Genomic DNA, 57,671 nt, shown 5'->3' with positions numbered 1-57,671 from the left:
AGGGTTAGCCCCAATGGCAGTTCCTACCGCTCGTACTGCTTTCGGGTTTCCAATGAAGTTGGCAATATCGGAATAGCATTTGGATTGTCCAAATGGAATCGTACATAACGCATTCCAAACACTCATTTGAAAAGTAGTGCCTCGAATATCAAATGGAATCGTAAAATCGGTTAATCTGCCTTCGAAATACTCAATCAATTCTTTTTTATACCTTTCAAGTTGAGTGTCATCTTCAACTAGAACAGCATTAGGAAACTGTTTTTTACACCACTGCTCCATTTCTTCAAAGGATGAATGGTGTGTGCCTAAAAAGCATAGCCCATTTGCAGTGGCAGCTAAATACACTTGCCAGTCGTTATGGCTAAATAAAGTAGTATATACTTGATGATTCATTGTCATGTGAATGTCTCCAATTGTGGTAATGTTATAGTATCGTTCATTAAATACTTTATCATAGGAATATCTATTTAAGGGGAAAATAGTATATATATTTTTAAGGAGCACACGTAATGGGAAAGACAATTCAAGCACCTTCTATTTTGAAACAAGCATTAACAGTAAATAAAAAACCATTTCCCTGGTTAAAGGCATTTCTCGCTGGTATTGCAGCAGGGTTACCAATTTTTATTGGTTTACTTTTTGGTAGCTTAGAGTATGGACTAATTGCTGGGCTAGGTGGGTTTACATATCTTTATGTTTTTCCGATTCCGTATGCCTTATTGGCAAAAAAACTTTTTTGGGCAGTGATAGGTATTACAAGCAGTGTATTTCTAGGAACGATTTTAGCACCATATCCAATTATTGTAGCAATTGTAATGGGGCTTATTGGCGCAATAGCCGTTTTTATTTTTGGGGCATTTCGTTTCATTGGACCTTCTGCGATCTTTTTTGTTTTAATTTTTGCAATGTGTACGGGCATGTCGGTTGCGCCAGATGAAGCTTTTTTGCGGGCAGGACTTGCATTTTTAGGTGGTGCCCTTTCTTGGTTCATGGCAATGTCAGGTTATCTAGTGAACCCACATGGACCTGAAAAAAGGGTAGTGAAACGCTCCTTAGTTGAGCTTGCGGACTATTTGGATGCAATCGGAACAGCAAGTGAAAATGAGACACACAATCGCGTAATGGCTACGTTAAAAGAAGCAGGGCAAACTTTAGCGGAAGGGTATAATGCTTGGCGTACGTCAGAATTATTTAAGCGCCTTTATAGTGTCAATCACTATGCGAATAAAATATTTTTAATTGCCGCTGAACAATTAGCGGGTAATGGTAAAAAAGTGTCGAAACAATTAGGCGAATCGTTAAGAAATATTGCTCAACAATTAGACAACAAACAGGTTTCTGAGATTACTCTGACTCAACCAGATGAACTAGATGAAGTAAGTTCTTTAATAGGGGCAGAACTAATACATATAAAAGAGAGTTTATTGCGACCGAGCTCGCTTTCAAAAGAACAGCTACAATTTTCAACTCCAACAACGAAAAGAATATTGCTAGGTGCCTTTGATAAAAACTCCATCATACTCATCAACGCATTAAGATTTGGTATGTTTACAACTTTTGCTGCAATTATTGCTTACGAGTTTGATCTTAATCGTTCTTTTTGGGTTCCTCTATCCTGTGTGGCTGTTTTGTCAGGTGCAACCGTTGTTGCTACATTTCACCGCGCGATTCAAAGAAGTTTAGGGACTATTTTTGGCATTCTTTTAGCCAGTGTTATTTTAGCCTTCCATCCAGAGGGGCTATTGATTGCCTTGTTAGTCTTTTTATTAACGTTTATTACGGAATTATTTATTGTAAAAAACTATGGGCTAGCCGCGCTTTTTTTTACGCCAAGTGCATTAATTATGGCTGAAGCTGGTTCCACTTTAGATAATTCCGTTTATTATTTTGCTTCTACCCGTTTAATTGATGTATTGATCGGTGTTTCCATTGGATTATTAGGTGTATGGCTTGTGGGAAGAACATCTGCGTCTAGTCGATTACCCCACTTTATTTCAAAAACCATTCGTAGCCAAGCACAAGTTATGTTTGTATTGTTTTCAAATCAACCAATTTATCAAAACTATGGTAAAAATATCGAGTTTAACAAAATGGATACGAATTTAAAAAATTTAGTTACTTTGTATGATACGGCAACAGGTGAAATTCCTAAAGATGAAGAAGCTTTACAATACTATTGGCCGATTGTTCATTCATTAGAAGAGCTGGGCTTTCTATTAGATAAATGCGCTAGGTTAAGGGAGCGCCCATCATTTAATGACGAACAACTAGCTCAGTTGTTATTGCTATTTGAAACAATGGCAAATGCCGTCGAACGCAAAACAAAGTCTCAGTATAAAGCGATACCAGAAATGAAAGAATATCCAGCCATTTATTTTACATTAGAAGAACTGCAAAGACATTTAGTAAAGAACTAAATAATTAAATTTCTTTAAGCTTTTCCTATATAAAAATATTCGTGTATTTTATTTTTCCCTTTGAATAAATGATTTTAAATTAGGTAATGGTAATACTGTTATTGCGAAATTTTACCTAAAAAGTTCCTTAGTGTTGTACTTGGAACGTTTCAAATGGAGGAAATGGTATGTTAAGAATTGGGATTATTTTAGGAAGTACGAGAGAAGGAAGAGTAAGTCCTCAAGTAGGAGAATGGGTAAAAGATTTAGGAGATGGTCGAGGAGATGCCTCTTACGAAGTGATTGATATTGCGGAGTTCAGACTACCATTTTTAGGGGACCCAAATTATGATGCTTCAGGCGTATCTGGTTGGGCAGAAAAAGTAAATAATTGTGATGGCTTTGTGTTTATTGTTGCTGAGTATAATCATTCTATTACTGGGGCATTAAAGAATGCAATTGACCTACTTCGTGATGAGTGGGCAAATAAAGCCGCTGGAATTGTCAGCTACGGCTCAGTAGGTGGTGCACGTGCTACTGAACATTTGCGCGGAATATTAGGTGAAATTCAAATTGCTGATGTGCGGGTTCATCCAGCATTGTCCCTATTTACAGATTTTGAAAATGGCAATACATTAAAACCGAAAGATCAACAAATTCAATCGGTAAATGATATGTTAGATCAAGTCATTGCGTGGAGCGGCGCGTTAAAAACAGTTCGTACAAATAATTAAATAGAATTTGACGTAGATGATATTTGGATTAATGTCCGTTATCATCTTTTTTATTTCTATTCGTGTATTAAAATAGAAGAAAAGAAATAGATTGGAATGAAAACGATGGAGTTAAAAAATAATGTTGTAAAACTAAGACCGATGCAAAAAGAAGATATTAATGGGATTTTTGAAGTAGCAGCCTTTTCAGAAATTTGGACCTATATGTCAATTTCTGTAGATTGTAAGGAAGATGTAGAGAAATACGTAAATCAAGCATTGAGCTTAAAAGAAACAGGGACTGAACTGCCATTTGTAATTATCGATGCAAAAACAGATCGAATTATTGGGTCTACGAAATTAATGGATATACATACAGGGCATCAACGAGGAGAAATTGGTTTTACATGGTTAACGCCACAGTATTGGAAAACCGCAGTAAATACAAATTGCAAATATTTATTATTAAGTTATTGTTTTGAAGTCCTTGGCTGGCAGCGTGTACAAATTAAGACCGATCATGAAAACATACGCTCACAAAATGCTATTGAAAGAATTGGTGCAAAGAAAGAGGGTGTCTTACGTAATCATATGATTCGAAAAGATGGGACTACGAGACATACGGTTATGTTTAGTGTAACGAAAGAAGAATGGCCAGAAACAAAACGATATATGGAAAAACTTTTAAATAAGTAAGAACATCGGGAAATAATGTCACATTAGTTGTACGAGCATGCTTATAGTAGATAAGGCATATACTTTTCTTACAAGAATATTTCGTTTAAAGCATGGAGTATAAGAATTTTGTATCAATATTTTTATTACTAATATTACAAATAGAATAAAAATGAGTTAAATTTAGTACGCGATAATTCCATTTTCTTCTGACTATTGTAAAATTAACTATTAATACTATATGTGAGAGAAGGGGAAATAAAATGAATGAAACATCCAAACCGAAAAATGAGTTTCTTTCTTGGCTTGTAGCGATCTTTTTCGGAATCGTACTATCCTTTATATGTCGCGAATTTGTTTTTTCTCCCCTTATCGTAAAAGGTGCTTCGATGGTCCCTACTTACGAAAATAGTGATGTCATTATTATTAGTAAAATAAGTGATATTGATCGATTTGATCATGTTGTATTCCAATCTCCTTACGAGGATGAATATTATATTAAACGAGTGATTGGACTTCCTGGTGATACCGTTGAAATGAAGGAAGATATATTAATTATCAATGGAGAAGAGTACGATGAGCCTTATGTAAATCGAGATATTGAAAATCCATTTCAAAAAAGATTAACAGAAAATTTTACTTTAAAAGAACTGACAGGGGAAAGTCAAGTTCCAGATGGTTTTCTCTTTGTATTAGGTGATAATCGTCTAAGAAGTTCAGATAGCCGCCATTTCGGTTTGATTTCAGAGGAATCTATACTAGGTGAATCAAAATTACGTATTTATCCACTTAGTGACCTCCATTTATTTCGTGGGAAAGAAGAACTTAATTTAAATTAACTAGCCCGTGTCATGTCATTTAAGGTCGAATAGCAATACAAAAAGTGAGATCATCCTGATTTTTCAGGGAATCTCACTTTTTTATTTTATATTATGTTACCGTCGTCGGTGTTTCTTTCAACAGTGCTCTTTCTCGTCGTTTCATTTCGTTTCGTATTTCAGCCGTCCATACGCCCTCTTCTAAATGATTTGCAATTTCAATTAATTTTTCAATGTCAGAAAATGAATATTTTCGAATGCCAGTTTTTGAACGTTCCGGGAAAATCAGTTTCCTCGTTTCGTAATATCGAATTTGTCTTTCAGAAAGTCCAGTTAATTCACTAACGGTGCCGATGGAGATCACTTTTTTGTCTTTATAAGTACTGTTTAATGGCATATACAACACCTTCTTTCGAAAAATTCTGATAAATATTGATATTTTTAAGTATTTTACATTTATTTGAAGAATGTTACAAGGTGAAAAATGCATGCATGTTAAAAAACTTAACGCAAATTTAGATATATTTAGACAAAATATCATTACTTTAATGAAAATGTCGGAAATTAAAAATAATGTTAGAACATCTGACACACTTAATGTTATGTAAAACTTTCGTCACTATACTTATATAGAACTAGTTCAAAACTAGTAAATAGAAACGAGAACGAGGGGGTTTCATATGAAGTTTAAAAAATCGGTTGGATTACTTCTTTCAGGTGTCCTATCTATGGGGATTTTAGCAGCATGTTCTTCAGATTCAGGTTCTAGTTCCTCATCGACTGGAACAACACCGACGAGCACTGAACCAGCAGCAGAGGGGAGTAAGGTGATAAAAATTGCGACACAATCTCCTTTATCTGGTGGTTCGGCAATTATTGGGGAGGCAATTAAACTTGGCGCCCAAATGAAATTAGAAGAGGAAAAGGCAAAGTTTGAAGAATTAGGCTATACGCTACAATTAGAGCCGTATGATGATCAGGCGGACCCTAAAAAAGGTGTATCCAATGCAAACTTAATCGGTGCGGATGAGCAAATTTACGGTGTTATCGGCCACTATAACTCCGGTGTTGCGATTCCTTCATCTGAAGTTTATGAAAAATATAATATCGCAATGGTATCACCAGCAAACACAGCTGTAGAAGTGACAGAGCGCGGATTAAAAACTGTTAACCGTATCGTAGGACGCGATGATTTCCAAGGTCCTGCGGGGGCAGAATATGCGGTGAACGAATTAGGCGCGAAGAAAATCTTTGTTATCCAAGATAAAACAGCTTATGGTACTGGTTTAGCCGAAGCATTCATTAAGGCAGCAGAAGAAACTGGAGCTGAAATTGTAGGTAATGAAGGGATCACAATTGGTGAAAAAGACTTTAACGGTGTAATTAACCAAGTATTAAATAAGAAGCCAGACTTAGTATTCTTTGGCGGTTTATATGCTGAAGGTGGAATTATTATTAAACAAGCTCGTGATAAAGGGATTGATGTGCCATTCATGGGTGGAGACGGTATGGATTCATCTGGTTTAGTTGATATCGCAGGTGAAGCAGTGAAAAATACGTACATTACTTCCGTTGCGGGTGATAGTACAGCGACAGAGTCTGGTAAAAAGTTCATGGAAGATTATAAAGCGAAATTTAATAAAGATCCTGAAGGGTTCTCTGTATATGGATATGACTCAATGGGCGTATTCTTAACAGGATTAGAAGCTGCAATTACTGCAAATAACGGTGAACTTCCAGGAAAAGATAAAGTGGCTGAAGCGGTCCGTGCTGTAAAAGATTACAAAGGTGCCCTTACAGATGTTTCCTTCGATGAAAAAGGAGACAATATTAACGCGAAAATTTTCTTATATAAATTTGAAGAAGCTAGCTATCCTCCAGTACAAGTAGGAGAAGTGAGCCAATAAATGCATAGAAAATAGTGTTGGGATAAGCTCTCAACACTTTTTCTATACATATAGAAAAAGTGTTATTAAGTTTGATAGGGAGGGATACGATGCTTCAAGAAGTTTTACAGAGTTTACCTCAAGTATTAATCGATGGGCTTACTTTAGGTGCTGTATACGCAGTTGTTGCGCTTGGTTACACAATGGTTTATGGAATTTTACAATTAATTAACTTTGCCCATGGCGAAATTTTTATGTCGGGTGCATTTATTGGTACAGCATTCTTTATTTTAATTATGGGGACGAGCTGGGCAGCAGGAGTGCCACAAATTATTTTGTTAATTTTAGTACTGATCTTAACGGCAAGTATTACAGGACTAGTAGGGGTTGGAATGGAACGAGTAGCATATCGGCCATTGCGAAATGCCCCGCGACTAATTCCGCTAATTACGGCCATTGGGATATCTTTTATTCTGCAAGACCTTGTTCGCTTTATCGCAGAACTTTTTAATGGTAATTATATTGTGACAGGACCCTCACTATTTTCCGAACAGATTACATTAAAAACTTCTTCGATTTCAAGCGTTTTTTATGATGCGAGCTTTAAATCATCTTTTTTAATTGTGCTTGGTACGGCTATCGTGCTAATGATTGCTTTGGATTACTTCATTAATAAAACAAAATGGGGTACTGCCATGAGAGCGGTTGCCTTAGATCGAGAGACAGCCTCACTGATGTCCATTAATGTAAATAAAGTAATTTCGATTACATTCTTTATCGGTTCAGCATTAGGTGGCGCAACAGGCGTATTATTCGCAGTTCAATACGGAACAATCGACCCTTATATCGGATTTATTTTAGGATTAAAAGCCTTCATCGCAGCCGTTTTAGGAGGTATTGGAAATATCCGTGGGGCAATGCTTGGCGGAATGTTGTTAGGATTAATGGAGATGTTTGCTTCTGCAAATTTATCTTTGTTAACAGGTGGCGTATTTGGTGCGGAATATAAAGATGTATTTGCTTTTGCCATTTTAATATTAGTACTTATTTTCAAGCCAGAAGGTTTACTTGGAAAACCAACGGCAGAGAAAGTGTAGGTGACGAATATGAAGGAAAAACTAACAGCTTTTTATCAAAATAAATGGGCCCAAACTGTGTTTCTCGCATTATTTGTGATCGTCACTTCCGCAGCGCTGTATTTCTCTCAAAAATCCGTTGTTTCATTTTTATTATTACTATCTTCACTGTTAATATTGCATTTTATGAATTTGAAAAATGTAACGAAATGGATCGTAGCTCTCGGATTATTATTTGTTTTAATTCCATTTGCCTCAAGTGGCGGACCTGCTTTTCAATCGTATATGGAAGTCGCCACAATGGTAGGTATTTATATTTCAATGGCACTAGGGTTGAACATCGTTGTTGGGATGGCTGGTTTACTTGACTTAGGATTCGTTGCCTTTTTTGCAGTAGGAGCGTACACATATAGTATTTTTGCAACGAAACAAGCATCAAACTTTATGCCATTTGGAGAGTTTCCCCTTGGTGGCGAAAGTTTCTGGGGATTTTTAATCATTGGTGGAATCATGGCTGCTATTGCAGGAGTTCTAATTGGTGTCCCCGTTTTAAGGGTAAAGGGAGATTATTTGGCCATCGTTACATTAGGATTCGGGGAAATTATTCGAATCATTTTTAACAATGCAGACCGACCAATTAATTTCACAAATGGTGCGATGGGAATTGCCTCTGTTACACCGCCAGAAATTTTTGGAATTACATTATCTTTTCCAAATCAATTCTACTTTGTTACGTTGGTCATTTTAATGTTTACGATTTTTTCCGTTTTACGTTTGGAACACTCCAAATTAGGTAGGTCATGGAAAGCGGTTCGAGAAAATGAAATTGCAGCACAAGCAATGGGGATCCCATTAGTTCGTACTAAATTATTAGCCTTTGCTTTAGGCGCATCCTTTTCAGGAATTATGGGGGTCGTATTTGCTGCAAAACAAGCGTTTATTGACCCAACAAGTTTTACCTTGATGGAATCCTTTACAATTTTAGTAATGGTTGTACTTGGCGGAATGGGAAGTGTCCCAGGTGTTATTTTAGGTGCAGCTGTCGTGACGATTTTAAATCTACAAGTACTAACAGAATTAACAAACTGGCTAAATCAGTTAAGTTTATCAGGTACATTATCCATTCCAGATGCTTTATCACCTGCAAAAATGCAAAAGTTTATCTTTGGAGCTCTTCTAGTAGCCTTTGCATTATATCGTCCTAAAGGATTAATTCCAGCAAAAAATAAAATCTTTGATGCAAAGAAATTAAAAGAGGACCGTCCGCATCGAATGGATAACGATTCGGACCTAGATGCCATTCCAGTTGATCAAGACAAGGTACGAGTGTAAGGGGGGATAGCAATGGCAATATTAGAGGTAAAAGATATAACAAAGCAATTTGGAGGTTTAACAGCGAATAAAGACATTACAATGGATGTAGAAGAAGGCAAAATTACAGCCGTGATTGGTCCCAATGGTGCTGGAAAAACGACCTTCTTTAATATGATTACCGGTGTCTATCAACCAACATCAGGTGAAATCAAACTTGATGGTAAATCGTTAATTGGTTTACGACCCGATGAAGTGGCGAAAAAAGGGATATCGAGAACATTTCAAAACATCCGTCTCTTTGGTGAAATGTCTGTCATCGAAAATGTATTAGTTGGCATGCATACCCATTTAAAAACGAACTTACTCGGTATTTTTCTAAATTTGCCATTCACAAAACGAGAAGAAGCCAATGCGGAAAAGGAAGCATACCGATTACTAGAATATTTTGATTTACATCATTTATTAAATGAAAAGGCCAATAACTTAAGCTATGGCGCACAACGAAAGCTTGAAATTGCCCGTGCCCTCGCAACAAAACCTAAATTAATACTATTGGATGAACCTGCAGCTGGGATGAATCCAAAAGAAACAAAAGAGTTAACAGATATTATTAAAACGATGGGTCAACAATTCAATGTAACGGTTTTATTGATTGAACATGATATGAAACTCGTTATGGAAATTTCAGAACATATTGTCGTACTAGACCACGGCGAAAAAATAGCAGAAGGCAATCCGGAACAAATTCGAACAAATCCAAAAGTAATTGAAGCGTATTTAGGTTCAGCTGCTGTGCATTAGGGCATAAGGAGAGTGAGACAGATGACGGTTTTAGAAGTGAAAAATATTGAAACATATTATGGTGCAATTCAAGCTTTAAGAGGAATTAGTCTCGATGTAGCAGAAGGCGAAATCGTAACTTTAATAGGTAGTAATGGTGCCGGAAAGTCTACAACATTAAAATCGATTAGCGGACTAGCAAAAGTGAAATCTGGTAGCATTCATTATAAAGGAAAAGAAATTACAAATAAACCTCCCCATCAAACGACTCTATTAGGTGCAGCCCATGTACCTGAAGGGCGGAGAATTTTTGCCAACTTAACCGTAAAAGAAAATTTGTTAATGGGTGCTTTTTCGGTTAAAGGAAAAGATGTCATTGACGAGCGAATGGAATTTGTCTTTAGCTATTTTCCAAAATTAAAAGAGCGTTTTCATCAAAAGGGTGGGACGATGAGTGGTGGGGAACAACAAATGCTTGCCATTGGTCGTGCGTTAATGATGAAACCCGATTTACTTATGCTGGATGAACCTTCCATGGGACTAGCTCCGATTATTGTCGAACAAATTTTTGAAATCATCTTACAACTAAATGCAATGGGAATCACCATTTTACTTGTCGAACAAAACGCCTACCAAGCATTAAGTATCGCACACCGTGGTTACGTAATTCAAAATGGGACCATTGTATTAAGTGGGAAAGGCTCAGATCTTGTAGAAAATGAAGAGATCAAAGAAGCGTATTTAGCTTAGAAGAGTACGATCGTTTTGAGAGCATTTTAGTAATGTTGTGAATAAAGTGAAACTTCAATTAGTAGGGGTTTTCTTCATCCTCCACTGATTGTTAGTTGAACCAATCGGGCTTTTACGGGCAGTTGATCTCCCACTTATCCTTTTCGCTTCACTAAAATCTTGAAGTGGGAGTCTTGTACCTGTCGCTAAAGCTTTCGGTACAGATAAATTACTGCCCGTTAATGCGGGATAAATAACCTGATGAAGTGCCAATATGAAAAAAGAAAACTCGAAGGATAGCCTTCGAGTTTTTACCGTATTAATACACTTTATCCCCATTAAAAATCGAGTTTTTTACGACAACATAGTCCACTGTACGAATGGCATCTAATTTCGTACCACCAGCGTATGAAATCGAGGATTGTAAGTCTTGTTCCATTTCAGTTAAAGTATCCATTAACGATCCTTTAAACTCTACATACATTTTTTTACCTTCAACGTTTTTCTTCTCACCTTTTTGGAATTCCGACGCTGAACCAAAATATTCTTTATATGTTTGGCCATCTTTCGTAATCGTTTGACCAGGTGATTCCTCGTGACCAGCAAATAATGAACCGATCATGACCATGGAAGCGCCAAAGCGTACTGATTTTGCGATGTCTCCGTGTGTACGAATACCACCATCCGCAATAATTGGTTTTGTTGCAGCTTTTGCACACCAGCGAAGAGCAGCTAATTGCCATCCACCAGTACCAAAACCAGTTTTAATTTTTGTAATACATACTTTCCCAGGTCCAATGCCGACTTTCGTTGCATCGGCACCGGCATTCTCTAGTTCACGAACTGCTTCAGGAGTACCTACATTACCAGCAATAACAAAGCTTTGTGGTAAATGATATTTAATATGTTTAATCATTTCAATTACGGCATTTGAATGACCGTGTGCAATATCAATTGTAATAAATTCTGGAATTAAATCTTCAATAGCTAATTGTTCAATAAAGCCGTATTCTTCAGGTTTAACCCCAACAGAAATTGATGCAATTAAATTACGAGCGTGCATATCTTTAATAAATTCAGCACGTTTTTCTGGATTGAAACGGTGCATGATATAAAAGTAACCGTTTTCTGCTAATTTAATCGCAATCGATTCATCAATAATTGTCTGCATGTTAGCAGGAACGACTGGTAGCTTAAATTTATGTCCACCAAACATGATGGATGTGTCACATTCAGAACGACTGTTTACTATACATTTATTAGGAATTAGTTGAATATCTTCATAGTCAAATACGTTATCCATTTAAAAACACCTCAAAATCACGAATATTTTTTAAAAAGTTGGGCAAAATGTTCGCCCTTTGGTAATTTACCTTATTTTCGTAATGTTGTCAAAGGTTTATACGATTTTTTTAGTTTAACCTATAATAATGGAAATATAATAAGTTACCCACTTCGGAAAAAGGGGAAGTTGCATAAAAATATTTCTCTGTTGTCATATTAAACAACAAAGGAGATGACATTATGCCAAGAGAATCTGAAAATCAACATGTCGAAGCAACACCCCATATGGACGGACCGAAAGAAAGTATTATTAATGACCCTACCGCAACTGGAGGGGACGCGATGGGAGTATATACAGAAGCAAAACCTATTGTGGAATTTGGAATGGAAAAAAATCCGTTTAAATTTACACCGAAAGAAGATCCGATGATGAGTCGTTTTGAGAAATTAATGAAAGGAACAAAGAAGGAGTAAATATTTATTTGTGAGTAAATTTTTGGACCTATAGGAAATTTCTCCCGGGTTACGAGCGTCTTTTCACTGAAAACGAGCGACTTTCGTGAATTTACGAGCGATTTTCCCTAGGTTATGAGCGATTTTTCAAGAAATACGTGCACTTTTAACATTTGCAAGACATATGTACAAAAAGCTTCGTCCTACCTTCATAAACTAGATGAAGGAGGGAGCTAATCGATGCTTGATAAAATCAAATTATTAATTGGTCAGCCGATTGGCGTTGCATTTAAAAATGGGCTGAGCGTAGCAGGCGTATTATGCGATGCAGACGAAAATGAAATCTGTTTGATGGAATATTTATATCAAGCAAAATTTGTACAAAAGTACTATAATTACGAGTTAATTCAAGGTATTTATATATTCCCTAGTTGTGAAAACGATTTAATTAATTAAACGATAAAATCCCCTAAGAAAGAAGTATTTTCTTCAAGGGGATTTTATTGTTTATTTTCCTTTATATTCGAAAGCATAAATATGTGTCCGCGCTAAATTAATTATTTTATTGATAAATTCACCACGTGGTTCATGAAAATCATTTGTAATCCAATCCATAATGATTCCATAAAAGCCATAAGCGGTATACCGTTTAAAATAATCCATATCAACAGGAATATTATCAATTGTTTGAAATTCAAATTGTTCTTGATAGATTTTCAATATTGTTAATGGGAACTGTGTATGTAAGCCAGGTATCGTATCCTCATATTTTACAAGCTCAAAAAAATTCCGTGCGTCATAAATAAATTGAATAATATGAAAAGAAGGTTTACTCAATTTCGTTGTGTTTACATGTTGACCTTTTTCATATGGTTCACCGACTGAGGCTTCTAAATTCTGTAGCATCGTGGAGAGCAGATCTTGGGCTAAATGTTCTTTATCATGGAAGTGAACATAAAACGTACTTCGGTTATATTCAGCCAATTCTACAATATCTTTTACAGAAATAGAATGATATCCTTTTTCTTTTATTAGTTGAATAAAGGCTTGTTGTAAATGTTTTTTTGTTCTTTTTTGTCGTTGAGATTCGCGATGTTCTTCAATTGTCATAAAATTGCCTCCTAAAATAGACAAATTGTTCAAAAATGTCTATCTCTTCTACAAATGATACCGGATTAATGATTGTTTTAAATGTGAAGAAATTAGTACAATTAACTTGTAAACAAAGACAGTTTAATTTTCCACATCCATTTACAGGTAAAATAATTCTGTTTTTATTATAAAATGCGGGAGGTAATTTTAAATGGCTAAATTACAAGACAAAGTAGCAGTAATTACAGGTGGTGCTTCAGGAATTGGCGCTGCAACAGCAAAACTTTTTGTATCTGAAGGAGCAAAAGTTGTACTTGTTGACTTAAATGAAGAAAAAGGACAAGCATTTGCACAAGAGTTAACATCTCAAGGTGCAGAAGCTCTTTTTGTGAAAGCAAATATTACAAGTGAGGAAGAAGTTGCAAACGTTTTCAAAACAACAGTAGAAACATTTGGTAAAGTAGATGTAGTATTCAATAATGCGGGTATTGGACGTGTTCATTCATCACATGACTTAGAATACTCAGAATGGCGCAATACAGTAAACGTAGACTTAGATGGTGTTTTTTTAGTTGCACGAGAAGCTATTCGTGAATTCTTGAAAACAGGTGGCGGTACAATGGTCAACACGGCTTCGATGTATGGCTGGGTAGGTTCACCGGGTTCTGCAGCTTATAATGCAGCAAAAGGTGGAGTAATTAACTTAACTCGTTCTTTAGCATTAGAATATGCTGAGCAAAATATTCGCATCAACGCTCTATGCCCTGGCTTTATTGATACACCGATTATCCCGGAAGAGAGCAAGCAAGTTTTAGCTTCTATGACGCCAATGAAACGCCTTGGCCAATCAGAAGAAATGGCAAAAGCGGTATTGTTTATGGCTTCTGATGATTCATCATTTATGACAGGTAACACATTAACAGTTGACGGCGGGTATACGGCTCAATAAAATGGTGCCTGGCAACGCAAGCGATTCTAAAAATTTAATACAACTCTAAAAGCCCTACTAGGAGAAGGATTTCTCTTAGTGGGGCTTTATTTTATGAAAATATTACAAAGTTTACAAATATTACATTTATTTTCTATTTTTATATCATTATGTATAAATATGTAAATCGCTGGATAGTACTTAGTTCGTAATCATTTTTTGAGATTCATATTAAGGAGGACTAAGTATTGAAATCGAAAATTATTTTGATAATGTTATTCATCACATTCTTATTTACGACGATCACGACAAATGTAAGCGCAATGGAAATGGATCGTGCAGCCATGCATCCTGGAGAAGAAGAGAAGCACGTAATTATAAATGATTTAATCGATGCATTTTTCTTTGATGATGCGCTTTACCGGGAAATGATCTTTTATAAAACGGTAAAACCCCAAACTTACCAAGTACAAGATGGTGACAATTTATTTAGAATTGCCGTGAATAATAAAGTGGATTTAGTGGATTTAATGCGGTGGAATGAGAAATCGGACTTTACCATTCATCCAGGTGAAGAATTAATTATTAGAGGTGGTACGGCTGTCAACGAATCGTCTGCAATGGATTCGACTAATACAGAAGATGAAACGTTTGTAGCTACAAGTACACCGGAAGTAGAACTCAATGCAGAAAGTGAACCAAACTCTTCAGACGAGGAAATGATTGTAACGGCAACTGCTTATACCGCCTATTGTGAAGGGTGTTCAGGGACAACGAAGATCGGCATTGATTTACGGTCGAATCCAAATCAAAAAGTCATTGCGGTTGATCCAAGGGTGATACCATTAGGATCAAAAGTGTGGGTGGAAGGATATGGGGAAGCGATTGCGGGAGACACGGGTAGTGCGATAAAAGGAAATAAAATTGATGTATTCATACCATCCTATGACCAAGCAATGGAATGGGGCAGAAAATCGGTTAAACTAAAAATCTTAAATTAAATTATACTTGCTTTAGGATAGTAATTTCCTAGAGCTTTTTTTCAGTTCTAATCATAATTTCATAAACGAAGAAGGAAAATAGGACTATTTTATTTTTTGTTTGAAACAAATGTGGAATATTAACCGTAATACCTGTTATACATATGGAAGGGAGGTAAAAACATGAAATTTAAACATGCCCTTTTAGAGTATCGTCTTCGAAAGAGCCACAATGTGTTTGAGCCAATTTATTATTATGCGGATATTGATTTAGGGGAGGTTTTAGCAAGAAGAGAGTGCGAGTTTTTTGTTAAAGACGGCATAACGTATAAACAACTTTCCTCTAGCATTGAAGAGCAATTGTTTGTGATTTATGTAGAGAAATATGAAGAAGCGCCTCCTGAACATCAACAGTATAAAAAGGAGACAACTACTTTAGAAGTGAGGGAATTGAATACAAGAAGGGATCATCCACTCATCACTTCCATGAATTTTGATAATCATTTTGATATTTTAAGTTTGATAGGAAGTGTCTATACATATTTCGACGGAAAAGAGTGGGAACGTGATTCAGCGGAAATCGATGAAGACAGGTTAACGTATATTCTATATGTGACACTTGCAGGTTAAATCGTTTATGGGGGAGAAAAAATGCTAAAGAAAACAAAGAAAATGATGATGGGCGTAGTTTCTGCCACACTTGTGACGTCGCTTGCAGGTTGTGGCAGTGATCGTCCAGCCAAACCTACTGGCTATGATTGTGACGATTGGGAATGGGATAGCGATGCAGGAACATATTATTGCGATGATGATGATTCTACTCATTCGGGCGGCTACTATCATGGGGGCACGATGTACAAATCGAAAAAGGCTCTCCAAAGCAGCTCAGCCTATCAAACCTATTACTCTAATTACAAGTCTGGTATAGGTAGTGGAACAAAAGGTGGATTTGGTGGGTAAGATGGATTCTTTTATTCAAGAACGCCAGCAATTTTATCGTCAACTCGACGAATTTTGGCATGATTTATATCAAACAGAATATGCACTTTATGATATTAAAACAATATCGAAAACGTTAATGGGGGACATTAAGCAAGCAACGGAAAGAATAGGTCATATTTTTTATAAAACCGCTAATCTTTTACGTAATCTGGATGACGATACCTTATTACAATTAGGATTTCCAAAAGAAACATTGTCATTTATCCGCCTTCAAACAATCGCTATCGAAAGTGTCATTGCAAGGCTTGATTTAGTAGTCCTAGATAACAAAATTAAATTGCTTGAGATCAACAGTGATACACCGACATTTATTAAAGAAGCTTTTTATGTAAATGGGAAAGTGTGTGAAGAGTTTAGGTTAGATAATCCAAATGAAGGGTGCGAAGATCAACTCCGAAATGCGCTAAAGAAGGCGATCCAATTAGCAGCATTATCGATAGGAAAAAAAGAGCATGCACATGTAGTTTTTTCATCGCATGGAGATCACGATGAAGATCGCTATACAACCCACTATTTAAAACGATTAATAGAAATGAATAGTGAGTTTACTAGCTTAAGTGAATTACGTGTAGTGGAGAAAAATGTATATGAAAATGGTCAGCTAGTTCTACAACGTGGACTTTATGATAACCAAGGTAGGAAAGTTGATATTTTATATCGTCAAACTTATCCAATTGAACATTTAATTGATGACATCGATCCGATTTCAAAGGATAAAGTAGGGCAAATTCTCCTTCAGTTTGTAAAAAATCAAGAGCTAGCCATTCTAAATCCACCCTCTGCCTTTTTATTACAATCAAAATCGATTATGGCACTTATTTGGGGTTTATACGAATTAGAAAATTCTTTTTATAATGCAGAGGAACTAGAGTGGATTGGTCAATATTTTTTACCGACTTATTTAGATGAGGATGCCTTTATAGGACAAAAGTGTTTTGTGAAAAAGCCATCCTTTGGGCGTGAAGGTGACACGGTTGAAATTTATAGTGCAACAGGTGAAAAAGTGGATAAGACGCCCCTTCAAACTTATTTAGATACTTTACCAATCTATCAGGAATTTATCGCATTGCCGACAACCTCTGTAAAAACAGAAAGAGGAATGAAAGAAGTTCATTATATGTACGGCAGTTTTTTAGTAAATGGTGAAGCGAGTGCCTTTGCAATTCGTGCAGGGGGTCAAATTACCGACAATGAGTCCTACTTTTTACCAGTGGGCATAGAGAAAGAAGGAGACGAGTAATCATGGATTTAATCTCATTAGATAGTATTTTGCATTTTTTAGCTTATGTTGGAACAGGTTTAGTATTACTCATACTAGGGATCATCGCGTTTGCGTTTACAACGAAGTTTTCAGAATGGGAACTCATTAAGGCTGGAAATGTGGCAGTGGCATACAAACTATGGGGAAAAGTAATTGGTTTATCCATTACGATTTATACGGTTTGGAGTAACAGTGTAAGTTTACTAGATGCCTTTATTTGGGGACTTGTTGGAATTATTGCGCAAATCGTTGTGTACTTAATCATTGAATATGTATTAACGCCGAAAACGAATTTAGCGCAAAAAGTAGAGGAAGGCAATAAAGCAGTTGGATTTAGCTTATTTGCTGTAGGCATTGCGGTTGGTTTGATCGTGGCAGGGAGCTTAACTTATTAAAAAAACTTCAATCAGAGGGAATGTGAAAATCCCTTCTGGTTGAAGTTTTTTTATGCTCATTTAATCAATTCATAATAAAAATGTTAACAATTCTTACATGCAAAAGAAGGTGAGGTTCAACCATGCCCGACAAAGTATCTAAAATAACTATAGAAATTATCGAACAAAGGTATAAATCCAAATTCGACTAAAAATAAGTACAATCGCACTATCAGTAAACTTTAGTAATCCAATTATAGCAACATTTGGAAACGCTTTACTAAAAGACAGCAGCTTCAGAAATATGAAAAAACAGTCCATGTTAGCCATGTTGACATCGGAAAAATAATAAGTAAAATAAAAGTTAGATATTACATGTTACATTTTATAACATATTATGAATACATAAAGTAACGTGTAAATATATAGTTGAAGGGAGAAGGATGAATATGGAAGCAGTGCAAGTTCTAATGGATAACCTGTGGGTAGCAATTGGTGCAATTTTAGTATTTTTCATGTTAGGTGGTTTTATTTTACTCGAAGCAGGTTCCACAAGAATGAAAAACGCCGGTCATGTTGCTGGTAAAACAATTTTCACAGCAGGTATTGGTACTTTAGTATTCTGGGCTGTAGGATATGGTTTTATTTACGGTGAAGGAAATGCTTTTATCGGATTATCTAATTTCTTCTATGGTGATGCTTCAGCTGCAGATGGTGGTTTAACGCCAGCAGTTGATTTTTCTTTCCAAGTAATGTTTGCTTTAGTTTCATTAACAATTGCATTCGGCGGATTTGCTGAACGTGCAAAACTAGGTGCATATGTCATCTTCGCCGTACTCTTCTCGGCATTTATCTACCCAGTAGTCGCACATTGGATTTGGGGTGGCGGTTGGTTAGCAGAACATGGGAAACAAGATTTTGCTGGCTCAACAGTCGTTCACTTAACCGGCGCCATGGCAGCATTGGCAGCTACAATGATCTTAAAACCTCGTATTGGGAAATATAATAAAAATGGTACATCGAATAATCTAGCTGGTCATAACCAAGTTTATACAACTTTAGGTGTTCTCATCCTTTGGGTAGGTTGGTTTGGATTCAATGGTGCAAGTACTTTCGGTGTTTCAGATGGATTTTTAGGATATGTTATTTTAAATACACAATTAGCAGCAGCAGCAGGTGCGGTGGCAGCGATGTTCACGGCATGGGCTGTAACAGGTAAAGCAGATATTCCAACCACATTAAATGGTGCACTGGCAGGTTTAGTCGCAATTACTGCTTCATGTGGATTTGTAGCTCCATGGGCGGCAGTGATTATCGGTCTTGTCGGTGGTCTAATGGTCGTATTCAGCATGAAGTTATTCGATGGCTTAAAGTTAGACGACCCAATCGCAGCCCTATCTGTTCATGGTACGGTTGGTGTTTGGGGAACTCTTTCAAACGGTTTATTCGCATTACCAGCACTGTCTACGGATATTGACTGGGGTCAAGCAGGATTATTTTACGGCGGTGGCTGGGAACAATTGGGTGTTCAAACTTTAGGTGTTGTCGCATCTGGTATTTATGCATTTGTTGTTTCGTTTATTATTCTAAAAGTAATGGATAAAGTAATGGGCGGTCTTCGTGTGACAGAAGAAGAAGAAATTATGGGTCTAGACATAAGTGAGCACGGTAGCTACGGTTATCCAGAACAAATGGCACTAGAACAAGCGAAATTAACAACAGCAGCTACAAAAGAAAAATTTTCTTAAAAGCCGTATACTTAAAATCAAAAAGCCTCTGACATACAGAGGTTTTTTGATTAAAAGGACGTGTGAGTGTGGAAACATACGAAGCGATAAAACAATGGAAAGATGCGAATATTACTGCTTTTTTTAAAAGTAATCGTTCATTAAATGAATTCCACGATCAAATCATGCGAAAAGTATTTCAGGTCGCAAGCGATAAACTAAATCAGCCCCCACCTTGCGATTATGCGTGGTTTATTACCGGAAGCGGAGGCCGTTTCGAACAAGGACGAATTAGTGACCAAGATCATGGGATTGTATATGAACAGTCAACCGATGCAAACAATGAATATTTTATAAAACTAGGAGAAGAAATTTCATATGGTCTTGATGTTGTAGGATATCCCTATTGTACCGGTAATATTATGAGTTCGAATCCTATTTGGTGTAAATCCTTTGAGCATTGGAAGTTGCAGTTAGTGAACTGGATGGAAAAAGAAACATGGGAAACAATTCGGTATGTTCAAATCTTTTATGATGCAAGGGTTCTTGTTGGTAAAAGTAGTTTAATCGAACAATTAAAATCAACCATTTATCAATATCAGTTAGAACATCCAACACTCATTCGCGCTTTTATGACGAATATAAAACATATAAAAAATGGGATTGGTCCAATGGGGCAATTTTTAGTAGAACCATATGGAGGATATCAAGGATGCATTAATTTAAAATATACAGCATTTCTTCCTTATGTAAATTCAATTCGCCTTCTTTCGATTAAAGAAGGAATTTTTGAGACATCGACAATTGATCGGATATATCGTTTGATGGAGATGGAAAAATACCATGAATTGCTGCAAAATTGCACGGAATATTTCGAGGTGTTAACGAAGTACCGATTATCTTTAACCGAAGCGGAAGATTATGATGATACACATTACTTACATGTTAAACAATTAACAAAAGATGAACGGAAGGAATTGAAACGGATTTTACTAGAAGGAAAGCGGCTGCATGATGAAGTAAAGAAAAGATTTTAGATAGGTCGTTCGTCTAAAAGAGAAAAGGGGGTTGGAAATGGCGTTTGAACCATTTATGCAATTGTTCAGAGGAATACAGGGAAGATATTCTCAAGGCATTGGTGGTATTCAAAACTCCCATCAAATGGCTTATTTACGTCATCTTCAAAAAGAAATGAACAAACTAGATCCAATGAATGTTCCCCTAAATGAGTTGGATGTTGTCGTGTTTGATATTGAAACGACAGGCTTTTTTCCTGAAAAAGGTGAATCGATCCTCTCAATTGGGGCGGTAAAAATGAAAGGATCCTCCATCATAGAAGAACCTTATTATTCACTTGTATATTATGATCAACCAATCCCGAACAATATAGTGGAGTTAACTGGTATCACCAACGAGCAAGTATTACACGCCCCCCCAATTACTGATGTAATGATGAATTTTTTTCAGTTCGTTCAAAATTCAACGCTCGTTGCACACCATGCCTCCCATGAAAAACGGTTTATGCAATATATAAGTTTAAAACTATTTAAGACCCCGTTTAAACATCGCATTGTTGATACATCGTTTCTTTACAAAATAGCAGAGCCTCATCGTCATCATGTAGCGTTAGAACAAATTTGTTGTGATAATCAAATTCCAATACTAGATCGCCACAACGCTTTAGGTGATGCCAAAATGACGGCTCAATTATGGGCAATCTATGTAGAAAAGGTGCAAAAATTAGGGTGTGATACATTACAAGACGTCTATAATCATTTTGCTAGAATATGAGGAACCCGAACAGCTATAAATAAAAGTGCTTTCTAAATAGTGATATGCTCCCAATTAGGTAGACAGATGAAAAAAACCTACTTTTATCATTTCTATTAGTAATTCGAAAAAGTATTGCTTAGTGAGCGGACTTAGCACACAAGCCGCAAAGCCACGTGGTACGTGTCTTTACGACTTGTCTTCGTGCTTTGTGTAAGGTCCGCTCACATAGGATATCTCCAACTTATCTTTCGTGATTTAGTGCGCGGCTTACAGTGGTAGGCCGCGTTTTCTAACTTTAGTTGACTTTCTAAGCGTTGCGTAATTTAATAGTGGTTCGCTCGATGTTGAATTTTCATTACAATTAAGCAATTTATGGTGCAGAATATTATTAGTCATTCGATGCTAAGGTTGTTTTATTAAACGTCCTCTTTTGGTTTATTCTCTTACCCAACTTAACCCGATAGTCCCTTCACCCGTATGAACGGCAATGCAGGCGCTAATGGGCAAAATGAGAAAATGAATGGATGGGAACAGGTTTTGTAATTCTTCTTTCCACTCGGTCGCATCGGCTTCATTGTTACAATGGATTACTGCTACTTCATCAATCTTTGATAATTCAAGTTGTTGTCGTAAGTAATCCACAACAAAATTTTTAGCACGTTTGATCGTACGAACCTTTTCTAATAAACCGACACGTCCATTCTGAAAAGAAACAATGATCTTTAGATTTAAAAGATTGCCAATGAATGCAGCGATTCCTGGTACGCGTCCACTTTTATGCAGCTGTGTCAAATTGGCAGGAATGCCTGTTAATTCTGCTCGATCTGCCATCAGTTCGAGCGCTGTGACAATTTCTTCAACGCGTACCCCAGCTTGAAATAGGTGAATGCCCTTTTCTAACATTTTCATCATTGGATACGAAACGATTTTAGAATCAATGGCATAAAGGGGAAGACCAACTTCTTTAGCGGCATTCATAGAGCTTTCATACGTATTTGACAATAGTCTTGAAGGGTGTACCGCAATTGCGCATGTATATCCTTCATTTTTTAGTTGTTGATATAACTGAACCATTTCACCGTAGATGGGGGTTGAAGTGGATGGGAGTTTTTTAGATTTTCTCATTGTATTGTAAAATTCTGTTTGAGAAATATCCACCGTTTCTCGCAACGCCACACCATCAAAAATGATATTAATCGGAAAAATATAAATATTATATTTTTTAATAAACGTCTCATCAATCAATGCGGAAGTGTCCGTTACCCAAGCGATTTTTTCTGACATAACGTGATACTCCTTTACTAAGTCCAACACAATCCGTAGTATGGTATTTCTATTATTATATTCGCAAAAAAATGTGTCCATCACGTGACACTTGTCATGAAATACGCATCAAATTGCAATTTTATCTATAACTAAAATTTTTAAGTTAGTATAAGTGCACCGTTTTTGATTTCGTTATGTACATAAGCTATAGTAGTGTTACGAAAGTTTACTAAATTAGTAGGAAATCTAACGGATTGACGAAATTTAATTACTTAAGTAAACTAAGTTACAAAAAGTAACTAATGTTCGATCTAAAATATAGATAGGTGATGACATGATGCTTAAAAATAAAAACGACATTCTATTAAATAAAATGAAAGTAATACCTTTTAAAAATAATGAAAATTTATGTGTTGTAGGTCCAGTAAATTTACCTATAACTCAAGGAGATTTTCAAACTACTTTTCAATGGTATACATGGTTGAATCTTGACAAAAAATACGCTACAAAAGAACAAATTTTACAAGCAATTGTAAATGAAGATTTAGCATCCAAACAACAATCCTCTGTCTTAATTTATGGCGATTTTGAAAATGCGGATGATGCCATCATTCGAATGCATAGTATTTGTCATACGGGTGATATTTTTGGTAGTAAGCGTTGTGATTGTGGCTATCAATTACATGAATCAATGAAAATGATTGTAGATCATGGCTGTGGAGCAATCTTTTATTTAGCTAACCATGAAGGTCGTGGGATTGGACTATTTTCAAAATCATTAGCTTATATACTACAAGAAGAAGGCTATGATACAGTGGAGGCGAACAATGCATTAGGTTTTGCTGATGATACACGAAATTATGAAGAAGCCATTTCGATATTAGAGGCGCTACGTTCAAAACCAGTAAAACTAATTACAAATAATCCCCTCAAACTAAGAGCTTTAAAAGAGCATGGACTATTAGCGCATGAACATATTCCATTGTGGGGAGGACTAACGGAGACAAACCGTCATTATCTTGAAACAAAGGTACGGAAATCGGGTCATATCACAGAAAAGCAATTAATCGTTTAAGGAGTGCGCGGGTGAAATGAAGACAGATCGTGAGTATATGCAATTAGCATTAGATTTAGCTGCTTCCGCAAAGGGTCATACAAATCCCAACCCTGTTGTAGGAGCAGTTCTTGTAAAAAATGGCATCATTGTTGGAACGGGCCTTCATCGTAAAGCTGGGGAGCCTCATGCAGAAGTGCATGCTTTTAACATGGCAGGTAGTCATGCGGAAGGTGCAACCCTATACGTTACATTAGAACCGTGTTCGCATTATGGCAAAACCCCACCATGTGCGAATTTGGTCAAGGATTCGAAAGTCGCTCGTGTTGTTGTAGCGACAACGGATCCAAACCCGTCTGTAGCTGGTCGAGGGATCAATATCATAAGAGAAGCTGGTATTGAAGTTGAGGTAGGGCTATTAGAGTCAGAAGCGAGAAAGTTAAATGAACGTTTTATTCACAATATGCTCACAAGTAGACCCTTTGTTATTTCGAAATTTGCTATGACGTTAGATGGGAAAATTGCTACACATACAGGACACTCGAAATGGATAACTAGTGAAGCAGCTCGCTTAAAAGTCCATGAACTTCGACATGAAGTGGATGCAATCTTAGTTGGAATTGGGACAGTTTTAGCGGACAATCCGTCATTAACAACCCGTTTACCAGATCAAAAGGGCAAAAATCCAATTCGTATAATTTTAGATAGCGACCTAAACATTCCGTTAGAGTCTCAAGTTCTTCAAACGTCAGATGCACCAACGATCATTGTTTGTTCACTGGACAAGGATCATCCAAAAGCAACAAAACTAGTAGAAAAAGGCGTTCAGCTTCTATCTGTTTCTAAAAATGACAATGGTTTAAACTTAGAAGAAATGCTTGAGAAGCTATATGAAATGGGTATTACAGATTTATTAGTTGAAGGTGGCGCAGAAATAAATGCATCGTTTTTACGAGCAAACTTAATTAATAAATTTCAAGTATATATTGCTCCAAAAGTATTAGGTGGTCGTAAATCCAAATCGCCTTTTACAGGAACGGATGTCGATACGATGGATGAGGCGCTTCAACTTGATTTTGATTCGATTGAACAAGTTGGGGAAGATCTGCTCATTACCGCATATCCTAAAACGGGTGACAATAAATGATTTTAACTACTGATGTATGTATTGTTGGTGCTGGACCTGGGGGAGCGCTACTGGCTTATTTGCTAGCGAAACAAAATGTGTCTGTCATTTTACTCGAACGTCATAAACAAGTGGCAAAAGAATTTCGAGGAGAACATTTAAATGAAGAAGGAGAAAAGATATTAAAAAAATATGGCTTATTTTCCAAATTAGAGGAAATAGGACTCCTTCGAATGGAAACGTTAGAATATTGGGAAGATGGTAAACTGTTTAAAACAATTTACCCAGATTCGAAAATTGGCCATCTTGGTATTCATGTACCACAAGCACATTTATTATCGGTCATACTGGATGAAGCAAAACAATACGAAAACTTTACGTTAATGACTGGAACTAATTTTACCGACCTACTTCAAAATGAACAAGGCTGTTTTAAAGGTGTTATCGCTAATCAAGATGGTAAGGAAATAACGATTCAAAGTAAACTGGTCATCGGTGCAGATGGACGATATTCAACGGTTCGGAAAAAGGCGGGTATTGACGTAAAGTTGAGAAAACATGGCTATGATTTGCTTTGGGCTAAAATTCCAGCACCAGATGGTTGGGAGCCCTCCATTAAAATGGCCTTAATTGATGGGATGCAGCTTTCACTCTTTACCCAAGCAAAAGGCTATATTCAAATTGGATGGAATATTGAAGAGAATAGCTATCCGCAACTTCGAAAGCAGCCATTTACACTTTTTATTACCAAGCTGATTAAAGCCTTCCCGCAATTAGAACAAACTGTAAAAGAACATATTCAATCATGGAAAGACTTTGTACTGTTGGATGTTCATAGTAACTTTACAGAAACGTGGGGAAAAGATGGACTTGCTTTAATGGGCGATGCAGTTCATACGATGACACCTACAGGGGCATTTGGCTTAAACAGTGCGTTAATGGATGCAGACGCGTTATCAACTATTATTACGCGTGATCAGATTTCACAATTAGACTTAATTAGTTGTGAAATGCAACGGAAAAAAGAAGTACAACGATTACAGAAGATTCAAATTGAGAAAGAGCAAACGTTTGCGACTCAATTTGTCATCTATTCATAAGAAAGTAGGAGCAACGTGAGATTTGGCTTTGATATAGACGATACATTAATTAATTTAAGAGAACATGCTTTTCATATTTACAATAAAAAATTAAATCAAAATATTAGCTTAGAAATTTTCAATGAGCTAAAAACGGTCGAAATTCATGAAGCCTTTAGTTTAACGAGTGAACAAGGCGGTCAAATGTGGAATAGTCTTTTAGAAGAAATCTATTTTACAAATTGCCCGGCTTTTGAAGGAGCCATTGAATTTATTAATGAATTGCAAAAAGAAGGGCACGAGATTTTTTATATCACATCACGTCCGAAAAACTATTGCCCGCGCACTAGACAATGGGTAGTAGAGCAAGGATTCCCTGTTGTGGATGCAAACTTTTATTGTGGCATGCAAGACGACGAGAAAATTCATATCATTAAAGAATTAAAATTAGATTATTATTTCGATGATAAGCCTGCAGTGCTAAATACGTTAACGGATATTCCGACTAAAATTTATGTAAAAGATCAATCATATAATCAACACGTGAACATCCCAAGAGTAAAAAGCTGGGTTGATTTTAAACTACAATGAAGATAGACCAATGGAAAAAGAGAGTGCTCATAAAAAACGGGCACTCTCTTTTGGTGTTATCGTCCATCCTAAATTAAATCGTATACTTCCATTTTGAGGGACAATATAGAAAGTAAGTGTAGTAGATGAACAGAATAATTTAGGTAGCAAACTTGAAATTCCCCCTATTTTCATCAATGGTAAACGTTACGTATGTGCTCAAGCATGTAATTAAAAAAGCCAAGTGACCCAATAATATAAAATGACTAATGTGAACAGGACGGTCGGAGGGATTACAACGAGTGTCACTTTTATATATTGCCACCATGAAAATTTGATTTTCCCCTTTTTTAAAATATGCATCCACATTAGTGTTGCCAGCGTACCCATCGGAAGTAAAAGTGCTCCAATGTCACTTCCAATGACGTTTGCAAGATAGGCAACTTTTAACGAAAGCGGATCGAGCCCCATATTGGTTAACGTAATCGTCCCAACCATAAGAGCAGGGTGATTATTGAAAATATTGGATAAAATAGATAAGAGAACGCCCATTAGTACACTTGTATTTAATAAGCTTCCTTTTACCATGGGGCTCATGGTTGCGATTAGCCACTCTGTTAACCCAATATTCGTTAACCCAAAAATGAGTACATACATACTAAATGCAAAAACGATGATATACCAAGGTATTTTTTTGATCATATCTGTTGGGGGAATTTTTAAGTAAGCCCATCTCCAGCATAACAACACTAGAGAGCCTAAAACTGCCATTACAGAGAGAGGAATTGATAAATACGACGCTAAAAACAGACTGGCTCGAACAACGATAACAAATAGAAGGACATTTCGCATAAATTTATCGCGATTCTTCTTCGTTTTTTGTAAGGAGTTTTGTTTGATTGGATGGTAGGAAGAAAGGGACATTCCGGTTACTTTCATAGGTACAGTTTTAGGTAAAGATTTTTTAAAGTACACAAAGAGCAAACCAACGAGTAGAAGTAATCCAAGTGTTGAAGGAACAAACATCATTGCTGCTTGAGAGTATAAACTCATGTCTACAATTTTTAATGCAATTAAATTGACAATGTTACTGACCCCAATTGGCGCACTCGATGCAGTGGCAATTAAACCGCCAGATAATAAATAAGGGATTTTTTGATGGTTTTTTAAGCCCATGTTGTTTAAGAGCATAATGAGTATTGGTGTCGTGATTAAAATACTGCCGTCGTTGTTAAAGAGAAGCGTCATAAGAAAGCAGAGAAGGTTAACATACCAAAACAATCGAATACCTGAACCTTTTGCTGCTTCTGCCAATTTCTCTGCAACCCAATTAAAGAACCCAAAACTTTCTAACACAATAGCCATTACAATTGTGGAAATAATCGTAATTGCAGCATCACTAATGGTTTGTGTTATTTCAATTAAATTTGACACGGTCACAGTACCACAAAGGATAATAATTAAAGCACCGATTGTTGCAGGAATAGCTTCATTAACATTGCGAGGCCTCCAAAGGATAAATCCTAAGGTTACCAAAAAAGTGAGGATTGTTATTAGCGCTAATGGATGCATAGTATTCTCCCATTTCTTTTTGTAAGCATATTAAGTTTGTAAGTTTAAGTGATTGATAAAAATTGTCCCCCCACAAAAATTTTGTGATGCTGTATATATATAAATATGAAAAAAAGAGGAGCATTGTTAGTTTTTAACCTACTTTTATGAAAGGGAATAAAAAATAGGAGGGACTTTTAGAGAATTGCGAGGAGTTATAACATAAAAAAACTCCCAATACAAGATTGGGAGAAAGGAATTGATATTTGCATTAAACTTACGAAAGGGATGGAAGAAGACGAGCCGTTTCTAAACGGTTTCGAACCATAATTCCTAGCCACGCTGCAGCAACAGCTTTTAGAACGCCGACAAGAATAAATGGCGCCACTCCACCCATAAATGCTGCTGTCCATGAAAGATCCGCCACAATTTTTAACCATGTTGTTCCAAAGGCTAAAGTGATAACCATTCCAAATAAATTTGCAATAATAGCATGGGCATAAGTAGTGCCTAACTTATCCATATATAAGCCCATTAAGAATGCTTGTACTAAAAATCCAATAATGTAACCACCAGTAGGTCCTACTAAAATGCCAAGACCGCCTGAGAATTGTGAGAAGACTGGTAAACCAGCAGCACCTAGTAAAATATATAAAAGTACTGATAAAGTTCCGTATTTTGTCCCTAAAATTGTTACAATCAATCCTATGGCCAATGTTTGACCAGTAATTGGCACCCCTAATGGAAGTGGAATTGAAATTTGTGCAAGTACGGCAATAATGGCAGCGCTAAAAGCCGTTACAACATAAGCATATGTTTTTGTTTTCATAAATTTTTACCCCCTTTGCGTCAACCTTAGAAAGAAAAAGGTTTACAGAAGGAGAATATTATATTTTCATACTTTTGTCAATATTGTTATTTAGTACTTACATTTAAAGTTAATATTTATCATTTTTGTGTTAAAATTTGTGTAATTTGGTTGAATAGTATTTTGAAGGAGGGGTTAATGATGGCTCGTATTATTTTTCATGTCGATCTGAATAGTTTCTACGCTTCGGTTGAACAAGCCTATAACCCTGAATTAAAAGGAAAGCCCATCGCCATTGCAGGAAATCCAAAAGAACGTCGAGGAATCATTGTGACGAGTTCTTACGAAGCGCGAGCAAAGGGAATTTATACGACGATGAATGTAAGTGAAGCGAGGCGAAAATGTCCTGATATCATTTTATTACCTCCTGATTTTCCTAAATATCGCCAAGCATCAAAAGCAATGTTTACCATTTTACGGAGCTATACAGATTTAGTAGAACCTGTTTCAATTGACGAAGGGTATATGGATGTGACAAATAATTCATCGGATCAGCATCCAATCGACCTTGCAAAGGAGATCCAACTACGAATCTATAACGAGCTCGATTTACCATGCTCTATTGGGATTGCACCGAATAAATTTTTAGCAAAAACCGCTTCAGACATGAAAAAACCAATGGGCATTACGATACTGCGAAAACGCGATGTACCTGATAAACTATGGCCATTACCGGTGATTGAAATGCATGGAGTAGGCGAAAGTACGGCTAAAAAACTAGCTTCTTTAAAAATCCATACAATTGGCGAATTAGCCCACATTGAAGAGCGTGTAATACAGCAAGCGCTTGGTAAAAATGGAGTGCGTCTAAAAGCACGAGCGAACGGTCAAGATAGTCGAGTAGTTGATCCAAATGCAATTTATGAAACAAAAAGTGTTGGGAATTCTATGACACTTCCGGTTGATGAAACGGATATGAAAACATTAGAGAAAACCTTTGAAAAATTAGCAGGAAAAGTGGCAGAACGACTCGATGTGAAAAAACTCTGTGGCTCAACAATTAGCATTCAAATTCGCGATGCATCCTGGCATAATCATACGCGAAGTAAAACATTTCAAAATCCTATTTATCATCAGAATGTTATTTTTGAAGAGGCGCTAAAGCTGTTCCGCAAAGCTTGGGATGGGGAACCGATTCGTTTGTTAGGGATTACGGTTTCCAATGTCATCGATCGAAAACAATCTGTAGAACAACTGTCTATATTTAATTTCGAAGACTATGCAAAACAAGAGCCAATCTATGAGCTGATTGATCAAATCGAACGAAAATTTGGAAAAGGGGCAATCCAAAAAGGTATTGAACTCGACAAAAAGCAAAGTTTCGCATCAAAAACCAGTTTTAGCAAAGATTTTTTTGAAGATTTAAAGGAATAGGGCGACTTAAACCTAATTAAGAGAACGCGAACGAACGGAGGCACAATATGCAACTACAATTTTTAGGTACAGGGGCGGGTATGCCTTCTAAGGAACGAAATACAAGTGCTCTTGCATTAAAATTACTAGAAGAGCGCGGGACAATTTGGCTTTTTGATTGTGGAGAGGCAACACAGCACCAAATTTTACATACAACTATTCGACCTCGTAAAATTGAGAAAATTTTTATTACCCATTTACATGGGGACCATATTTTTGGACTACCGGGCTTGTTAAGTTCACGTTCTTTTCTTGGAGGGGAAGAAACACTTACACTATACGGTCCAAAAGGATTAAAAGAATGGATTGAAACATCATTTGCCATTTCGAAAACGCATATTACGTATCCAATCGAATATGTGGAGGTTCAGACAGGCATTGTATTTGAAGATGACCAATTTATTGTATTAGCGAACGAACTAGAACATGTGATTCCTTGCTTCGGTTATAGGGTAGAACAAAAACCGTTACCTGGTGAATTGCTAATGGAAAAAACAAAAGAATATCATGTACCAAAAGGACCGTTACTTGGGAAGTTGAAAAATGGGGAAGACATTACATTAGAAGATGGAACGATTGTCTATAGCAAAGATGTTACTGCACCACCTAAAAAAGGATTCACCGTTACAATTTTAGGTGATACAAAATATTGTGAGGGAGCAAAGCAGTTGAGTAAAGATGCAGATCTTGTTGTGCATGAAGCAACATTTGATCATGCAACCACCCATCTTGCAGCGAATTATGGTCACTCAACAAATGTAGAGGCAGCCTTGATAGCGAAAAACTCAAATGCGAAAAATTTAATATTAAATCATATTAGTGCGCGATTTTTACTATCAGATTTACAAAAGTTGCTAGAGGAAACAAAGAGTACTTTTAGTAATGCCTTCATAGCAAACGACTTTTCCCATTATACATGGAAAAACGGAATATTATATGAAGAATAGTTTAATAATTATGCAATCATGAAAACGTCTTAAATTGGGGCGTTTTTTTATGTTGAAAAACTATTAGAAAAATAATAAAATTATGTCAAAATTTTGAAAATATAATGTTTGAGTCTGCAATAATTTTCAGAAAAAATTAATTTTTTACTTTGTTATTTTCCAGATTAAGCTAAAATAGGATAAAGTGAAACTTCAATCAGTGGGGGTTTTCTTCATCCCCCACTGATTGTTAGTTGAACCAATCGGGCTTTTACGGGCAGTTGATCTCTCACTTATCTTTTTCGCTTCACTAAAATCTTGAAGTGAGAGTCTTGTACCTGACGCTAAAGCTTTCGGTACAGATAAATTACTGCCCGTTGATGCGGGATAAATAGAAATTATCTTAGGGGGCATTTGGGTGTTTAAAACGATAAAGTGGAAAATGATGTTACCAATCTTGGTGGCGGTAATCCTAATCATTGGAGGGTTTGCAACTTACATTTATGTATCCACTAGTAAAAGCGTTCAAGAACAAGGAGATAGTTTAGTCCAATCCATTACACTCGGTTTAGAAGGAGCCATTTTATCAAGAGATGTTTCTGAGCAAATTATGGAACAGGAAATGATCGCTGAATCTGTTCTAATCTCTTGGATTCTCGCAAATGGTGGAACGCATGAAGATTTAAAAGCATTAGCCGAACGAGGTGGTATTGATGAAATTTGGAGTACAGATTCAGAAGGAAATACAACTTTAACATCTATTGCACCAGAAGTAGAGTTTAACTTTGGGTCAGACCCGAACGGCCAAGCGTATGAATATATGAAATTAATTACCGGTGAAGCGGACACGATTGTTCAAGCTGCACAAACTCGAGATATTGATGACCTTTTTTATAAATTTGTAGGTGTTAGTAGCTGGAACCCGGAGACACCACAAATTATTCAAGTGGGTCGTAATGGACAAAAGCTATTAGACTTAGAAGCACAAATTGGAAAAGAATATTATATGAATCAATTAAATAGTCACTTGGATGAAACTGTATTGTATGCAGCAGTTGTCGATGAAAAGGCAAATATCGTCGCATCCACTTCAGAACAATCTCTCGAAGACATTGGTTTTGCAACTTCTGCATTCTCATCTAGTAAATTATCGAAATTTTCTGGTGAATTTGATGGTAAAATGGTTATGAATTATGTTCAACCACTTTCAAATGGTACATTTTTAGCTATTTCAATTTCAAACGAAGTACTAAGTTCCATTACAATCGGTACAATAGTGGCAGCCATTTTAGCGGTCATTATTATTATGTTAATTATTAACTGGACGATATCCCAACAAATTAAACGCATTTCAACAGTGCGTGATGCCCTTCAAGAGATTAGTGAAGGAGAGGCGGATTTAACAAAACGAATTAATCTTGAGTCAAGTGATGAAATTGGCCAACTGGTGATTGCCTCCAATGGAATGATGGATAATTTCCAATCGATCATGCAGGAGTTAAAAACTAAAGCTGAGGTCATTCATGATGCAACGAAGGGAATTCAACAAATTACAAATCAAACAAACAAAGCGGCCCAGCAAATTAAAAATGAATCTACAAATGTTGTAAATGATGCCATAACGCAATATCAAAGTACAGAGGATTGTGCAAATGCGATGGAAGAACTTGCAAAAGGCATACAAAATATTACTTCATCCATTATGGAAATTGCTCATTTTTCAAATCAAACAGAACAAAATGCTATTGGTGGTCAACAGACAATTGATAATTTACTTGAACAATTATCTAATCTTCACGATAAAACACTCCATTCTGTTGAAAGTAGTAAGTCGTTAGTGAAACTTTCTAATCGTATTGGTGAATTTACGGCTGTTATTACGGGTATTTCTGATCAAACGAACTTACTTGCATTAAATGCATCAATTGAAGCTGCTCGTGCTGGAGAGTTCGGTAAAGGCTTTGCGGTAGTAGCAGAAGAAGTAAGAAAATTAGCAGAAGAATCTAGAATTGCCGCGGATCATATTTCTTCCGTTGTGATCGATGTTCAACGTGAAACAGAAGGAATTGTACACGCAATTTCAAAAACGTCCGATGTTTTAGATGATGGACGTAATATCGCAAATCGAGCACAAAAAACATTTAGTGAAATTACGCAAGGGATAAAAGTGATTGCACAACAAGTCGATAACGTATCAGCAGCATCGGAAGAAATGGCCGCAAGTACAGAAGAAATTACAGCATCATTAGAAGGGGTTGCATTAGTTTCTGAGAACTCTTCGAAATTAGCGCAATCAATGGCTCATCATAGCGAAAGACAACTTTCTCAAATGGAAGAGATGTCCCATTCAGTCGAATCACTATACGATATTTCTAACGAGTTGCAACAAACGACTGGGAAATATAATATCTAAATCTTCTATATAAAGAACTATAATTTTGAAATAATCAAATAGACTATTTAGAAAAACGTAGATTAAGCGAGTATATTTATTGTATGATAGAGAATAGGGAGGGGAAATATCATGAATCCACCGAAAATGAGTCCTGCCGTATTACGATTACTTGTGATATTCCCGAATGTGTTAAGTTATATATTGTTAATTGGTGTTATTATTTATATCACAACGAATTTTTCAGGATTAAAAGCAGCTGAGGCACTTAACTTTTGGCTAATACTTGCTGCCGTTCTGGGTCCAATGGCAATTTATACAACATATTCAATCGTCAAAAGAATACGAGCGGGAGTATTATAGAACAAAAAATAAATGCGTGCAGAGTTGTTGAAAAACAATTCGCACGCGTTTTTATTTTCAATATTTATTCCCTTAAAAGCTATGAAATAATCTTCGCTAACAGTTACATAGAATGACAATGAATCACTTTTTTATAGCGAATAAAAGTATTATTGTGTTGAGTTGTGTAAAAATATGCTGAAAAAAATAGTTCTAAAAGCACTTTTTCGACAAAGTAAAATAGTAAAAAATGAGATTTCCTAGGAAATAATTCAGTTAATAAAGAATATTCAATCAATTCAGCATTTATATAAAATACTATCCTATCATTCTCCCTTTGCTAATTCTCTTGATCTCGCTTCTGCACTTTTAATACAAGCGAAAATTGCTTCATTAAAACGATTACTTTCCAAAGCGCGTATACCTGCCTCAGTCGTTCCACCTGGGCTCGTCACTTTTTTTCGCAGTACATCTGGTTCTTCTTTTACAGATTTCAGCATTGCGGCAGAACCAGCAATCGTTTGAACCATTAACTGACGAACGACTTCTTTCGATAACCCAAATTCCGTTCCGACCGATTCCCATGCTTCTAATAAATAATATAAATAGGCTGGACCGCTACCAGATAGTGCAGTAACAGCATGTAATTTATCTTCATCCACTTCAATGACAATGCCCACTGCTTCAAGCATTTGTAGGTAAAGTGCTTTATGAACTTGACTAACTTGATTGTTAAAGGCAATACCGCTAGCAGACATCCCGATTGTAGCCGATGTATTTGGCATGACACGAGCGATTGGGCGGCTTCCTAATCCTTCTTCAATTGTTTCAATGGCAATGCCAGCGACAACGGACAATACCGCTGTTTCAGGGCCAATATAGTCTTTCACATCCTCCATTGCAGCTTTTACATCTTTTGGTTTAATCGCGAGGATGAGTAAGTCCATCGAAAAAATGTCTTCTTTATTCTCTAAAATATTCACACCATATTTCTGATGTAACAGTGCAAGTCTTTCGCTATTTGACCGATTTGTGACATATATATGCTCAGCTGGGACAACCTCTTCTTCAACCCAACCATGAATTAACGCTTCTGCCATTGATCCTGCCCCAAGAAATAATATTTTTTGCATGTGATTCCCTCCGTTTAATAGATGTTTATGTAAATATTGTGTAACTATTCGAATGACAAATAAAAAAGCGCTCTCGTCCTTAAATATTAAGGACGAAAACGCATTGAGTTTCCGCGGTACCACCTTAGTTTGCCGATTAATTGGGCACAACTTTCACACTCATTATCGCTGAGAGGGACGGCTATGTTTTCATAGCAGCTCCGAAGTAGGTTCAATGAAATTAGTGGGCTATGCTACTCACACCAAAGTGTAGCACTCTCTTAAACCGTGAAATCATTTACTTGGCTTCATCATCGCGTTATTATTATCATTTATGTCTCGACTAAAATAGTGTACGAGACTTTTCACTAAATGGAGATAAAAAATTTTGAATTATGAAAATTATATGCACACTTTTACAATCTGTCAACAGTAGGTGGATGACGTTTTAGAAAAAAAAGGGTAAAATGGGTGAATAGTGATTCATTATAAGAGTATAATTTTGATTTGCGATTTTGGATATTCGGATAAAGTGAAACTTCAATTCGTGGGGGGGTTTCTTCATCCCCCACGGATTGTTAGTTGAACCAATCGGACTTTTACGGGCAGTTGATTTCCCACTTATCTTTTTCGCTTCACTAAAATCTTGAAGTGGGAGTCTTGTACCTGTCGTTAAAGCTTTCGGTACAGATAAATTACTGCCCGTTAATGCGGGATAAAAATGATACCTAAGAATGCTAAACGTTTTTCGAAAGATTTAAGGAGGATTTACAGTGAATGTACACAAAATTGCATTACCTACACCATATCCAATAGGGGATGTGAATGCTTTTTTAGTAAAGGGTGATGCACTTTCTTTATTTGATGCTGGTCCAAAAACCCAAGAGGCTTATGAAGCACTTAAATGGAGCATTCATGAAGCAGGTTATGAAATGAAAGATATTGAACAAGTCATTTTAACCCATCATCATCCGGATCATGCTGGGTGGGTGGATGCCTTTCCAAATGCTGAAATACTAGGGCATGAGTATGTCGATCATTGGTTAAGAAAAACAGATGAATTTTTATCTTACCGTTATGATTTTTACAAGGAACAATTAATGTTACAAGGTGTGCCGCTACATTATATTGAAAAAATTGTTCAGGCAAAAGATGAAATCGAATTATTTGGTACAATCCCATTGACTAAATTTATTCAAGATGGCGATGAGATACCGGGTCATCCGGGACTAAAGGCGATTTATACACCGGGGCATGCTCAGAGTCATTTAATCTTTTTAGATGAATCGTCAAATGAAGTCATTGGTGGGGATATTTTATTAGAGCATGTTGACCCAAATCCACTTGTCGAACCACCTATTGATTTATCTAAAAAACGTCCGAAATCACTTGTACAATATCATCAGTCCTTGCAATTGCTTCAACAGCTAAATATTCGAAAAATTTATACAGGTCATGGTAATGATATTATTCGTATTGATCAGTTAATTGAAAATCGAATAGCTAAAGATAAACATCGATCAAACCAAGTGTTAGAACTATTAACAAAGCCAAAAACTGTAATGGAACTGACAACCGAATTGTATGCACAAGTATTCAAATCCCAACTAGGCTTAACATTGTCTAAAACAATTGGCTATTTAGATTGTTTAGAACAAGAGGGCAAAGTTCAATTAAAAGTTGTCGACGGTGTCCAAGTTTATTGGCGGTAACATATGGAATAAAGAAACCCCATAGCTAGGTGGGTGAACCAAAGCTATGGGGCTAATATTTTTACTGTGATAGGGTATATCCAATGGTTTTAAAGTGTTTGATTGATTTAGTCAGTCATTGTAAGAGTTGCATTATTAGGCGTTCGCTAATGCTTTGACAGTCATTAAAGGACCAAAGAATTCGTAATGAATGTTTTCGTTTGCTACATTTAAGTCTTTTGCAATTGAAATCACTGATTCCATAAATGGTGCTGGACCACAAACGTAAACTTCTGTATTTGGTTGGATGTATGGTGCTAAGTCTTCTTTTGTTACATAGCCTTGTGCATCCGAATAGTGAACTCTGTATGTGCCGTTTAATTCGTTAATTTTCTTTTCAATTTGCTCTTTGAAAGCAACAGATTGCTCGTTGCGTGCAGATTGATAGAATGTTACATTGCGACCAAGCTCCATTGTTTGAAGCATTGCATTTAATGGAGTTACTCCAATACCACCACTTACGAATAATACAGGGTTGTTTCCTTCTTGTAATGTGAAATCACCTGCTGGAGCACTTAATTCTACTGTATCGCCTTCATTTACTTCGTTATGAAGGAACGTTGATACAACACCTGCTGGACTGTTTTCGTCTTCACGTTTAACAGAGATCACATATTCGTTATTGTTTGATGGTTGAGAAACTGTGTAATGACGGTTTGCATAATACTGAGATCCTGTAGGTTTTACACGTACTGTAATGTATTGACCTGCTTCGAAATCAGGTAATGGTTGTCCATCTTCTGGTGTGAAATAGAATGAAGTAACTTGTTCGTTTTCCACCACTTTTTTCGCCACTTTAAATGGTTTAAATAAACGCCATCCACCATTTTCTTCTGCTTTTTGGTATAAGTCTTCCTCAACAGAGATGAATACATCAGCGATCACACCATAAGCTTCTGCCCATGCATTGATAATATCATCAGTTGCTGCATCGCCAAGTACTTCTTTAATAGCACCTAGTAAGTTTTCCCCAACGATTGGGTAATGTTCTGGTAAAATCCCTAGAGCACGGTGTTTATGTGCAATTAGCATAACTGCTGGAACAATTGCTTGTAAGTTATCAATATGAGCAGCTGCTGCATATACAGAATTTGCAAGGGCTGTTTGTTGACGTCCTTGGTTTTGGTTAACATGGTTGAAGTAGTTTAATAAATCAGGGTTTTTAGAAAGCATGTTTTTGTAGAAAGTTTTTGTGATTGTTACGCCATGTTGTTCTAATACTGGTACAGTTGATTTGATAATGTCGATTGTTTGTTGTGATAACATTTAAATCACGTCCTTTTGATTATTTGAAATTTAAGATAACGCTTACAAAAATAACTATAAGCTGGAAAAAGAATAAAAGCAATATGAAAAATACATGTTTAACAAAATGGACACAAATGTAGTATTTCAAATACATCTTTTAATAACTTTTTGTTCATCAGGATAAATTTTGGAGTTAGAACAGTATCTAGCGTAAGCCTCGAGATCGCTTTCGCTTTTCTTTGTTGATTGTGTGAAATTTCAATGTCTATATAAAAATAATGGAATAAAAATGTTATAATAAAAAAAGAAAGTGTGGTGTGCAATATGCGCTTAACTCTATATACTGACTACTCGTTGCGTGTATTACTTTATCTTGGTATAAAAGGTCAAGATCGATTATCAACAATACAAGAGATTGCAGATACTTATCATATATCAAAAAACCATTTAATGAAGGTTACATATGATCTTGGACAACTAGGGTTAATCGAAACAATTCGTGGCCGTGGCGGTGGAATTCGATTAAATCAAAACCCAGAAGATATTAATATTGGCCAAGTTGTGCGACATACAGAAGAAGATTTCCATATCGTTGAGTGTTTCGATAATGACAATAATATGTGCAAAATTTCTCCGGTTTGTCAGTTGAAATTTGCTCTAAATGAAGCATTAAATGCCTATTTACAAGTGTTGGATCGCTATACATTAGCCGATTTCCTATTGTCAAAAGATGATATGTTTAAAATACTTGGTATAAAATAAGTATCTGAGTGACTCAAAATGAATATGAGTCACTTTTTTTATGCACGCTCTTATATATGTTAACAATTTGCACAATATAACTTTTAGTATGAACATGATAGAAAGGAATATACGTTTTCATGATAGATAAAACGATATTTATTACAGGGGCTACAAGTGGTATTGGACGCGTTATGACGGAAAATTGTTTGAAAAAGGGCTATACCGTATACGCAACCGGCAGAAACGAATCAGAATTGAACGCATTAAAACAACTTGGTGCGAATATTTTCAAAGCGGATTTATCCAATGTAGACGAGATCGAAAACGTTTGTGGTCAGCTTCCTATTATTAATGTAGCCATTTTAAATGCTGGGGTCGGAATATTTCAAAATGCATTTGACCTATTAGATGAAGAAATTGATGCAATGATTGATGTAAACATACGTGCACCCTTTTATTTAACGAAAAGAATTTCAACAAAGATGATGGAACAACAATTTGGTCATCTAATTTTTATTGGATCTCAGGCAGGAAAGGTAGCTACCAAAAAAGCGAGTGTTTATGCAGCGACGAAGCATGCCATTACAGGCTATACGAATGGACTTAGAATGGAACTAGCTCCCTTTAATATTGACGTTACAACGGTGTATCCAGGACCAATCGATACGCCATTTTTACAAAAAGCAGATGCTACAAACACGTACCGAAAGTCCATGGAACGATTTTTATTAAACCCGGAAAAGGTTGCAAATGAAGTGATGAAAACTATTGATAAACCAGTAAGGGAAGTAAATTTACCACGTATTATGTCATTAACAAGCAAACTTTATGCGGTAGCTCCAAGATGGGTGGAAAAGCTTGGAAGCGGTTTCTTTAATAAAAAATAATACATAAACGAGGGAACAGAAAGCGCATATCGTTCCTAAGTGTAAAACAATGAATTTTTTTATAAAAATACACTTGTATTTATTTTTATTCCATGGTACTATTCGTGTATAAACTTTTAACTTGATGAATAAAAATACATAAATGAACATCGGAGGCTTTCAATATTATGGCAAATAAAAAAGTAGTTTTAGCATATTCAGGCGGTCTTGATACATCTGTAGCAATTCCTTGGTTAAAGGAACAAGGTTGGGACGTAATTGCTGTGTGTTTAGATGTTGGTGAAGGAAAAGACCTTGAATTCATTAAAAATAAAGCACTTCAAGTAGGTGCAGTGGAATCATACATGATCGACGCAAAAGATGAGTTTGCTGAAGATTATGCATTAATTTCTCTACAAGGACACACTTGGTATGAACAAAAATATCCATTAGTGTCGGCTTTATCTCGTCCATTAATTTCTAAAAAATTAGTTGAAATTGCAAACGAAACAAATGCGGATGCTGTAGCGCACGGTTGTACTGGTAAAGGGAATGACCAAGTTCGTTTCGAAGTTTCAATTAAAGCATTAAATCCAGATTTAGAAGTATTAGCTCCAGTACGTGAGTGGGGTTGGAGCCGTGATGAGGAAATCGAATACGCTGCAAAACACGGTGTTCCAATTCCAGCGACAATCGATTCACCATTCTCAATTGACCAAAACTTATGGGGTCGTGCAAATGAAGCAGGCGTAATGGAAGATCCATGGGTAGCACCACCAGAAGAAGCATACGGTTTAACGGTTTCTGTAGAAAATGCTCCTGATGCTGCAGAATATGTAGAAATCGAGTTTGTAGAAGGTAAACCAGTTTCATTAAATGGTGAAGAAATGAAACTTGCAGACTTAATTCAAGAATTAAATAAAGTTGCAGGTGCTCACGGTGTAGGACGTATCGACCACGTAGAAAACCGTCTAGTTGGTATTAAATCTCGTGAAGTGTACGAAATTCCAGGAGCAAAAGTACTTTTAACTGCTCATAAAGAATTAGAAGATATTACATTAGTTAAAGAGCTAGCTCATTTCAAACCAATTATTGAACACAAATTATCTGAAATTATATATAACGGTTTATGGTTCAACCCAATCCGTACTGCACTAGAAGCATTCTTAAAAGAAACACAAAAGTACGTAAACGGTACAGTTCGTGTAAAACTTTACAAAGGTCATGCAATTGTTGAAGGACGTAAATCGCCAAATTCTTTATACTCTGAAGAATTAGCAACTTACTCAAAAGCAGACCAATTCAACCATGCATCTGCTGTAGGATTTATCGAGTTATGGGGACTTCCAACAGTAGTAGCTTCAGAAGTAGCGAAACAACAACCAGTTGGAACTAAAAAATAAAGTGAAACTTCAATCAGTGGGGTATTGAATCTCCACTGATTGGTAGCATAAGGTAAGGTGTGTCGTATGACAAAATTATGGGGTGGACGTTTCCAAAAGTCAGCAGAAAGTTGGGTTGATGAATTTGGAGCTTCCATTGGTTTTGATCAACAATTAGTAATGGAAGATATCGAAGGCAGTGTTGCACACGTAACAATGTTAGGTGCTCAAGGAATTTTATCATCTACAGAGGTAGAGCAAATTCTAGGAGGCTTAGCTGAGCTGAAAATTAAAGCAGAGGCTGGAGAGCTCGAGTTTAGTGTGGCGAACGAAGACATCCATTTAAATTTAGAAAAAATGTTAACGGATATTATAGGTCCAGTAGGAGGGAAACTTCATACTGGTCGTAGCCGTAATGACCAGGTTGCAACAGACGTGCACTTATTTTTGAAAAAGCGTGTCGTTGAAGTTGTCGAATTAATCGAAACTTTCCAAAGAACGATTATCGGTCAGGCAGAGCAACATGTTGAAACAATTGCTCCTGGCTATACGCATTTACAACGTGCACAACCAATTAGCTTTGCCCATCATTTAATGGCGTATTTCTGGATGCTAGAGCGTGACAAAGAACGTTTTAATGAATCCATGAAACGTATCGACATCCTACCATTAGGTGCAGGTGCAATGGCTGGCACGACTTTCCCGATTGATCGTGAAAAATCAGCGGAATTACTTGGCTTTAGTAAAGTTTATTTAAATTCCATGGATGCTGTGAGTGATCGTGATTTTGTAGTCGAGTTCCTTGCTAACTCATCTTTATTAATGACACATTTATCACGTTTTGCTGAAGAAATTATCATTTGGTCAACAGATGAATTTAAGTTCATTGAGTTAGATGATGCCTTTTCAACAGGTTCATCCATAATGCCTCAAAAGAAAAACCCAGATATGGCAGAACTAATTCGTGGCAAGACTGGTCGCGTATATGGAAACCTAATGGGCTTGTTAACAGTATTAAAGGGGACGCCTTTAACGTATAACAAAGATATGCAGGAAGATAAAGAAGGTATGTTTGATACGGTTCAAACGATTCTTGGTGCATTAAAAATCTTTGAAGGTATGGTTCGTACGATGACGGTAAATACTAAACGTCTTCATACAGCTGTTCACAGTGATTTCTCTAACGCAACAGAACTTGCGGATTACTTGGCAACAAAAGGTATGCCATTCCGTGAAGCGCATGAAGTTACAGGGAAACTTGTATTCACGTGTATTCAACGTGGGATCTTCTTACTCGATTTACCACTTGAAGATATGAAAAAAGAAAGCGAGCTTTTAGACAGTGACGTATATGATGTGTTAAAACCTGAAGCGGCAGTTCGTCGTCGCCATTCACTAGGTGGCACAGGATTTGATCAAGTGCGTTTACAAATCGAAAAAGCAAAAAGCTTAGTTTAATAAAGGGCTTTAACCTAAAATTTAGGATTTAGCATAGATGCTATCTATTAATGTTGTACAGAGATACACAATAGAAGTCGCCTTTTATTCATTAGCCAGAGGGTAAGTGGATAAAAGAACAACTTTATTTAGAATCCATGCCATTGGGTAACATAAAGTTACATAAACCCGTCTCGGGGTCGCGAGGCGGGTTTTTATGTTTACACAACTTTCGAACGAGTTATGAACACGATAAATATTTCCTGATAACGAATTTCTTCTATTGTTAATATATACATACGTCATTTCCGAATAACCTCCTTTGTTCAGAAAACACTAACGAAAAGGAGGTCATGTTGTGAAAGGGAAAATTGTAGTTTCCGCCATGCTTATACTAAGTACAGTTGTAGTCGGAAAAATTTTGACGACTCCTCCAAGTGAAGAAACGGTAACTGCACAGGAGCTTGAACAAAAGCCTACTCCTGCTTATGCTAAATGGGGAAGGCTAGCAATGCAAGAAGTAATGGCGAAGTATCCATCAGCAGATGTTATTGATTATTTACACATCGGTCGTGAAACTGGATCTGTTACTTCTGTAGAAAAATTTAAATTATGGTTACGAGCAGAAGACAATCGGGAATTCGGTGTGTTTGTCGACATTACCTTTAATAATCAAACAGAGGAAGTTGTAAATATTCAATATACTGAATCAACAAACTAAATAGGTAATCCCCTCTATTTGGAACCATCTGTCGAATGGCGAATATATTATTTAAGTAGTACAAATCATCTTTGGTTTGTACTACTTTTATTTTTTTTATTCTTATTGTTTTGCAATCGTAGCATAATAAGGCAGTTATTTTTAATAAACTAGGCCTTTGACATTTCATTCTAGTTAAAAAGCACATATATTGAGCAAGACAATACAAATAGGAGGTTTATGTCGATATGAATCAAGAACTACTTAGTCACTTAGTAGGTCAGGTAATTAGAGTCGACCGTGGTGGCCCACATTCGGCTGTAGGTAGATTGTTATATGCAGGTTCAGATTTCTTTGTAATAATGACGAAAAAAGACGGTGTTGTAATTTATAAAACGCATCACGTAAAAAGTATTACACATGATTCAAAAGATGGAATGGATGATGATAGAGGTCCAGACAATCTTGAAGCGTTTAACAAACCTGATTTCTTATCAGTGATTAGTCAATTTTGCAAACGTTGGGTAAAAATTAACCCAGAAAAATTAGAAGGTGTACTGGATGAAGTAAATGACGATTATATTACAATCATCAACAAAGAAGAAATCATTCATGTTTCCGTATTCCACATCCGCAATATGAGCACTGGAATGGGAGTAGGAAACAATGACAATGAAGAAAACAACGAAGATAATAACAACAATGATGGAAACGGCAGAAGAAGACGTCGTAGATAAGCTCACAAAACCTTCTTTTATTAAATGAACTCTTTAAGTAGATAGGAGGGGGAATTTGAACAAGATATTTAGTCAATTCAAACAAGAAACTATAAAAGTGGACTTAGCAGGCAAATCATACTTCAGGGGATCGTTAATCGATTCAAGCAAAGAGATACTTGTACTATTTGATGGTAAAGATTTTATTTACATTCCAATGATACATGTTGAAAATATTACAGTTGCTCAAAATGAAGGCGAAAATATACAGATGCCTTTAACCCTACCAAGTTTTCTTGAAGCCGACAATCAAAAAGAGTTAACATTAGACGAGATGCTCACACAATCTCAAGGGATTTATACCGAAATTTATGTCGCAAATAGGCAACCAATACATGGACTCATTGATACTGTTATGAGTGATTATTTTATTTTCCACTCACCGATTTATAAAACAATATACATCTCAAAACAACATTTAAAATGGTTAATCCCTTATCCAGAGCAAAAAAAACCATATGACCATTCAACAGTCGATTTGCAAATGGGATCAAAAAATTCCAGAGTAAGTCACTTTGAAGCGCTAATTGCTAGTATGGTGAACAAACTTGTCATTTTTAATCTTGGTGAACATACACATCACATTGGAAAATTAGTTCAAATCCATGGTAAGATGGTTGAACTTCGGACGGCAAGAGGAAATACAGTGCTTCTTAACATTCAACATATTAAATCTTTGCATGAAGTGTAACCGAGGATCATTTTATATGTATACTTTAAACTAGTAGCACTATGAACTTCATGTAGTGCTACTTTTTAACGTAAAAAGTACTTGTGAACAGACAAGTGCTTATTTTTTTGTAAAAATTTTCATAGCCAGTGAGTCATATTCGGAACATAATCGTCTATATAAGTGGAGGTGAACTATTTGGCATTCATTTTTGAACAACAATATGACTTACATAGTGATCGTATTTATCAATACATATATTTTCTCGTAGGACATGCTGAACTAGCAGAAGATTTAACGCAAGAGACATTTATAAAAGCCATTCAATCTCAACATACCTTTCGAAATGATGCGAGTACGTTAACGTGGTTAATGAAAATTGCACGGAACCTCACCTATGATTACTATCGCAGAAAAAGAATCATTTCCTTTTTACCTTTTACAGCAAAATATGATACGAAAGAGGAGTCCTTTACACCAGAAAAATGGCTCGAACAAAATGAGGAGTCAAAGCGATTATATGAGGCACTCCAAAAAGTGAAAATGGACTATCGCGAGGCCATTGTGTTACGAAAGATTGAGGGGTTAACGATTAAAGAGACCGCAAAAATATTAGGATGGAACGAATCGAAAGTAAAAAATTGTACGGAACGTGGGATGAAAGCGTTAAGACAACTTTTAGGAGGAGGGGACGAAGATGAATGATTTAGATGAGCAATTAAAGGGCATATTGCGATCAGAGCGTTCCAAAAGTATGAAAGAGCATACGAAGCAAATGATCCAACAAAAGGTAGAACGTAAGAAAAGAACTTCCAATTGGACATATCGTGCGATTTCCGTAAGTGCATGTGCAATCTTCATCGTCTTACTTGCTACATTCTTCGTATCGCCAACCATTAATAATCAACAAGATACTTTATCTTTTGGTGAAATCGATCCAGGTACAAACATTCAAAAAGTCATAGTATTAGAAAATCAGCAACCAAATCGAAATTTAAATTTAACTTCTCCTTTTTATTTTATGAAACGAACATCGACAGACCAACAATTGTTTCATGGTATTATGTCGATTCTTCTAAATGCAAAAGCAAATGCGGTTCCTTGGGATGGCGCAATAGAAGAGCAGTACGCTATAAAGGATCTTCATTTTGTTTTTGACAATGGGAGTGAGCTTTATTTAAAACAGGCTTCAGAAGGGGACGTACCGAACCACATAAATTACTTATATGATCCTGTCGCAAAAACGAAATATGCACTGTCTTTAGAAGAATGGGAACAGATGATAGATTTATCGGATACCATTTGGTCACAAAAACAAATTAGTAAAGGCAAATGGATCCGAATTGCCGTTTATTTTGTAGTATTTATTTTCCTTGCAAGGTTTATGGATAAGAAAGAAAAATCAATGTATGATGAGGAAGAGCAAGTACCACGGTTTATTCATGTAATCGGAAGCATCATTGGCGTTATATTCATTAATTTTTTAGACAATATTATTGGGACAGTACATTTTGGTTATATATTGCTCACATTTATGATCCTTATTACCATATACTCAATTCTTGGAAGTTGGTACAAAGAACAACCAATAAGTTGGCGATTGATATTCCTTAATAATATGTTAATCGTTACTTTTTTTGTACTATGTGTCTATGGATAAAACTAAAAGAGGTAAATGTACAATCCAGTGAAAATTTGAATACACCAGTAGTATGATATAAATTAAGAAAACGCGGCCTACCACTGTAAGCCGCGTACTAAATCATGAAAGAGTAGTAAGATTTATTCTATGTGAGCGGACCTTACACAAAGCCGGTGACAATGCCACATCGTGTGGCATTGTCACCATGACCAACATCGTGTTGGCCCCTAAGACAAGTCGTAAAGACACGGACAACGTGGCTTTGCGGCTTGTGTGCTTAGTCCGCTCACTAGGTCAACCTTTTTTGAAACTTCATGAGTATATATTAGTATAGAAGGTTAAAAAGAACTTATTAGACAATCCTATAGATTCTTATCCTCGAATTTGCCCATTGCCATGGATAAAGTATTTCGTTGACGTTAATGCAGGTAACCCCATTGGACCGCGTGCATGTAATTTTTGTGTACTGATTCCGATTTCAGCCCCGTAGCCATATTCAAAACCGTCTGTAAAACGTGTCGATGCGTTATGGTAAACCGCCGCAGCGTCAACGCCTGTTAAGAAAGTTTGTGCTGCAATGGCATCTTCCGTAATAATGGCTTCTGAGTGATTAGTGCCGTAAATATTAATGTGTTCAATCGCCTCCATTACATTTTCAACAATTTTCACACTCATTGTTAAGCTTAAAAACTCTGTTGCATAATCTTCCTCTGTTGCAAGAGTCGCAGCAGGTGATACCGAACAAACGCTTTCGTCCCCAATAATTTTTATATCTAGTGTATTCAATTCATTTAATAATTTTTCACCATTACCTTCAAACCAATTACGTTGAATTAATAAACTTTCCATCGCATTACATACAGAAGGACGCTGTGTTTTGGCATTAATAATAATTTTTGTCGCCATTTCATAGTTTGCTGTTTCATCCACATACACATGGCAATTTCCTGCACCCGTTTCTAAAACCGGAACGGACGATTCGCGAACGACTAAATCAATTAATGCTTTTCCTCCACGTGGAATTAACACATCTAAATATTCATTTAAATTGAATAGTTCCTTTGCTGTTTCATGGGAAGTATCTTCTATTAATTGCACCGCTTCTAATGGAAGATTCGTTTTTGCTAATGCACGATGAATTGTCGCAACGAGCTCCATATTAGAATGTTTTGCGGATGAACTTCCTCGTAAAATGACTGCATTACCTGTTTTTAAACTAAGTGTAGCTGCATCGATTGTTACATTTGGACGCGCTTCATAAATCATGCCGATTACACCAATTGGCACACGACGTTTTTCAATAAGCAATCCATTGTCCTTTGTCGTGGATTCTAAAAGCTCGCCAACTGGATCTTCTAGAGCGATTAATTCTTTAATTGCATCAGCCATGGCTTGGATGCGTGTTTCGTTTAGCATAATCCGGTCTAATGTAGAATCAGGTAAACCTTTTTCTTTTCCATTGACTAAATCCTTTTTATTTTCTTCAATGATTTTGTTTTGATCTTCAATTAGTTGAGCTGAAATTTTTAATAGGGCATCATTTTTTTCTTCCGTTGTTTTCACATTCATGACGTAACTTGCTTGCTTGGCTAGTTTCCCTTTTACTCGAACTTCACTTTCTGTCGCTATGTTTGTCATAATCATTTCCTCCAATGTATAGTAAATTATTAAGCTTTTACCCATTTGTCGCGATGAATGACTTCGATGGATTTGACTGCAATCTCATCGGAACGTTTCCCAAGGGCATGTGCCAATTCTTCACTGGAATACATCACCTCACCGCGCCCTAAGAGATTTGTATCATCATAAACTTCTACAACATCACCTTTAGTAAATTCTCCTTCGATTTCATAGATGCCTGCTGGTAAGAGACTTTTTCCATTTGAAAGGATTGCCTGTTTTGCGCCTTCATCGATATAAAGTTTTCCAGAGACTTCGGTAATGTTAATCCATTGCTTTTGATTTGGTAAAATACCTAAATTGTCACAAGATACATAGGTTCCATCCCCGTGACCTTCTAAAATATCAACCAATTTATTCGCGCCATGACCAGTTCCAATAAATACTTTTACCCCCGATTGAAGGGCAGTGCGGGCAGCGAGTAACTTCGATTGCATGCCTCCAGTTCCAACTTTAGAGCCAGCGCCTGAAGCGAACTGTAACATTTCTTCTGTAATTTCAGAAATATGGTCGATTCGTTTGGCATCTGGGTTTTTCATCGGGTTGTCATCATATAACCCATTGATATCTGTTAAAATAATCAAATTGTCCGCATGTACTAGGCCACTCACTAATGCTGATAACATGTCATTATCTCCAAATGTAAGCTCCGTCACGGATACCGTATCGTTCTCGTTAATAATCGGAATAATATTACGCTCTAATAATTCTGTAAACGTGGCATAGGCATTTTTATAACGATCTTTTTTCGAAAAGTCCGTGCGTGTCAGTAATATTTGCGCGGCCGTTAGTTGATGTGCATGAAATTGTTCGGAATAATATTGAATTAATAAACTTTGGCCAACTGCTGCGGCTGCTTGTTTTCCTTTTAATGTGACAGGTCGAGAAGGGTAGCCGAGCTTTCGAAATCCTGCAGCTACAGCGCCTGATGAGACGAGTAGCACGTCATGGCCTTGATGCTTTAACGTCGCAAGTGCCTGTATATGATCTTGTAATTTGTCGTGATCTATTTCGCCTTTTGAATTGGTCAATGAACTACTACCAATTTTTACAACGATTCGTTTTTTTTCCATCATATATCCCCCTAGAAAGTTGAGGTACAAAATAAAAAAGCCTTTCTCACCCTATAATTAGGGCGAAAAAGGCTACTTTTCCGTGGTACCACCTAGATTGGATTGAATAGTCAATCCCACTCTTTCTCATAACGCTTGAGTCTGCGTCTAGTTTTGCTAGAAGCTGGCGAAGTAGGTTCTGTGAGCCTGTTTGTACGATGCCTTGCAGCCGATGAACATCGCTCTCTTGTCAAAAGGGGAATCACATACTATTCTTCGTTACGCTAATTGTTAATTTTCATTTAATATGCAATAAAATTGGATATTTGTCAATAGAGTTGTAAGAATGTTCGAAAATATACGAAAAGATAGAGATAGAATTGTATATCGAGTTTACAATGTGAATGGTCTTATTATGTTTCATCTTATTTGTCCATACTAACTACGAAATTTGATTACTTATTTTGGAGGGACCGTTCATATGAGAAAAGTCGCAATCATCACAGGTGCAGGTAGTGGGTTAGGACAGGCAACAGCTGTTAGATTAGCACAAGAGGATGTAAATATTGTAGTGGTAGATGTGAGTGAAAAGGGTGGAAATGAAACTGTTGAAATGGTGAAAAAAATAGGGGTAGATGCTATTTTCATCAAGGCAGATGTTTCAAAAAAAGAAGAAGTGAAAAATTATGTTGATCAAACTGTTGAGCACTTTGGTAAAATTGATTACTTCTTTAATAATGCCGGGATATCAGGTAGCGGGAAGTTTTTCTTAGAGACGACAACAGATGAAATTGACCAAATTGTAGGGATTAATTTAATGGGTGCTCTATATGGGATGCGTTATGTAGCAGAGGTCATGTTGAAAAATGGTGGAGGGGCGATTGTCAATACCGCTTCAAGTGCAGGCGTAATTGGACAAGATTCCGTTGTCACGTATGCGGCGACGAAACACGGCATTGTAGGAATGACAAAAAGTATGGTAGCGGAATACGCAAAAAATGGCTTACGGGTAAATGCCATTGCACCTGGGCCAACTGAAACGCCAATGGTTAAGTCGTTTTATGAAGCGAACCCAGCGATGAAAGAAAATGCCACAAGAGGGATTCCTCAAAAACGATTAGGAACTCCAGAAGAGGTAGCAGAACTTGTCACATTTTTACTAACTTCCAAAGCAGAGTATATTAATGGAGAAGTGATTCGAATTGATGGCGGATTTACGAATACAAAATAGTAGGGTAAATATGCAATCATTTCCAAAGAAAAAGCCGTTCACATTTTTAAGTGAACGGCTTCTTACGTTTTATGCAGCTAATGTTAATGTTGTGTAAGAAATGATTGCTGGTTTGTCTGTCGCTTTTAGAGCTTTTTCAGCTTCTTCTTTTGTATCGAATTGGAACATACGGTAAGTGTCTTTTTCAAATATTGTTAGTACCCACATGGTGGTCGCCTCCGGAAAATTTATTTTTTTATCATCAATACAAGGGTTGTTAGCTTCACATTTCATATTTAACTCGTTATTTTGTATAGGAAAGAATAGCAGATCCTTTGACACTAGCCAGTTTTTTATTTGCTTCACTTTTGCTAATAAATTCAAAACTACGCCAATTGTTTTTTTCAAAGATTGTCACTACCCACATTTTCATTCTCTCCTCAAATTTGTACTTTTTGTTATATAACACAAAACGATATTTCATCTTTGTTTCATCTGTGTTATATATCAACTTGAGACCATTGTACACCTAAAAAAATGAAAATGATATAGTTCGTGAATGATTTCACATATTGTTCATAATGAACACGATTACATAATGTTTTACAAATTTTTCACAAATAAAAGCTAAAAAAATTCTTTATCGAATCGAAATATGTCTCTTCATTTTGCAAAAGAACCCTATAACCGTGCCGTTCACTGCAATAGTATAAACTTTCAAATTTACATAATACTACATAATACCGTGAATGAATTTTGGAGGATTTTTATGCCAGAGCTATTATTAATCGCATTACGATCCGCGATAGCTTTTCTTTTTTTACTTGTCTTAACAAGGATCATGGGCAAAAAACAACTTTCACATTTAACTTTTTTTGATTATGTAGTAGGCATTACAGTTGGATCGATTGCAGCAACCATATCTATCGATAAAAATATTCAACTAGTAGATGGGCTAGCAGCTCTGTTAGTTTGGGGGATAGCACCAATAATCCTCAGCTATTTAGGATTAAAATCAAGAAAATTAATCAAATTAACAGATGGAAAACCCTCCATTCTCATTCGTAATGGAAACGTATTTGAAGAGATCATGAAGGAAAATAAAATTACCATAGACGAATTGATGATGTTATTAAGAGAAGAAGGTATTTTTAAATTGGAAGATGTTGAAATGGCCATTCTTGAGACAAATGGTGAATTAAGTGTAATGAAAAAATCAGATGTTGAACCGATCACGCCGCGTATGCTCGGATTAAAAGTAATGTTTGAACATGCGCCGAGTTTATTAATCATGGATGGGCATGTCTTAACTAGAAACCTAGAAATCGCTGGCTATACCGAGAACTGGCTTCAAGAGGAATTAAAGAAATTTGGAGCGATGTCAGTTCATGACGTGTTTTTAGCGCAAATAGATGCACAAGGAAAGCTATATGTTGACTTGTATTCAGATAAAAATAAGAAGGGTATGTAGTATAAAAAAGGAGAAGAGGTCTTGCATGAAAGTAGCGGCAATTCAAATGCGAACAATATCAGGACAAATTGAAAAAAATCAAAAAAATGGTGAAAAATTCGTCCTGGATGCGATTCATAAAGGGGCACAACTAATTGTTTTACCTGAGCTATGGTCAACAGGCTATCATTTATCTAAAGAAAGTTTCATGAAGTTGCAACCGAAAACGAAAGAGATTGTGGAACGATTTTGTGACATGGCCAAAAAATATGAAGTGGTCCTCGTCGTACCGTTTATTGATAAGCAAGATGCAGATCTGTTTATTGCACTGGCAGTCATTGAAAAAACAGGGGAAGTGTTGCAAGTTTATCATAAATCCTTTCTTTGGAATAAAGAGAAGCTCTATTTTCAACCAGGAGAACTACGATTTGAACCAATTCAAACGTCAGTTGGTAAGTTAGGAACGCTCATTTGTTATGATATGGAGTTTCCTGAAACAAGCCGAATTTTAGCTTTAGCAGGGGCAGAGCTCATTATCATTCCATCCATTTTTAGTTTTTCATCCGAAAAAAGATGGGACGTACAACTCCCTGCAAGAGCTGTCGATAACACGGTTTTTGTATTAGGGGTCAATGCAGTGGGTGAAAATAGCTTTGGGAAATCGAAATTAATTCATCCAAAAGGGGTAATTGTTCGTGAAGCTGCACGTTTAAAAGAAGAAATTCTTCTATGTGATATAAACCTACAAGATATAAAGCAAGTTCGAAAAAACATCCCTTATTTGCACGATTTAGACCCTGTGTTATATCCACATCACATGAAATAAATATTCTGTGAAGGACAAGCATATATTGGTGGAAATCGCACTTTGGTGGTGACTTCATGCATCAATTGGTCCTAGATCGAGGATTATTATTAACGGACATGGAAATCATGTTTAAAGGGAAAACGTTAAAATTACGCCGAGTTTTAATTGATACAGGTTCAGCGAGTACCTTAATTTCTGCAGATGTAGCAGCGACGATTGGTATTGTAGGAGAAGATAAAGATCCTGTGTATCGAATATGCGGAATTGGCGGTTACGAGTTAGTCTATTCAAAACAGGTCGATTCAATCAAAATAGGCGACAAAATCATTTATAATTTGCCGATTGAAGTCGGTGCAATGGATTATGGCTTCGATTTAGATGGAATCCTTGGAATGAATGGGTTAAAGCAATTCAAGGCGATGATTGATATTGAAAATCTATCATTAAAGTACAAGTTCTAGCGTAGATGTCCAGAAAGCACTACACTTTTTAGACATCTACGCTCTTAACGATAAACTATCGCTAAAAATTTTTGCTCCTGCGGTAGTAACAATAAATTGTCACTATCCTCGTCGCAAAGGAGACGTCCCAAAATAAATTTTCGGACGTTTCCTTTTTTGAGCAAATAGGGAATAACTTTCTTTTTTTTAATGATAAAATACGAATGTGGTAGAAATTTTCTTGTTTAAGGAGAGATAGAGATGGAGTATATTCGAGTCACATCGATTGATGATCCACTATTTGGGCGTATGCATCAATTACTAGGAAAAGTGTTTCCACCTGAAGAAGTTTTAGAGTTTGAACTATGGAAGGGACCTCTTGAAGATCCAAGTATTCGTGTATTTGTAGCAGTTCATGAAGAAGAAGTGGTGGGGGCAACCGAATATCGTTATTATCCACAGTGGAATATTGCCATGACGGACTTTACGATTATTGGTCAACCGGGGTTATCTATTGGGCGCTTTTTAGCAAAAAATCGCGAAAAAGACTTGCAAGAGCTTGCCCATGCCAATGGAAAAGTATTATTTGGGATGTTTGCTGAAATTTATGATCCTTATGAACGAGAAGATTTCGATTTTGGTGGCGTGAAGCCGATGAACCCATTTGTCCGTCGAGAAGTGTTATCACACCTAGGATATAAACGAATCAATTTTCCATATGTCCACCCATCTTGGAAAAATGATGGTGAAGCCGTAAAAGGACTCGATTTTTGTTTTTTACCAACAGATGAGCAAATTACAGACATACCAACGGACTTAGTCACAAGTTTCTTAAAGGATTACTATGCGGTGCTACCAAACAAGCCAGCTGAATGGATCCAAATGATTTCAGAGTTAGAAGCAAAAGAGACAGTAGAATTACTTCCGTTATAAGGTGAAAACGCTTTGAGTGGTCAAAGCGTTTTTAATTTTGTCTTTGGCCAAAATCGTTATTGAGCTAAAATTTGCAATATTCGTATGAATAGATGATGTTTTATTTCGAGTTTTAAAGTAAAATGGAAGAGTAACTTTTTTTATATAATACATACGAAAAAGTAGACTTATTTTTTCGAATATTCATTTAATAAATTGGAGGCTATACCATGTTAGACATTACGACACAATTAACAACGAACCCAAAAGAAAAGCCAGCTCCTGACCAATTAGGTTTTGGCCATTATTTCACTGACCATATGTTTGTTTTAGATTATACAGAAGGCATTGGCTGGCATGATGGACGTATTATTCCGTACCAACCGATTTCTTTAGAGCCTTCCGCAATGATTTTCCATTATGGACAATCGGTATTTGAAGGATTAAAAGCTTATGTAACAGTGGATAACGATATTTTATTATTCCGTGCAGACCGCAACTTTGCCCGTTTAAATAATTCAAATGATCGTATGTGTATTCCAAAAATTGATGAAGAATATGCACTTGAAGCATTAAAGCAATTAGTAAATGTAGACCGTGAGTGGGTTCCAAGTGCACCAGGTACTTCTTTATATATCCGTCCATTTATTATTGCGACAGAGCAGCATTTAGGTGTGCATCCTGCGAAAAACTATAAATTTATCATCATTATGTCTCCATCTGGTTCCTACTATAAAGAAGGAATTAATCCAGTAAAAATTATGGTAGAAGAACAATTTGTTCGTGCTGTAAAAGGCGGTACTGGTGAAGCAAAAACAGGTGGAAACTATGCAAGTGCTTTAAAAGGGCAAGAAATTGCAGACAGAGAAGGTTACTCTCAAACGTTATGGTTAGACGGTAGAGAAAACCGTTATGTAGAAGAAGTAGGAAGCATGAACATCTTCTTTAAAATCAATGGTACAGTGGTAACGCCAGAATTAAACGGAAGTATTTTACCAGGTATTACACGTGATTCAATGATTAACGTATTAAGATCTAAAAATATCCAAGTTGAAGAGCGTCGAATTTCCATTGAGGAAGTAGTAGAGGCTCACCGCAATGGTATGTTAGAAGAAGTGTTCGGTACAGGGACAGCTGCCGTAATTTCTCCAGTAGGTGAGTTAAAATATTTAGACGAACACATGAGCATTAATAAAGGTGAAATTGGTGAGGTTTCACAAATGCTTTATGATACACTAACGGGCATCCAAACAGGCAAAATTGAAGATACGTTTGGTTGGACAATTCGATTATAAGAATAAAAATCGCAACTGCTGATTAAAGTAGTTGCGATTTTTTTATGTACGTAAATAAAATTCTAAAACTCGTACATGAGCAGAACTAAAAATGTCATCTTGCAGCCCTAGTTCATATGATAAGGAGGTGATTGACTGAAAGGAGTATATAATGGGGGAATTACTTTCTTTATTGCTTTTAGGATTTGTAGTAAGTCTTGATAGTTTTACAGTAGGATTAACTTATGGAATGCGAAAAGTTACGATTCCTTTTAAATCATTAATCATTATTTCAACATGTACATTTCTTGTGTTATTGCTTGCGATGATCATTGGTACGATTATTGAACAGTTTATTTCTCATGAAGCTGCAGAAAGACTTGGCGGGATTATACTAATTGGGATAGGCATTTGGGTTCTTTACCAGTTTTTCACTTCACAAAAAGCTAAATTAGAAGACCAATTAGATTACAAAGTTATTAAATTTGAAATTAAATCATTCGCAATCATCATTAAAATCCTTAAAAAGCCTATGGAAGCGGATTTTAATCGATCCGGCAATATAAATAGTATGGAAGCATTATTTTTGGGCTTAGCTTTATCGCTAGACTCATTTGGAGCAGGAGTTGGGGCAGCTTTAATCGACTTACCACCAATTTTATTTTCTATTGTGATTACGATTTCTTGTACCATTTTTGTTATAGCAGGTATTAAAATTGGAAAGATGTTAACGAATATTGAATGGATGAAAAATCTCACATTGCTACCTGGAATTGCGTTAATATTAATTGGTATTTTTAAATTGTAAAGTTATAGTTAATAGTAAGCGTAAATTACAACAATCAACCATTTTTTAAAATTAAACTTAAATCTGCTGAATAAGGCTCCCTTTTGATTGATCTTTCTTCAAAAGGGAGTCTCTTAATTTATCGTGGAATCTAGGCATGTGACGTATTTTTACTCAAAGCTAGAGAATTATATAATGCTGTTGGAAAATATTATATATAGAATTTTGGGCATCACTAAATTATATTTAAGATAAATGAAGTGAACGAAAAAAGTTGTTCCTCATTTGAAAAAGGCAAATCTATTGAAAAATAGAGACGCAATGTCACAGATCTACGGGTTCACTATGATGGCTGGGCTACCAAATGAAGCAATTGGAGGGACGTTTTATGTCTAATTTAAATGCAAAAGTAAAAAATGTAATTACAACAGGTGTAGTTGCGGCAACTTTGGCATTAGGGTCAACACAAGCATTTGCGAGTGAGGAAAATCTTGATCAAGTACAAGAAGTAGTCGAACAGGAAGCTGTAGAAGGAGTAACAACTGTTTCTACTGAGGAAGAATCTAGAAACGATGAGGTTGAAACAGATTTACCTATAACTGAGGAAACTGAATCTACGATAGAGGAAGAATCCTCTGAAGTACAGGAAACTAATGAGAATACCGTGAAAGAATCTGGTGAAGAAGAGACAGTTGTAGAGGAACCGTCTTTATTACCAGGGGACTTTTTCTATTTCCTAAAACAGTTTGCTGAAAATATAAAACTAGCACTAACATTTGATGATCAAAAAGAGGCAGACTTGCTATTATCCTTAACAGAAGAACGTATAGCTGAAGCAAAAGCACTATTTGCTGCGGGCGAAGAGGATTTAGCGAAGGAAACTTTAGAAAAGGCAATCGAACAACAAATTTTAGCTCTTGATCAAGTAGAGGATGTTGAATCTACAGAAGAAATTGAAACAGAAGAATCTACTGGGACAACTGAAGAAGCAATAGAAACAGATGAATCAGTTCTAGAAGATAGTACTGAAGAAGCTGAGGAAAATGAGGAAGTAGCGACAAAAGAAGATACAGAACGTGCAGCACTGATTGCTAAGTTCTCAGCTAATATTCTAGCTCTGCAGGCGGTTCTTGACAAAGTTAGCAATCCAACAGCAAAAGAAGCGATTGCTAAAAATATTGAAAAAGCCCAAGAAAAGCTAGACAAAAAAGTAACGAAAAAGTTAGCACAATTAGAGAAGAAGCAACAAAAGAAACAAGTGGAAACGACAGAAACAGATGTTGAAACAAATACAGAAAAGCGTGAAACAACAAGTACTGAAACTGTAACTACTACTGAGAATGTTTCAAAAGAAGATGTGGTGGTTGAGGAAGTAACGAAAGAAAATTCGCTTTCCAAAACATCAGCAGTTGTTGAAACGAAACCGACAGCTAAAGAACAAAAACCTTCAGTAGCGCCAGTTCAAAAAACTGAAGTTAAACAGACGCAAACGACAACAAAACAAATAGAACAAGTGAATAAAGGTGAAGAGCAGAAAACTGAGCAAGCTGTGAAACAACAAGAAAAAGCAGCAGAAAAGCAAGTACAAGCTGAGTTAAAACAAGCCGAAGCTCAAGAAAATCGTATTCAAAAGCAACAACAGCAAGCTGAAAAACAAGCGGTTAAACAAGAGCAAAAAAATGAGAATAAACAGCAAAACGGACAAAATGCATCAAATAAAAATGAAAACAAAGGAAAAGGAAACAAAGAGTAAATTTTTTTCCCTCATTGGACCACTTCTCTCTTTTTGAAGTGACCCCTAAAAGTTAGACACGGTTATTTCATTAGGCAACTTTCTCAAAATGGGTTCGGTATTGTACCGGACTCATTTTTAATTTTGCCT

At 36.3% G+C, this 57,671-nt stretch carries 59 protein-coding genes, 1 riboswitch and 1 other annotated feature (1 of these 61 running past the window's edge); of the genes, 46 read left to right on the top strand and 13 right to left on the bottom strand.

All coding sequences use genetic code 11. The features are described from left to right. Nucleotides 1–399: the 5' portion of a methylated-DNA--[protein]-cysteine S-methyltransferase gene (locus tag EK386_RS00295; protein WP_179965979.1), read on the bottom strand. 120 nt of this gene lie to the left of the window's left edge; the window shows 399 of its 519 coding nt (coding positions 1–399); its start codon is at nt 397–399; the stop codon falls past the left edge of the window. 110 nt (nt 400–509) lie between these two features. Between EK386_RS00295 and EK386_RS00290 the strand changes: the two genes are divergently transcribed. The 4 genes from EK386_RS00290 to lepB all read left to right on the top strand — a co-directional run bounded on the left by EK386_RS00290 (nt 510) and on the right by lepB (nt 4,623). Then, nucleotides 510–2,417, top strand: coding sequence for an FUSC family protein (locus EK386_RS00290; protein WP_126657011.1), 1,908 nt, complete (start codon nt 510–512; stop codon nt 2,415–2,417). Nucleotides 2,418–2,584: 167 nt separating this feature from the next. Then, nucleotides 2,585–3,130: an NADPH-dependent FMN reductase gene (locus tag EK386_RS00285; RefSeq protein WP_126657010.1), complete on the top strand. Its 546-nt coding sequence runs from the start codon at nt 2,585–2,587 to the stop codon at nt 3,128–3,130. A gap of 96 nt (nt 3,131–3,226) precedes the next feature. After that, nucleotides 3,227–3,805: a GNAT family N-acetyltransferase gene (locus EK386_RS00280; protein WP_126657009.1), complete on the top strand. Its 579-nt coding sequence runs from the start codon at nt 3,227–3,229 to the stop codon at nt 3,803–3,805. A gap of 242 nt (nt 3,806–4,047) precedes the next feature. Then, on the top strand, nt 4,048–4,623 hold the full coding sequence (gene lepB, locus EK386_RS00275; RefSeq protein ID WP_126657008.1) for a signal peptidase I: 576 nt from the start codon (nt 4,048–4,050) through the stop codon (nt 4,621–4,623). A gap of 91 nt (nt 4,624–4,714) precedes the next feature. Here lepB and EK386_RS00270 read toward each other — a convergent pair whose 3' ends face one another. Then, nucleotides 4,715–4,999: a MerR family transcriptional regulator gene (locus EK386_RS00270; RefSeq protein WP_126657007.1), complete on the bottom strand. Its 285-nt coding sequence runs from the start codon at nt 4,997–4,999 to the stop codon at nt 4,715–4,717. A 283-nt stretch (nt 5,000–5,282) separates the two neighbouring features. Here EK386_RS00270 and EK386_RS00265 point away from each other — a divergent pair, with 283 nt between their 5' ends. From EK386_RS00265 to EK386_RS00245, 5 genes are all read left to right on the top strand, one after another. Beyond that, entirely contained in the window at nt 5,283–6,509 is a 1,227-nt protein-coding gene (locus EK386_RS00265; protein ID WP_126657006.1) for a branched-chain amino acid ABC transporter substrate-binding protein, read from the top strand. 89 nt (nt 6,510–6,598) lie between these two features. Further along, nucleotides 6,599–7,585 carry a branched-chain amino acid ABC transporter permease gene (locus EK386_RS00260; protein WP_126657005.1) on the top strand — a complete coding sequence of 329 codons (987 nt, stop codon included), beginning with the start codon at nt 6,599–6,601 and terminating at the stop codon, nt 7,583–7,585. Between the two features lie 9 nt (nt 7,586–7,594). Next, nucleotides 7,595–8,896: a branched-chain amino acid ABC transporter permease gene (locus tag EK386_RS00255; RefSeq protein WP_126657004.1), complete on the top strand. Its 1,302-nt coding sequence runs from the start codon at nt 7,595–7,597 to the stop codon at nt 8,894–8,896. Between the two features lie 12 nt (nt 8,897–8,908). After that, a complete protein-coding gene (locus EK386_RS00250; RefSeq protein ID WP_126657003.1) occupies nt 8,909–9,679 on the top strand; it encodes an ABC transporter ATP-binding protein in 771 nt (256 codons plus the stop codon). 21 nt (nt 9,680–9,700) lie between these two features. Next, nucleotides 9,701–10,408, top strand: coding sequence for an ABC transporter ATP-binding protein (locus EK386_RS00245; protein WP_126657002.1), 708 nt, complete (start codon nt 9,701–9,703; stop codon nt 10,406–10,408). A 298-nt stretch (nt 10,409–10,706) separates the two neighbouring features. Here the strand turns inward: EK386_RS00245 and guaC are convergent, their stop codons facing one another. Continuing rightward, the gene (gene guaC, locus EK386_RS00235) at nt 10,707–11,690 is read right to left on the bottom strand and encodes a GMP reductase (protein WP_126657001.1); all 984 of its coding nucleotides are present in this window, start codon (nt 11,688–11,690) and stop codon (nt 10,707–10,709) included. A gap of 221 nt (nt 11,691–11,911) precedes the next feature. Between guaC and EK386_RS00230 the strand changes: the two genes are divergently transcribed. Further along, nucleotides 11,912–12,145 carry a hypothetical protein gene (locus EK386_RS00230; RefSeq protein ID WP_126657000.1) on the top strand — a complete coding sequence of 78 codons (234 nt, stop codon included), beginning with the start codon at nt 11,912–11,914 and terminating at the stop codon, nt 12,143–12,145. Between the two features lie 219 nt (nt 12,146–12,364). Beyond that, the gene (locus EK386_RS00225; RefSeq protein WP_126656999.1) at nt 12,365–12,580 is read left to right on the top strand and encodes a hypothetical protein; all 216 of its coding nucleotides are present in this window, start codon (nt 12,365–12,367) and stop codon (nt 12,578–12,580) included. Nucleotides 12,581–12,631: 51 nt separating this feature from the next. On the opposite strand, the gene EK386_RS00220 is transcribed toward EK386_RS00225, so the two are convergent. After that, complete coding sequence (locus EK386_RS00220; protein WP_126656998.1) at nt 12,632–13,234, bottom strand: TetR/AcrR family transcriptional regulator; 603 nt, start codon at nt 13,232–13,234, stop codon at nt 12,632–12,634. Between the two features lie 193 nt (nt 13,235–13,427). Here EK386_RS00220 and EK386_RS00215 point away from each other — a divergent pair, with 193 nt between their 5' ends. The 9 genes from EK386_RS00215 (at nt 13,428) to EK386_RS00175 (ending at nt 21,279) form a co-directional block, all read left to right on the top strand. Continuing rightward, nucleotides 13,428–14,165 carry an SDR family NAD(P)-dependent oxidoreductase gene (locus EK386_RS00215; protein WP_126656997.1) on the top strand — a complete coding sequence of 246 codons (738 nt, stop codon included), beginning with the start codon at nt 13,428–13,430 and terminating at the stop codon, nt 14,163–14,165. A gap of 227 nt (nt 14,166–14,392) precedes the next feature. After that, the gene (locus EK386_RS20555; RefSeq protein ID WP_281274231.1) at nt 14,393–15,145 is read left to right on the top strand and encodes a 3D domain-containing protein; all 753 of its coding nucleotides are present in this window, start codon (nt 14,393–14,395) and stop codon (nt 15,143–15,145) included. 162 nt (nt 15,146–15,307) lie between these two features. Beyond that, nucleotides 15,308–15,754, top strand: coding sequence for a hypothetical protein (locus EK386_RS00205; protein ID WP_126656996.1), 447 nt, complete (start codon nt 15,308–15,310; stop codon nt 15,752–15,754). A gap of 21 nt (nt 15,755–15,775) precedes the next feature. Further along, on the top strand, nt 15,776–16,084 hold the full coding sequence (locus EK386_RS00200; protein ID WP_126656995.1) for a hypothetical protein: 309 nt from the start codon (nt 15,776–15,778) through the stop codon (nt 16,082–16,084). 1 nt (nt 16,085) lies between these two features. Then, nucleotides 16,086–17,366 carry a glutathionylspermidine synthase family protein gene (locus EK386_RS00195; RefSeq protein WP_126657262.1) on the top strand — a complete coding sequence of 427 codons (1,281 nt, stop codon included), beginning with the start codon at nt 16,086–16,088 and terminating at the stop codon, nt 17,364–17,366. 2 nt (nt 17,367–17,368) lie between these two features. Next, nucleotides 17,369–17,782, top strand: a complete 414-nt coding sequence (locus EK386_RS00190) for a DUF350 domain-containing protein (RefSeq protein ID WP_126656994.1) — start codon at nt 17,369–17,371, stop codon at nt 17,780–17,782. Nucleotides 17,783–18,210: 428 nt separating this feature from the next. Then, entirely contained in the window at nt 18,211–19,509 is a 1,299-nt protein-coding gene (locus EK386_RS00185) for an ammonium transporter (protein ID WP_126656993.1), read from the top strand. Nucleotides 19,510–19,577: 68 nt separating this feature from the next. Then, entirely contained in the window at nt 19,578–20,525 is a 948-nt protein-coding gene (locus tag EK386_RS00180) for a DUF294 nucleotidyltransferase-like domain-containing protein (RefSeq protein ID WP_126656992.1), read from the top strand. A 37-nt stretch (nt 20,526–20,562) separates the two neighbouring features. After that, the gene (locus tag EK386_RS00175; protein WP_126656991.1) at nt 20,563–21,279 is read left to right on the top strand and encodes an exonuclease domain-containing protein; all 717 of its coding nucleotides are present in this window, start codon (nt 20,563–20,565) and stop codon (nt 21,277–21,279) included. A 417-nt stretch (nt 21,280–21,696) separates the two neighbouring features. On the opposite strand, the gene EK386_RS00170 is transcribed toward EK386_RS00175, so the two are convergent. Then, complete coding sequence (locus EK386_RS00170; RefSeq protein WP_126656990.1) at nt 21,697–22,545, bottom strand: DegV family protein; 849 nt, start codon at nt 22,543–22,545, stop codon at nt 21,697–21,699. 316 nt (nt 22,546–22,861) lie between these two features. On the opposite strand from EK386_RS00170, the gene EK386_RS00165 reads away from it, so the two are divergent. The 4 genes from EK386_RS00165 to EK386_RS00150 are packed head-to-tail and all read left to right on the top strand — an operon-like array spanning nt 22,862 to nt 26,377. Continuing rightward, a complete protein-coding gene (locus EK386_RS00165) occupies nt 22,862–23,602 on the top strand; it encodes a GTP cyclohydrolase II (RefSeq protein WP_126656989.1) in 741 nt (246 codons plus the stop codon). 16 nt (nt 23,603–23,618) lie between these two features. After that, nucleotides 23,619–24,728: a bifunctional diaminohydroxyphosphoribosylaminopyrimidine deaminase/5-amino-6-(5-phosphoribosylamino)uracil reductase RibD gene (gene ribD / locus EK386_RS00160; protein ID WP_126656988.1), complete on the top strand. Its 1,110-nt coding sequence runs from the start codon at nt 23,619–23,621 to the stop codon at nt 24,726–24,728. Beyond that, the gene (locus tag EK386_RS00155) at nt 24,725–25,807 is read left to right on the top strand and encodes an FAD-dependent monooxygenase (RefSeq protein WP_126656987.1); all 1,083 of its coding nucleotides are present in this window, start codon (nt 24,725–24,727) and stop codon (nt 25,805–25,807) included. The genes ribD and EK386_RS00155 overlap by 4 nt, the downstream gene beginning before the upstream one ends. Nucleotides 25,808–25,822: 15 nt before the next feature. Further along, nucleotides 25,823–26,377, top strand: coding sequence for a 5' nucleotidase, NT5C type (locus EK386_RS00150; protein WP_126656986.1), 555 nt, complete (start codon nt 25,823–25,825; stop codon nt 26,375–26,377). 210 nt (nt 26,378–26,587) lie between these two features. Here the strand turns inward: EK386_RS00150 and EK386_RS00145 are convergent, their stop codons facing one another. Further along, the gene (locus tag EK386_RS00145; RefSeq protein ID WP_126656985.1) at nt 26,588–27,928 is read right to left on the bottom strand and encodes an arsenic transporter; all 1,341 of its coding nucleotides are present in this window, start codon (nt 27,926–27,928) and stop codon (nt 26,588–26,590) included. Nucleotides 27,929–28,184: 256 nt separating this feature from the next. Further along, nucleotides 28,185–28,736: a biotin transporter BioY gene (locus EK386_RS00140; protein ID WP_126656984.1), complete on the bottom strand. Its 552-nt coding sequence runs from the start codon at nt 28,734–28,736 to the stop codon at nt 28,185–28,187. Nucleotides 28,737–28,913: 177 nt separating this feature from the next. Between EK386_RS00140 and EK386_RS00135 the strand changes: the two genes are divergently transcribed. From EK386_RS00135 to EK386_RS00115, 4 genes are all read left to right on the top strand, one after another. Then, nucleotides 28,914–30,149, top strand: a complete 1,236-nt coding sequence (locus EK386_RS00135) for a DNA polymerase IV (protein WP_126656983.1) — start codon at nt 28,914–28,916, stop codon at nt 30,147–30,149. Between the two features lie 47 nt (nt 30,150–30,196). Next, on the top strand, nt 30,197–31,135 hold the full coding sequence (gene rnz / locus EK386_RS00130) for a ribonuclease Z (RefSeq protein WP_126656982.1): 939 nt from the start codon (nt 30,197–30,199) through the stop codon (nt 31,133–31,135). A 397-nt stretch (nt 31,136–31,532) separates the two neighbouring features. Next, the gene (locus EK386_RS00120) at nt 31,533–33,527 is read left to right on the top strand and encodes a methyl-accepting chemotaxis protein (protein WP_126656980.1); all 1,995 of its coding nucleotides are present in this window, start codon (nt 31,533–31,535) and stop codon (nt 33,525–33,527) included. 111 nt (nt 33,528–33,638) lie between these two features. Continuing rightward, nucleotides 33,639–33,869 (top strand): acyl-phosphate glycerol 3-phosphate acyltransferase, encoded by a 231-nt coding sequence (locus EK386_RS00115; protein ID WP_126656979.1) that lies wholly within the window; start codon nt 33,639–33,641, stop codon nt 33,867–33,869. Nucleotides 33,870–34,174: 305 nt separating this feature from the next. Here the strand turns inward: EK386_RS00115 and proC are convergent, their stop codons facing one another. Next, nucleotides 34,175–34,981: a pyrroline-5-carboxylate reductase gene (proC, locus tag EK386_RS00110; RefSeq protein ID WP_126656978.1), complete on the bottom strand. Its 807-nt coding sequence runs from the start codon at nt 34,979–34,981 to the stop codon at nt 34,175–34,177. A gap of 85 nt (nt 34,982–35,066) precedes the next feature. Next, nucleotides 35,067–35,284, bottom strand: a binding site (T-box leader). 449 nt (nt 35,285–35,733) lie between these two features. Between proC and EK386_RS00105 the strand changes: the two genes are divergently transcribed. Next, entirely contained in the window at nt 35,734–36,672 is a 939-nt protein-coding gene (locus tag EK386_RS00105) for an MBL fold metallo-hydrolase (protein WP_126656977.1), read from the top strand. 135 nt (nt 36,673–36,807) lie between these two features. Here EK386_RS00105 and hmpA read toward each other — a convergent pair whose 3' ends face one another. Then, the gene (gene hmpA / locus EK386_RS00100; protein ID WP_126656976.1) at nt 36,808–37,977 is read right to left on the bottom strand and encodes an NO-inducible flavohemoprotein; all 1,170 of its coding nucleotides are present in this window, start codon (nt 37,975–37,977) and stop codon (nt 36,808–36,810) included. Nucleotides 37,978–38,283: 306 nt separating this feature from the next. On the opposite strand from hmpA, the gene EK386_RS00095 reads away from it, so the two are divergent. The 9 genes from EK386_RS00095 (at nt 38,284) to EK386_RS00055 (ending at nt 46,194) form a co-directional block, all read left to right on the top strand. Next, a complete protein-coding gene (locus tag EK386_RS00095) occupies nt 38,284–38,721 on the top strand; it encodes an RrF2 family transcriptional regulator (RefSeq protein WP_126656975.1) in 438 nt (145 codons plus the stop codon). Nucleotides 38,722–38,840: 119 nt separating this feature from the next. Continuing rightward, a complete protein-coding gene (locus EK386_RS00090) occupies nt 38,841–39,590 on the top strand; it encodes an SDR family NAD(P)-dependent oxidoreductase (RefSeq protein ID WP_179965977.1) in 750 nt (249 codons plus the stop codon). Nucleotides 39,591–39,757: 167 nt separating this feature from the next. Then, nucleotides 39,758–40,972, top strand: coding sequence for an argininosuccinate synthase (locus tag EK386_RS00085; RefSeq protein WP_126656974.1), 1,215 nt, complete (start codon nt 39,758–39,760; stop codon nt 40,970–40,972). Between the two features lie 66 nt (nt 40,973–41,038). Then, entirely contained in the window at nt 41,039–42,409 is a 1,371-nt protein-coding gene (argH, locus tag EK386_RS00080; RefSeq protein WP_126656973.1) for an argininosuccinate lyase, read from the top strand. A 337-nt stretch (nt 42,410–42,746) separates the two neighbouring features. Further along, nucleotides 42,747–43,109 (top strand): DUF3889 domain-containing protein, encoded by a 363-nt coding sequence (locus tag EK386_RS00075; RefSeq protein ID WP_246027544.1) that lies wholly within the window; start codon nt 42,747–42,749, stop codon nt 43,107–43,109. A gap of 227 nt (nt 43,110–43,336) precedes the next feature. Further along, the gene (locus EK386_RS00070; RefSeq protein ID WP_179965976.1) at nt 43,337–43,825 is read left to right on the top strand and encodes a hypothetical protein; all 489 of its coding nucleotides are present in this window, start codon (nt 43,337–43,339) and stop codon (nt 43,823–43,825) included. 55 nt (nt 43,826–43,880) lie between these two features. After that, a complete protein-coding gene (locus tag EK386_RS00065) occupies nt 43,881–44,555 on the top strand; it encodes a YwrJ family protein (RefSeq protein ID WP_126656972.1) in 675 nt (224 codons plus the stop codon). Nucleotides 44,556–44,732: 177 nt separating this feature from the next. Next, the gene (locus EK386_RS00060; RefSeq protein WP_126656971.1) at nt 44,733–45,239 is read left to right on the top strand and encodes an RNA polymerase sigma factor; all 507 of its coding nucleotides are present in this window, start codon (nt 44,733–44,735) and stop codon (nt 45,237–45,239) included. Then, nucleotides 45,232–46,194, top strand: a complete 963-nt coding sequence (locus EK386_RS00055; RefSeq protein WP_126656970.1) for a hypothetical protein — start codon at nt 45,232–45,234, stop codon at nt 46,192–46,194. Before EK386_RS00060 ends, EK386_RS00055 begins: the two co-directional genes overlap by 8 nt. Before the next feature lie 354 nt (nt 46,195–46,548). Here the strand turns inward: EK386_RS00055 and EK386_RS00050 are convergent, their stop codons facing one another. Together EK386_RS00050 and proB are read right to left on the bottom strand one after the other, a co-directional pair. Beyond that, a complete protein-coding gene (locus EK386_RS00050) occupies nt 46,549–47,814 on the bottom strand; it encodes a glutamate-5-semialdehyde dehydrogenase (RefSeq protein WP_126656969.1) in 1,266 nt (421 codons plus the stop codon). 29 nt (nt 47,815–47,843) lie between these two features. Further along, a complete protein-coding gene (proB, locus tag EK386_RS00045; protein WP_126656968.1) occupies nt 47,844–48,929 on the bottom strand; it encodes a glutamate 5-kinase in 1,086 nt (361 codons plus the stop codon). A gap of 460 nt (nt 48,930–49,389) precedes the next feature. Between proB and EK386_RS00040 the strand changes: the two genes are divergently transcribed. Further along, on the top strand, nt 49,390–50,139 hold the full coding sequence (locus EK386_RS00040) for an SDR family NAD(P)-dependent oxidoreductase (RefSeq protein WP_126656967.1): 750 nt from the start codon (nt 49,390–49,392) through the stop codon (nt 50,137–50,139). A 69-nt stretch (nt 50,140–50,208) separates the two neighbouring features. Here EK386_RS00040 and EK386_RS20290 read toward each other — a convergent pair whose 3' ends face one another. Further along, complete coding sequence (locus EK386_RS20290) at nt 50,209–50,346, bottom strand: hypothetical protein (RefSeq protein WP_179965975.1); 138 nt, start codon at nt 50,344–50,346, stop codon at nt 50,209–50,211. Between the two features lie 76 nt (nt 50,347–50,422). Beyond that, nucleotides 50,423–50,545: a hypothetical protein gene (locus tag EK386_RS20550; RefSeq protein ID WP_255507914.1), complete on the bottom strand. Its 123-nt coding sequence runs from the start codon at nt 50,543–50,545 to the stop codon at nt 50,423–50,425. 342 nt (nt 50,546–50,887) lie between these two features. Here EK386_RS20550 and EK386_RS00035 point away from each other — a divergent pair, with 342 nt between their 5' ends. The 7 genes from EK386_RS00035 (at nt 50,888) to EK386_RS00005 (ending at nt 57,542) form a co-directional block, all read left to right on the top strand. Beyond that, nucleotides 50,888–51,589 carry a YetF domain-containing protein gene (locus EK386_RS00035; RefSeq protein WP_126656966.1) on the top strand — a complete coding sequence of 234 codons (702 nt, stop codon included), beginning with the start codon at nt 50,888–50,890 and terminating at the stop codon, nt 51,587–51,589. A gap of 25 nt (nt 51,590–51,614) precedes the next feature. Continuing rightward, nucleotides 51,615–52,394 carry a nitrilase-related carbon-nitrogen hydrolase gene (locus tag EK386_RS00030; protein WP_126656965.1) on the top strand — a complete coding sequence of 260 codons (780 nt, stop codon included), beginning with the start codon at nt 51,615–51,617 and terminating at the stop codon, nt 52,392–52,394. A 56-nt stretch (nt 52,395–52,450) separates the two neighbouring features. Next, nucleotides 52,451–52,837, top strand: coding sequence for a retropepsin-like aspartic protease (locus tag EK386_RS00025; protein ID WP_126656964.1), 387 nt, complete (start codon nt 52,451–52,453; stop codon nt 52,835–52,837). 240 nt (nt 52,838–53,077) lie between these two features. Continuing rightward, a complete protein-coding gene (locus tag EK386_RS00020; RefSeq protein WP_126656963.1) occupies nt 53,078–53,749 on the top strand; it encodes a GNAT family N-acetyltransferase in 672 nt (223 codons plus the stop codon). A 209-nt stretch (nt 53,750–53,958) separates the two neighbouring features. After that, nucleotides 53,959–55,023, top strand: coding sequence for a branched-chain amino acid aminotransferase (locus EK386_RS00015; protein ID WP_126656962.1), 1,065 nt, complete (start codon nt 53,959–53,961; stop codon nt 55,021–55,023). Nucleotides 55,024–55,174: 151 nt separating this feature from the next. Beyond that, nucleotides 55,175–55,810: a sporulation membrane protein YtaF gene (gene ytaF / locus EK386_RS00010; protein ID WP_126656961.1), complete on the top strand. Its 636-nt coding sequence runs from the start codon at nt 55,175–55,177 to the stop codon at nt 55,808–55,810. Nucleotides 55,811–56,072: 262 nt separating this feature from the next. After that, nucleotides 56,073–56,154: riboswitch (cyclic di-GMP riboswitch) on the top strand. A gap of 23 nt (nt 56,155–56,177) precedes the next feature. Continuing rightward, nucleotides 56,178–57,542 carry a DUF5667 domain-containing protein gene (locus EK386_RS00005; protein WP_126656960.1) on the top strand — a complete coding sequence of 455 codons (1,365 nt, stop codon included), beginning with the start codon at nt 56,178–56,180 and terminating at the stop codon, nt 57,540–57,542. Nucleotides 57,543–57,671 lie beyond the last annotated feature (129 nt).

It is taken from the genome of Lysinibacillus antri (genome assembly GCF_003977595.1).
Classification (GTDB): domain Bacteria; phylum Bacillota; class Bacilli; order Bacillales_A; family Planococcaceae; genus Ureibacillus; species Ureibacillus antri.
This window is presented reverse-complemented; position numbering and strand designations above follow the sequence as displayed.

Excerpts from the sequence above, each read along its gene's own strand:
- EK386_RS00255 (WP_126657004.1), top strand. The coding sequence starts at position 7,595 with ATGAAGGAAAAACTAACAGCTTTTTATCAAAATAAATGGGCCCAAACT.
- EK386_RS00165 (WP_126656989.1), top strand. The coding sequence starts at position 22,862 with ATGATGCTTAAAAATAAAAACGACATTCTATTAAATAAAATGAAAGTA.
- EK386_RS00200 (WP_126656995.1), top strand. The coding sequence starts at position 15,776 with ATGCTAAAGAAAACAAAGAAAATGATGATGGGCGTAGTTTCTGCCACA.
- EK386_RS00250 (WP_126657003.1), top strand. The coding sequence starts at position 8,909 with ATGGCAATATTAGAGGTAAAAGATATAACAAAGCAATTTGGAGGTTTA.
- guaC (WP_126657001.1), bottom strand. The coding sequence starts at position 11,690 with ATGGATAACGTATTTGACTATGAAGATATTCAACTAATTCCTAATAAA.
- EK386_RS00245 (WP_126657002.1), top strand. The coding sequence starts at position 9,701 with ATGACGGTTTTAGAAGTGAAAAATATTGAAACATATTATGGTGCAATT.
- EK386_RS00055 (WP_126656970.1), top strand. The coding sequence starts at position 45,232 with ATGAATGATTTAGATGAGCAATTAAAGGGCATATTGCGATCAGAGCGT.
- EK386_RS00190 (WP_126656994.1), top strand. The coding sequence starts at position 17,369 with ATGGATTTAATCTCATTAGATAGTATTTTGCATTTTTTAGCTTATGTT.
- EK386_RS00290 (WP_126657011.1), top strand. The coding sequence starts at position 510 with ATGGGAAAGACAATTCAAGCACCTTCTATTTTGAAACAAGCATTAACA.
- EK386_RS00285 (WP_126657010.1), top strand. The coding sequence starts at position 2,585 with ATGTTAAGAATTGGGATTATTTTAGGAAGTACGAGAGAAGGAAGAGTA.
- EK386_RS00230 (WP_126657000.1), top strand. The coding sequence starts at position 11,912 with ATGCCAAGAGAATCTGAAAATCAACATGTCGAAGCAACACCCCATATG.
- EK386_RS20550 (WP_255507914.1), bottom strand. The coding sequence starts at position 50,545 with ATGTGGGTAGTGACAATCTTTGAAAAAAACAATTGGCGTAGTTTTGAA.
- EK386_RS00185 (WP_126656993.1), top strand. The coding sequence starts at position 18,211 with ATGGAAGCAGTGCAAGTTCTAATGGATAACCTGTGGGTAGCAATTGGT.
- proC (WP_126656978.1), bottom strand. The coding sequence starts at position 34,981 with ATGCAAAAAATATTATTTCTTGGGGCAGGATCAATGGCAGAAGCGTTA.
- EK386_RS00175 (WP_126656991.1), top strand. The coding sequence starts at position 20,563 with ATGGCGTTTGAACCATTTATGCAATTGTTCAGAGGAATACAGGGAAGA.
- EK386_RS00140 (WP_126656984.1), bottom strand. The coding sequence starts at position 28,736 with ATGAAAACAAAAACATATGCTTATGTTGTAACGGCTTTTAGCGCTGCC.
- ytaF (WP_126656961.1), top strand. The coding sequence starts at position 55,175 with ATGGGGGAATTACTTTCTTTATTGCTTTTAGGATTTGTAGTAAGTCTT.
- EK386_RS00005 (WP_126656960.1), top strand. The coding sequence starts at position 56,178 with ATGTCTAATTTAAATGCAAAAGTAAAAAATGTAATTACAACAGGTGTA.
- EK386_RS00035 (WP_126656966.1), top strand. The coding sequence starts at position 50,888 with ATGCCAGAGCTATTATTAATCGCATTACGATCCGCGATAGCTTTTCTT.
- EK386_RS00095 (WP_126656975.1), top strand. The coding sequence starts at position 38,284 with ATGCGCTTAACTCTATATACTGACTACTCGTTGCGTGTATTACTTTAT.
- EK386_RS00155 (WP_126656987.1), top strand. The coding sequence starts at position 24,725 with ATGATTTTAACTACTGATGTATGTATTGTTGGTGCTGGACCTGGGGGA.
- EK386_RS00025 (WP_126656964.1), top strand. The coding sequence starts at position 52,451 with ATGCATCAATTGGTCCTAGATCGAGGATTATTATTAACGGACATGGAA.
- EK386_RS00195 (WP_126657262.1), top strand. The coding sequence starts at position 16,086 with ATGGATTCTTTTATTCAAGAACGCCAGCAATTTTATCGTCAACTCGAC.
- EK386_RS00170 (WP_126656990.1), bottom strand. The coding sequence starts at position 22,545 with ATGTCAGAAAAAATCGCTTGGGTAACGGACACTTCCGCATTGATTGAT.
- EK386_RS00220 (WP_126656998.1), bottom strand. The coding sequence starts at position 13,234 with ATGACAATTGAAGAACATCGCGAATCTCAACGACAAAAAAGAACAAAA.
- EK386_RS00115 (WP_126656979.1), top strand. The coding sequence starts at position 33,639 with ATGAATCCACCGAAAATGAGTCCTGCCGTATTACGATTACTTGTGATA.
- EK386_RS00030 (WP_126656965.1), top strand. The coding sequence starts at position 51,615 with ATGAAAGTAGCGGCAATTCAAATGCGAACAATATCAGGACAAATTGAA.
- ribD (WP_126656988.1), top strand. The coding sequence starts at position 23,619 with ATGAAGACAGATCGTGAGTATATGCAATTAGCATTAGATTTAGCTGCT.
- EK386_RS00015 (WP_126656962.1), top strand. The coding sequence starts at position 53,959 with ATGTTAGACATTACGACACAATTAACAACGAACCCAAAAGAAAAGCCA.
- argH (WP_126656973.1), top strand. The coding sequence starts at position 41,039 with ATGACAAAATTATGGGGTGGACGTTTCCAAAAGTCAGCAGAAAGTTGG.
- EK386_RS20290 (WP_179965975.1), bottom strand. The coding sequence starts at position 50,346 with ATGTGGGTACTAACAATATTTGAAAAAGACACTTACCGTATGTTCCAA.
- EK386_RS00135 (WP_126656983.1), top strand. The coding sequence starts at position 28,914 with ATGATGGCTCGTATTATTTTTCATGTCGATCTGAATAGTTTCTACGCT.
- EK386_RS00215 (WP_126656997.1), top strand. The coding sequence starts at position 13,428 with ATGGCTAAATTACAAGACAAAGTAGCAGTAATTACAGGTGGTGCTTCA.
- EK386_RS00070 (WP_179965976.1), top strand. The coding sequence starts at position 43,337 with ATGAATCAAGAACTACTTAGTCACTTAGTAGGTCAGGTAATTAGAGTC.
- EK386_RS00085 (WP_126656974.1), top strand. The coding sequence starts at position 39,758 with ATGGCAAATAAAAAAGTAGTTTTAGCATATTCAGGCGGTCTTGATACA.
- EK386_RS00020 (WP_126656963.1), top strand. The coding sequence starts at position 53,078 with ATGGAGTATATTCGAGTCACATCGATTGATGATCCACTATTTGGGCGT.
- rnz (WP_126656982.1), top strand. The coding sequence starts at position 30,197 with ATGCAACTACAATTTTTAGGTACAGGGGCGGGTATGCCTTCTAAGGAA.
- EK386_RS00050 (WP_126656969.1), bottom strand. The coding sequence starts at position 47,814 with ATGACAAACATAGCGACAGAAAGTGAAGTTCGAGTAAAAGGGAAACTA.
- EK386_RS00040 (WP_126656967.1), top strand. The coding sequence starts at position 49,390 with ATGAGAAAAGTCGCAATCATCACAGGTGCAGGTAGTGGGTTAGGACAG.
- EK386_RS00260 (WP_126657005.1), top strand. The coding sequence starts at position 6,599 with ATGCTTCAAGAAGTTTTACAGAGTTTACCTCAAGTATTAATCGATGGG.
- hmpA (WP_126656976.1), bottom strand. The coding sequence starts at position 37,977 with ATGTTATCACAACAAACAATCGACATTATCAAATCAACTGTACCAGTA.
- EK386_RS00145 (WP_126656985.1), bottom strand. The coding sequence starts at position 27,928 with ATGCATCCATTAGCGCTAATAACAATCCTCACTTTTTTGGTAACCTTA.
- EK386_RS00225 (WP_126656999.1), top strand. The coding sequence starts at position 12,365 with ATGCTTGATAAAATCAAATTATTAATTGGTCAGCCGATTGGCGTTGCA.
- EK386_RS00205 (WP_126656996.1), top strand. The coding sequence starts at position 15,308 with ATGAAATTTAAACATGCCCTTTTAGAGTATCGTCTTCGAAAGAGCCAC.
- EK386_RS00280 (WP_126657009.1), top strand. The coding sequence starts at position 3,227 with ATGAAAACGATGGAGTTAAAAAATAATGTTGTAAAACTAAGACCGATG.
- lepB (WP_126657008.1), top strand. The coding sequence starts at position 4,048 with ATGAATGAAACATCCAAACCGAAAAATGAGTTTCTTTCTTGGCTTGTA.
- EK386_RS00270 (WP_126657007.1), bottom strand. The coding sequence starts at position 4,999 with ATGCCATTAAACAGTACTTATAAAGACAAAAAAGTGATCTCCATCGGC.
- proB (WP_126656968.1), bottom strand. The coding sequence starts at position 48,929 with ATGGAAAAAAAACGAATCGTTGTAAAAATTGGTAGTAGTTCATTGACC.
- EK386_RS00090 (WP_179965977.1), top strand. The coding sequence starts at position 38,841 with ATGATAGATAAAACGATATTTATTACAGGGGCTACAAGTGGTATTGGA.
- EK386_RS00265 (WP_126657006.1), top strand. The coding sequence starts at position 5,283 with ATGAAGTTTAAAAAATCGGTTGGATTACTTCTTTCAGGTGTCCTATCT.